This window comes from Myxococcus sp. MH1 (assembly GCF_059738865.1).
In genome coordinates, this window is record NZ_AP026947.1 from 10,143,182 (window position 1) to 10,198,231 (window position 55,050).

Genomic DNA, 55,050 nt, shown 5'->3' on the forward strand with positions numbered 1-55,050 from the left:
GTGCGAGGCGTTGCCGTCGGCGCCGGTGCTGCGGCGGCTCACGCGGCTGGACCTGTCGTTGGGCACGATGACGCGCGTGGGTGCGACGGCGCTCTTGGGGAACGCGGGCGCGTTCACGCATCTGGAGATGCTGGTCCTCACGGAGAACCTGTTGGACGAATCGAGCGTGGAGGCACTGGAGACGCTCGGCCCCGAGGTCTGGCTGCAGGACCAGCGTGACGCGGGTGGGTCCGCAGGCACCGTGGCCTATCGGGACTGAGGGCCTATGCGGCGCGAGTGACAAGCTGTCACGACAGGCTGTCATCGTGCGGGCGTGGAGGGCTGACAGGACAGGCCGGCGTGGAGGTGCGTCGTCACCTCTGCCGACGCGGCCCTCAGAGTGAAGACGAGCCCTGGCATCGTGATTGCTCTTGTCCTGCTCACTCCCCGCGATGGGGAAGGAGGCAGGACACGATGAGTTGCTCATTCCGGAAGCAGATGTGTCAGTGGGGCAGTGCCATCATCCTGGCGAGCGCGCCGTTCGTCTCGTTGGCGAGTCCGCCGGTGGATGTTCCCCAGGCGGCGCCGAACTTCGTCCAGGCGCTCTCTCACGGGCCCGAGGACCTCGAGGTGAAGGCGACGGGGGAGAACACGTACTCGGTGCGGCGCAACCCGAAGGCGGAGCACGAGAAGACGTGCACGCAGAGCGGGGACGCGCGGTTCGTGCCTTCGTTCAAGGACGGCAAGGCGGTGGGGTTCAAGCTCTTCGCCGTGCGGCCCGGTTCCATCTACGCGAAGCTCGGGTTCCAGGAGCGGGACGTGGTGCAGAGCATCAACGGCATCACCCTGGAGACGCCGGAGAAGGCGCTGGAGGCCTACGCCCAGCTCGACACGGCGAAGCGCGTGGTGGTGTCCATCGACCGCGGAGGCACGGTCATCCGCAAGACCTACGACGTGGCGCGGTGAAGTCGTCAGGAGGCAGGCGGCTCACCTTCTGACATCCAAGGAGTCGCCTGCCCGCTGTCCTCAAGCGCCGTGTCGACGCAGCCAGCGCCGTACAACACCTGCATCCCAGGGTGGCCACGAGCCACCTTCCTCGAGCAGGAAGGGTTCCAACAGTCGCGACAGCTCTCGGTACGAAGCCGGTACGGGCTGGGTCGCCGAGTCCATGGAGTCGGGACACTCGCCGAGCGAAAGCATCCATCGCTCCTCATCGAGTGGAGCGAGCGAGACGCCTGGAAGGTCAAGGCGCCGGGCCAGTTCGGGAGCGCCCCCGAGCTGGTCGAGCAACGTCGGCCCCAGGAAGGTGAGCCAATAGGCGCCTCGGGCTCGGACGCCGATGCGTCGGCTGGTGTCGGTGAGGTTCAGGAGGTCCAACCCAGGGTGGCGCTGAAGCAGCTCGAGGAGCTGCCGACGCACGGAGAACCACGCACCGGGACGAGCCACCAGCGCGGGGCTGGCATAGCCGAAGCTGAAAGGCAGCTCCCGGGCGATGTCGCGCGCGAGGTCACGCACGGCAGCCACGCCCCGAGACGTCAGATACTCGGAGGGGAGGCAGAAGCGGAGGCCGGTCGTGGCGTCGGCATCTCCCAAGAAGAGCGGGTCCTCGAGCCTCCGACCGTCGTACTCGAACTGGTAGCCACCGGGCCCGCTGGAGAACTCCGTCAGCTCCACCAGCCACTCGACGCCCCAGGCCCGCTCCACCATCTGATGGTGGATGTGGCGCCAGCCATCCACATCCAACGGCAGTGTGTCGCCGTCGTCCGAGCCATACCACCCCAGTGCATCACTCGGGATGGAGCGGCGATACAGCTCCAGGGCGCGCCACACCTTGTCGGCCACGACGGGATGGGAGTGGCGCATGAAGAAGCAAAGAGACAGCCCCTCCCGGACCACCGGCTCGCCGTTCTCGTCCGCCACACGGATGCTGGGAAGCACGGCTGTCATTGTGTCATCCCTCGTCGAGGGGAGCTGATGACAGCGCTCTCGCGTCGAGTCGTACGAACACACTCGAGGCAAGTGGAGCAAGGCCCGGAGACGGGGGCGCTCATCACGAGCGCCCGCTCGCGTCCCGGGCCGCGACGACGGCTCAGCCCAGGTTGTGGAACACGCGCTGGACGTCGTCGTCCTGCTCCAGGGCGTCGACGAGCTCCAGCACCTCGGTGGCCTTGTCCTCGGGCAGCTCGATGAGGTTCTCCGCGATGTACTCGGAGTCGGCGGAGATGGGCGCCAGCCCCTTCGCCTCGATGGCCGCCTGGAGCTTGCCGAAGTCCGCGAAGTCACACCGGATGATGAGCTGCTTCTCCCCCTTCTCGCCCGTGCCCTCGCCCATCTCCTGCAACCCGTGGTCGATGAGCTCCAGCTCCAGCTCCTCCTGGTTGAGGCCCTCCGGGTTCAACCGGAACACGCCCATGCGCTTGAACATGAACCCCACGCTGCCCGTGGTGCCCATGTTCCCGCCGTTCTGGTTGAAGTGCATCCGCACGTTCGCCACGGTGCGCACCACGTTGTCCGTGGCCGTCTCCACCAGCAGCGCGATGCCGTGCGGCCCGTAGCCCTCGTAGAGGACGATTTCGTACTGCGTCGCCGTCTGGCCGCTGGCGCGCTTGATGGCCGCCTCGACCTTGTCCTTCGGCATGTTCGCCGCGCGCGCGTTCTGCAACACCCGCCGCAGCGTGGAGTTCGAGTCCGGGTTGGGCCCGCCGGCCTTCACCGCGATCGCAATGTCCTTGCTGATGCGCGTGAAGACCTTCGCCATCTTGTTCCAGCGGGCCATCATCGTGGCCTTGCGTGTCTCGAAAATGCGTCCCATGGGTCGAGCGACTCGCGAAGAGAGGGGGCGCCAGGCGCGCCCCAGGTGAAGAAGAGTGGTTGCTGTAAAGGGCCCGGCCAATCTAGCGCAACTCGGCTGGAGCGCCCGCGCTTCGTGTGCGGGGCGGCGTCCTCCCGACGTTCGACCCGGGGACGACACGCACGGGCGCAGGCCCCCGAGGGCCCACGCACCCGCCGTCATCCACCCGGAAGACAGGGCCCGTCGACGACGGGCCCCAAGGACTTCAGCGGACCTGCTGCGCCGCCGCCTGGGGCGCCGGCCGGGACGCGGGGGCCATGCTGTTGGCGCCCGTGCCCTGCGCACCGTTGGCGAAGGCGCGCTCCATGTGCGCGTCGAGCTGCCCCACGGCCATCAGCCCCGCCATCCGGAAGTCCGAGATGAACGACCACAGCGGGTACTTGAAGCTCGCCGGCTTGTTCTTCTCGATGAAGAAGTGGCTGAACCACGCGAAGCCGTATGCCGAGACCAGCGCCGCCGGAATCAGCGCCGCGCGCCCCATGGCGATGGCCGCGATGCCCGTGGCCACGCCCAGGCTGGTGCCCACGAAGTGGAACCGGCGCGTCACCGGCAGCGAGTGCTCGCGCAGGTAGAACGGCCAGAACTCGGCATAGGTCTGGAGGGTGGGCTTGGACATGAAGTGAAGTTGTGTCCAGGCAGGGGCCCGGCGTCAACCCGCCGCGCGTCAGGAAGTGCCCTCCCGCGCCCGCTCCGGCCCCCGAGGGCAGGGCCGCCAGGCAGCCAGGCGGGCTCGGGGAGGCTGAACGGAATCGGACGTCTCGCGGCCGTCGACCCCGCAGTTTTCCGCCCGTCGCGCACCGAAACATGTCGAGGACAGCGGCCCCTCCACCTCATCCACGGGTCGTGGGAGACTCGGGAGCAATGACGGATTGGATTCCCAAGCCGAACCCGACGGTGGACCTGCGCACGCTGGTGCTCAGCCCGGAGGAGGGCTTCGTGCTCTCGCGGCTCGACGGCGCCACGGCGGCCAGGAACCTCCCCGCGCTCACCGGGCTGGCTCCCGAGCGACTCCAGGGCATCCTCACCCGGCTCGTCTCCCAGGGCGCCCTGCTGCCCGTCGCCCAGGCCCCTGGGATCAACCCTCCCGGCATGCCACGGGCACACGCCCCCTCCGTGAGCCCCGGCTACGAGCCACTCGCGCCCACCGCGCCCCACACGCCGCCGGACGAGGAGCTGCCCACGCTGGACCTGCTTCCCCAGGAGGCCGATGCGGGCGAATCCGACGTCCTCGAGACCTCCGAGTCCGACGTCGTCCCCGCCGAGCCCCCAGACTCCGAGGCCGACGCCGAGGACGTGCCCGAGGTCGCGCTGGGCAACTTCCGCCAGCTCTTCGAGACGCGGTTGCATCCGCAACCCGAAGACCAGCGCGTCGCGCTGGCGCACACCGCGCAGGACCCGGAGCTGTCCGCGCTGTGCTTCGACCCGCTGCCCTCCGTCATCAAGGCGGTGATGGAGAATCCCCGCGTCGGGCTCGCGCACGCGCGCCTCATCGCGCGCAACCACAGGAACCCCGTGGGCCTGGAGTCGCTCTGTGCCCGCGCGGCCTTCGCGGCGGACGTGGGCGTGCGGCGCTGGCTCGTGCGCAACCCGCAGCTGCCCGCCAGCCTGTTCCGCAGGCTCTGGAGCGCGCGCCGGTTGATGGAACTGTACAAGGTGACGGTGGACCGCGACGTGCCCGAGTCCACGCGGCGCTCGTCGCGCGAGGTGCTCCGTCAGCGCTTCACCACCGGCCCCTCGGAGGAGAAGGTGGAGCTCATCCTCAACACCGAGGGTCGCGCGCTCGCGTCGCTCATCGGCATGTCCGTGGACGGCAAGACGGCGTCGATGTTGTGCGGACGCACCTACCGCTCGCCCATGCTCATCCAGAACATCGCGCGCTGGAGCGCCGCGCCGCCGGCCCTCATCGCCCACCTGCTCAAGCAGGAAGCCGTGCGAAGGCAGCCGCAGCTGCGCATGCTGCTCACCCGCCACCCCAACGCCCCCGCCGAGGCTCGCCGCAGCGGCTGAAGCCTCACGGTCTGCGCGCGGTGAGGATGGGCTGATAGAAGCCCGTCTCCTCCGGCGAATACCACCGTGTGTCGACGAGCCCCGCCCGTGTCAGCGCGCGCTCCACCTCCACCCGCTGGAGCGCGCGATACACGCCGGTGTGCTCCGTGGCCTGCCAGCCCTTGCCCTCGGGGCGCAGGATGAACTGGTGGACCGTGTACGTCCTGCCATCGGCGGCCCAATCCCAGACCTGGAAGAGGATGCGCCGGCCCTCGGGCGCGTCGAGCACCCGCTCCGAGGTGAAGCGCGGCTGGTCGGCCATCAGCGCGTCGTAGTCGCGCACGCTCAGCGCCAGCAGGCCCCCGGGCGCGAGCTTGGAGGCCATCGCATGCGCGGCGGCGTCCAGGTCCTCATCCGTGAGCAGGTGCGGCACCGCGTTGTCGAACGCGAGCACCACCTGGAACATCCCCGACACCTGCGTGTCCAACGTCCGCATGTCCGCGACGCCGGTGGTGAGGGTGACGCCCAGGGTGCGCGCCTCGCGCTCGGCGCGGGCCACGGCGGCGGGGCTCAGGTCCGTCGCGTGCACCGCGTAGCCGCGTCCCGCGAGCCCCAGCGCCTGCGTGCCGATGCCACACGCGCAATCCAACACCCGACGCGGCGGCGGCGCGCCACACCGACGCAGCAGCGCGTCCAGCGCGGCGCCCTGGCGCTCCACCGTCTGGGCCCAGTTGGCGAAGAGCAGGTGATACTCCTCGGCGAGCCCCTGGTAGAACTCGAGCACGGACTCAGCCATGCGCGCGCTCCTCGACGACGTGCGTCCTGGTGACGGCCGGAGCGCTCATGGGCCGAACGTCCGCCCCTCCAGCGCCTCGATGGCGGCGCGCACGGGGGCGGGCAGCGGCACCGGCTCGTTCTTGACGTAGTCGAGGGTGACGATGACGGCGGTGCCCTTCGTGTAGAGGGTGCCGTCCTCCTCGCCGAACACCGCGTGCTCCAGCGTGACGGACGTGTTGCCGATGCGCGAGACGCGGGCGCTGGCGACCAGGCGCACGGGGAAGACGACGGGGCGCACGTACTCGGCCTGGGTGGCCTTGAGGATGGGGCCGACGCCGCCCTGGATGCGCGTCTCGCCGGCGCCCGAGGGGCCCGTCATGCCGATGCGGGCGAGGTAGGCGATGCGCGCGGTCTCGAACCACGTGAAGGTGCGAGCGTTGTTCGCGTGGCCGAACGCGTCCATTTCACTCCAGTGCAGGGTGAAGGGGACGACGACGGGGAAGTCCTTGGGGCTGAGGTCCGGCATGGAGGGGAGGGTGCCCCACTCGCGGCCATGAGGGAACGAAGAACACCGCCTGCCTGCCCTCCAGCCAGGGGCCGGTGTCGTGATAATCCAGCAACACGATGAGTCCACGACTCCTGATGTCCGCGCTGGCCCTCACGGGCCTCGGTATCAACCCGCCTGCCTGGGCGAGTGAGGCCGCCTCGGAGACCTCGGCCATGACGGGGGCTCGCATCAGCTCCGTGCCCGAGTGGACCGTCTCACCGAACATCACCGCGCGACGCTGGGTCGCGAGCCCGGAGTCCGTCGAGTCCGTCGCGGCCACCACGACGAGCGCCGTCGGCCGGGCCGCGTCCACACCGGGTGTCACCGCGCCCGCCTGGGCCGCCACGCCGAGCACCGCCGCGCCGAGCATCACCGCGCAGCGGTGGGCTGTCGGGGCTGCCACGCCGGACCTCGCCGCGCCCGACACCTCTGTCCCGACCTCGTCCACGCAGAACGTCACTCCGCCGCACTGGACCGCGGCGCCGAGGACCGCCGCACCGAGCATCAACGCGCAACGCTGGTCCACCGCGCCCGGCTCCGCTGCGCCGAGCACCACCGCGCCGGGCACTTCCACGCCGAGCACCATCGCGCCGGGCTTCTACGCGCCAAGCACTTCCACACCAGGCGCCACGCCGAACACCACCGCGCCCGGCTCTGCTGCACCGAGCACCACCGCGCCCGGCTCCGCTGCACCGAGCACCACCGCGCCCGGCTCCGCTGCACCGAGCACCAGCGCGCCCGGCTCCGCTGCACCGAGCACCACCGCGCCCGGCTCTGCCGCACCGAGCACCACCGCTCCCGGCTCCGCCGCACCGAGCACCACCGCGCCGGGCCCGCGCCCCGCGGACGCGAAGCCCACGGTGCGCCACCGCGTCACCGCCACCGAAGCCCCGCGCCACCTCATCGCGAACGGCAAGGGCCGCGCGACGCTCTTCCTCAACGAGTCCACGGGCGCCACCGCCGCGTCGCTGACACTGCTGGAGCTCCAGCCCGGCGGCGAGGTCCCCGAGCACACGCACGAGTCGAGCGCGGAGATTCTCTACATCGAGGACGGCGCCGCCGACATGACGGTGTCCGGACAGACGTTGCGCGTGAGCAAGGGTGACGCCGTCTACATCCCCGCGGGCGCGAAGCACTCCGCGCGCGTGGTGTCGCCCGGTGTGCCGTTCAAGGCCGTGCAGGTCTACGCGGGCCCGGGCCCCGAGCAGCGCTTCATGCAGGGCCCCCGGGAGAGCGCCCCTCATGGCCGCTGAGCGCGAGTCCTCGGCGGCGCGCCAGCGGAACGCACCCTCCGATGAACCCTCGGTCGAGCGCCCCCACCTCGTCCCCTCCCGCAACGAGACGGCGCTCATCTCCGACAGCGGCACGGCCACCCATCCCCAGCGCCACGCCCCCATGGTGCGCTGGCTGCACCCGTCGCAGCTGATTCGCACGGGCCTGGACGCCGTCGTCGCCGCCGTCTTCGGCGCCCGCGCGGACCATCGCCTCATCGAGGCCGTGGTGCGCCCACAGGTCCCCTACTTCGACTACTCCGAGGAGACGCGCCCCCAGGGAGACTTCTGGCTCGACTACGTCTCCGACACCGGCGACGGCTGGGACCCCACGTACACGGTGGCGCGGCTGCTCGCGCTGCCCGAGCTGAAGCTCCCCGTGCGAGGCCAGCCCCGCGTCGGCGAGTTCGAGACCGAGCGCGGCCGCGTCCTCATCTTCGGCGGCGACGGCGTGTACCCCGGCGCCAGCCGCGAGGCCTACGAGGAGCGCCTCATCCAGCCGTACGAGGCCGCCATGCGGCGCTCCGTCGCGCCCAACCCGGACCTGTTCGTCATCCCGGGCAACCACGACTGGTACGACGGCCTGTCCGCCTTCATGCGCCTGTTCTGCGCCAACCGCTGGATTGCGGGCCGACGCACGCGGCAGAGCCGCAGCTACTTCGCGCTCAAGCTGCCGCATCGCTGGTGGCTCATCGGCACGGACGTGCAGCTCAACAGCGACATCGACGTGCCCCAGGTGGAGTACTTCCGCCAGGTGGCCGACAGCATGGGCCCCGACGACCGCGTCATCCTGTGCAACGCGGAGCCCGCGTGGATTCTCGCCGCCACGCAGCGGCGCAAGGGCAGCTACCTGGAGAACAACCTGGAGTACCTCCAGGAGAAGGTGCTCGGCCGGCGCATCAGCATCTTCCTCGCGGGTGACCTGCACCACTACCGCCGCCACGAGGACCCCGCGGGCCGGCAGAAGATCACGGCCGGCGGCGGCGGCGCCTTCATGCACCCCACGCACGCGCCCAAGGCGCACGTGCTGCGCGACGGCTACCGGCTGGAGAAGAGCTTCCCCGACGAGCGCACCTCACGCGCGCTCGCCAGGAAGAACCTGTTCCTCATCCGCTACAGCCCGCTGTTCGGCCTGATGACGGGCGCGCTGTACCTGCTGCTCGCGCTGGCCGCGTACGCGGAGGTGGGCTCGCTGGGCTTCTCCCAGCTGGGCGACGTCATCATGGCCGTGGCCAACAGCATGGTGAGCCGCCCGTGGACCATGGTGCTGGGCCTGGGCACCATCGGCGGGCTCATCGGCCTGGCGGACTCCGCGTTCGGGAAGTTCCGGTGGCTCGCGGGCACGCTGCACGGCGTGGCCCACATCCTCGCGGCGTTCTTCGTCGCGTGGGGAGGCACCTACCTGGCGGTGAGCGGGATGGGCATCTGCCCGGACCTGACGCCGGACGGCCTCAACTGCACGGCGGGCTGGGCGCACCTGGCGGGCAAGTTCCTGGTGTCCTCGGCGCTCACCTTCCTGGGTGGCTTCCTGGTGGGCCCCTTCGTCATGGGGTTGTACCTGTGGCTGAGTGTCAACCTGTTCGGGGCCCACTCGAACGAGGCGTTCATCTCGTTGGCGCTGCCGGACTGGAAGAACTTCCTGCGGCTGCACATCGACGAGAAGGGACAGCTCACCGTCTACCCGGTGGGTATCGAGCGGGTGCCGCGCCGGTGGAAGCGCACGCATGCGGGGCCGCATGCACCGGCGTACGAGCCGGATGACGCCAAGGCCACGCCTCCGGCGCTCATCGAGCCGCCCATCCGCGTCTAGGGTCCGTCGGTGTCGGGAACGGTGTAGCCTCCGGGGCTCACCGCTCACGAAGGAGCCGTACGCCGATGGCCGCACAGACGATGGAGCAGCTGGTTTCCCTGTCCAAGCGCCGGGGCTTCATCTTCCCGGGCTCCGCCATCTACGGGGGCCTGCAGGGCACGTACGACTACGGTCCGCTCGGCGTCGAGCTGAAGAACAACCTGAAGCTGGCCTGGTGGCGCGCCAACGTCTGGGAGCGTGAGGACATGGAGGGCATCGACGCCTCCATCCTCATGAACAAGCTCACGTGGCGCTATTCGGGGCACGAAGAGACCTTCGTGGACCCGATGGTGGACTGCAAGGGCTGCAAGATGCGCTGGCGCGCGGACCAGATTGCCGGCAAGTGTCCCAGCTGCGGCAGTGCGGAGCTGACCGAGCCGCGCCCCTTCAACCTGATGTTCAAGACGCAGGTGGGGCCGGTGCCGGACCCGGAGTCCTTCTCCTATCTGCGCCCCGAGACGGCGCAGGGCATCTTCCTCAACTTCAAGCACGTGCTCGACTCGACGTCGCGCAAGCTGCCGTTCGGCATCGCGCAGATGGGCAAGTCCTTCCGCAACGAAATCACGCCGCGCAACTTCATCTTCCGCGTGCGTGAGTTCGAGCAGATGGAGATCGAGTTCTTCGTGAAGCCCGGCGAGGACGAGGCGTGGCACCAGAAGTGGGTGGAGGACCGCATCAACTGGTGGCTGTCGGTGGGGTTGTCCAAGGACAACCTGGTGCCGTACCACCAGAAGGCGAACGAGCTGGCGCACTACGCGAAGGCGACGGTGGACCTGCTCTACCGCTTCCCGCACGGGCTGGAGGAGCTGGAGGGCATCGCGAACCGGACGGACTACGACCTGGGTTCGCACAGCAAGGACCAGGGCTCGCTCGGGTTGAAGGCGCGGGTGGCGCCCAACAGCCACAGCACGGAGAAGCTCACGTACTTCGACGCGGAGACGAAGCAGCACGTGGTGCCGTTCGTCATCGAGCCGTCGGCGGGCGTGGACCGCGGGGTGCTCGCGGTGCTGAGCGAGGCGTACGCGGAGGAGCAGGTGAAGCCCGCGCCGGCGGACCGGCTCAAGCCGGTGGAGGAGGCGCTGGGCACGTTCCTCAAGTCCGTGAGCCGCAACGAGAAGCTCACCGCGGACGCGAAGAACGCGCTGCTCGCGGAGGGGGAGCGAATCGCGGGCGCGCTGGGCGAGCGGCTCGCGTCGATCACGGGGCTGTTGTCGATGCCGGGGGCGGAGGGCATCGAGGTGGCGAAGAAGCTGCGCGGCCAGGTGGACCCGGTGGTCGACGAGTTCTACCGGACGGTGCTGCACTTCAAGCCGCGCCTGGCGCCCATCAAGGTGGCGGTGTTGCCACTGAAGAAGAACCACCCGGGCATCGTGGACGTGGCGAAGGGCATCCGCCGCCGGCTCCAGTCCTCGGGCTCGATGCGCGTCGTGTACGACGACACGGGCGCCATCGGAAAGCTGTACCGGCGGCAGGATGAAATCGGGACGCCCTTCTGCGTCACGGTGGACTTCGACACGCTGGGGGACGGGAAGGACGCGTCCACCAAGGACACCGTCACCGTGCGCCACCGCGACTCCATGGCCCAGGAGCGCGTCGCCATCTCCGAGCTGGAGGGCTACCTGCGCGAGAAGATGGGGTAGTCCCGCCATCCAGGACCCAGGGCTGCCCTCCAGCAAGGAGCCGAGGGAGCCCAGGTCCCCAGGACGTGTCACCTCCGAACAGGGCTCGTCCCACAAGCGCACAACGGGTACACCCTGGGCACGGCGGGCCCGTCGTCACATCGCGCCCTTGAGGCGGATGGGGCGTTGGCACGCGATTGGCTCTGAGGTCGCTCATGCCTTCGTTCTTCCAGGACCTGCGCCACGGCTTCCGCTCCCTGCGCCGCAGCCCGGGCTTCACCCTGGCCACGGTGCTCGCGCTGGCCTTCGGCATCGGCGCGAACACGCTGCTCTTCAGCGTGGTGAGCGCGCTGCTCCTGCGCCCGCTCCCCCTCCCCCAGTCCGAGCAGCTCGTCTCCGTGTGGGGCTTCGACCCACGCGAGCCCGACGGCAACAACGCCCTGTCCCGCCTGGACTCCGAGGACCTCCGCCAGAAGGTGAAGGCCTTCGCCGCGTTCGCCGTCTACGACACCGGCGGCTTCACCCTCACCGGCCCCCACCAGGAACCCGAGCGGGTGGAGGGCGCGGCGGTGTCGGAGGGCTTCTTCCGCGTCGCCGGCGTGCGCCCCCTGCTCGGCCGGGCGCTCGAGGACCCCGAGTTCCAGCTCAACGGCCCGCGCGCCGTGGTGCTCTCGCACGGCCTCTGGACCCGACGCTTCGGCGCGGACCGGGGCGTGCTCGGCCGCACGATGGAGCTGGACGGCAACCCCTACGAGGTCGTTGGCGTGATGCCCGAGGGCTTCGACTTCCCTCGCGAGGACTCGCAGGAGCCCGTCGGCCTGTGGGCCCCGCTGTCCGCGCGCGACTTCGTCCGCTCCAACTGGGAGAGCCGCGGCACCCACCTGCTCTCCGGCGTGGCCCGGCTGGCCCCGGGCTTCAACGCCGAGCAGGCCCACCAGGAGGCCCAGGGCGTGATGCGGGCCCTGTCGCAGACGTACCCGGACACCAACACCCAGGCGAGCGTGAGCGTGCGCGGCCTCCAGGAGCGCCTGTCCCAGAAGACACGCCGCCCCGCGCTCCTGCTGCTCGGCGCCGTGGCGCTGCTGCTGCTCATCGCCTGCGTCAACGTGGCGCAGCTGCTCCTCGCCCGCGCGATGACCCGGCAGCAGGAGTTCGCCGTGCGCACCGCGCTGGGCGCGGGCAAGGGCGCGCTCGCCCGACAGTTGCTGGCGGAGGGCTCGCTGCTGGCCCTGGCCGGAGGCGCGCTGGGGTTGCTCCTGGGCCTGTGGGGCACGGACATGCTGAGCGCGATGCTGCCGGAGTCCGTGCGTCAGGTGCAGGCGGTGCGCGTGGATGGACGCGCGCTGGTGTACACGGCGGCGCTGGTGCTCGTGGTGTCGCTGATGTGCGGCCTCGCGCCGCTGGGCACCGCGCTCAAGGCCAACCTCGGCGGCCTGCTCCAGAGCACGCGCGGCACGAGCGCGAACAAGGCGGCGCTGCGCTGGCGCGCGATTCTCGTGTCCACGCAGGTGGCGCTCGCGCTGGTGTTGCTGGTGGGCGCGGGGCTGCTGGTGCGCAGCGCGCAGCGGCTGGCCGACGTGGACCCGGGCTACCGACCCGACGGCGTGTCGCTGATGGGCGTCAACCTCCCGGCCGCGCGCTACCCGCGGGACACGATTGCGACCTTCTACGAGCGACTGCTGGAGCAGGTTCGCGCGCAGCCGGGCGTGGAGGCCGCGTCGCTGGTGACGCCGGGCATCGTGACGGGCGGCGCCATCGGCCTGTCGATGGAGCTGCCGGGCAAGCCCTCGCCCTCGGGGGAGAAGCTCGTCACCGGCTACCGGGCGATGAGCGATGGCGTCTTCGCCACGCTGGGGATTCCGCTCAAGCAGGGGCGGGACTTCACGCGGCAGGACACCGCGGACGCGCCGCCGGTGGTCGTGGTGAACGAGTCCTTCGCGCGGCGCCACTTCCCCAACGAGGACGCCATCGGCAAGCGGGTCGTCATCGCCTTCGGCCGCCCGCTCAAGGAGCGTGAAATCGTGGGCGTGGTGGGGGATGTCCGCGCGCGCGCGCTGGACGAGCCCGCGGAGCCGGAGCTGTACGCACCGCTCGCCCAGACGCCCTGGGCCATGACGTCCGTGGTGGTGCGCAGCAAGCTCCCGCTGGAGCGCGTGACGGCGCTGGTGAAGGGCGAGATGCGCCAGCTCGACTCGCAGTTGACGCTGCCGAAGACGACGACGCTGGCGCAGGGCCTGGAGCGCTCGGTGGCGGACCGGAGCTTCCAGCGGGTGCTCCTGCTCGCCTTCGCGGTGTCGGCGGTGGCGCTGGCCTCGCTCGGCATCTACGGGTTGATGGCGTACAGCGTGGCGCAGCGTCGACGGGAGCTGGGCATCCGCCTGGCGCTGGGGGCGCTGCCCTCGGACGTGGTGCGGCTGGTGATGAAGCAGGCCCTGCGGATGTGCGCGCTGGGCCTGGGCGTCGGGCTCGCGCTGGCGCTCGGGCTGTCGCGGCTGCTGGAGGGCCTGCTGTACGACGTGAGCGCCACGGACCCGCTGACCTTCCTCGCCGTGCCGCTGCTGCTGCTCACCGTCGTCTCGCTGGCGAGCTGGCTGCCCGCCCGCCGCGCGTCGAAGGTGTCGCCCGGCGTGGCCATGTCCGCGGACTGAAGTCTCACCCCGCCGCGTCGAGCTCCGCGACGACGCGGCGGACCTGGCCTTCGCGCCCCTTCTGGGTCCTCGCCGTCAGCACCTTGAGGACCAGCCCGTACCGCCGCGTCCTGCCGAGCGCCTCGAACGCCCGCGCCGCCCGAGGGCTCGCCGCCAGCGCCGCCGTGAGCACCTCCGGCACCGTGGCGTTCTTCTGCGACTCGTAGGCCGCGTCCCAGCGCCCATCCGCCTTCGCGGCCTCGACCTCCGCGAGCCCCGAGGGCCGCATCCGACCCGCGCGCGTGAGTGCCTCCACCTTGCGCACGTTCACACAGGACCAGCGGCTGCGCGGCCGGCGCGGGACGTACTTCTGCAGGTAGAAGCGCGCGTCGAGCGACTTGCGCTGCCCCGAAATCCATCCGAAGCACAGCCCCACGTCGACCGCCTCGTCATCGGTGAGCGAGGCAATCTGCGTCCCCTTCTTCGCGAGCTTCAACCAGACCCCCGCGGACGCATCGACGTGCGTCTGGAGCCAGGCCTCGAACTCCGCCGCGCCCCGGAACGCAATCACCGGCGCCCCTCCTTCAGCGCTGGCCATGGGCGCCTCCCAGCACGTCCAGGTAGTGGCGGTTGAACATCAGGCCCAGCACGTTCCCGAACGGGTCGGTGACCGACGCCGTGACGAAGCCCGGCCCGCGCTCGGTGACGCCATCCAGGAGCTGCGCCCCCATCGCGAGCACCCGCGCGAGCGTCCCCGCGATGTCGTCGACGTGCCAGTAGACCACCGTCCCGCCCTGAGCCGTGGCGAGCCCCGGCGGCGCGAACCTCCGGTCGATGATGCCCAGCTCGTGCTGGTAGTCGCCGATGCGGAACTCCACATACCCGGGCCCGCGCCCCACGTCCTCGCTGCGGAAGTAGGGCTGCATGCCGAGCAGCTCCGCGTACCAGCGCGTCGCCGCCTGGAGGTCATCCGCCCAGAGGTTGAAGGTGCACATTCCGCGCAAGGTGTGGGTCATGGCGTTTGTCTCCGTGTGTCCTGGCCGCGCTCGTTCGCGACCCCATGAACATGGCCCCAGAACGTGACAGAATGAGTCACCTTTGAAGCGCGAGCCCGTCACCGACCGTCTGGACCGGGTCCTGGGCCTCCTTGCCTCCCGCCCGTCCTGGACGGCCCCGGAGCTGGCGGAGGAGCTGGGCGTCTGCGTGCGCACCGTCCGGCGGGACTTGTCCCGGCTCTCCGCGCGCGGCGTCCCCATCGAGTCGGACGCGGGCCGGGGCGGCGGCATCCGCGTCCCGCCGAGGACAGGGCTCGGGCGCGTGCAGCTCAACGCCCAGGAGCTGCTCGACCTGCTGCTCGCCCTGGCGCTCGCCGAGCGGCTCGAGTCCCCGCTCCTGCTCTCGACGCTCAAGAGCCTGCGCCAGAAGCTGGCCGCGTCGTTCCCACCCGAGGAGCGCGCCCGCGTCGGCAAGCTGCGCCAGCGCATCCTCGTGGGCCCCACCGCGCGCAGCATCAGCGCGACCTGGAAGCCCCCCCGGGCCGCGGTGCTGCGTCCCCTCCAGGAGGCCTTCTTCGAGCAGCGCGCGCTGGAGCTGACCTACCGCGCGAGCGACACGAGCACGGTGCGCGTCGTGGAGCCCCACTACCTCCTGCTCAGCTGGCCCGCGTGGTACCTGCTCGTCTGGGACCACCTGCGCGGAGCGGTGCGCATGCTCCGCGTCGACCGCATCGAGGCCGCGAGCGTCCAGGCCGCGACGTTCCAGGTGCGCGACTCGGAGTCGATGATCGCCACCCTCGGCGACATCTTCTCGTCGCTCTGAGCGCGGGCGGTATAGACAAGGGCCATGAGCACCCCTGTCACCTTCTTCCTGATTCCCGCCGAGGGCCTCGCCGGTGTGCTGACCCGCGCTCGGCTCGCGTCCCTGCGCGCCGCGGTGGTGAGCGAGGACCCCGAGGCGATGGAGGACGAGGAGGTGCTGCTCGCGCTCATCGACCACCTCTCCCAGCACGGCGGCGCCGCGCTGACGCGGCTGCCCGAGCCGCTCGGTGACGAGGTGCTGGAGCTGCTCGACGTGCTCGCCGAGGACCTGGTCCACACCGACAAGGAGCCCCGGAGCGAGCGCCTGGAGCAGGCCACCTCGCAGCGCCCCGACGCCGACGACCTCCAGGCCGCCGAGGCCGTCGTCCGCGCGGCCTGCCCCGACACGCTCCATCGCCTCTGGCGCCACACCGTCTGGGGCCGGGTCCCCGAGCAGGAGGGCGCCACCGACGACCTGCGGCGCATCAACCCGAACCTCGGCTACTGGACGAACGCCGAGGTGCGCCAACTGCGCGACGGCCTGCGCGAGCACCTCGACGGCGCGCCCACCTATCAGCCCGTCCGAGGCTGGGCCCGCTTCACCTCCCGCCTGCGCCGCGTCACCCGGCGCGGAGACCCCGCGCGAGCGCTCGACGCCGTGACGCAGGCGCTGGACAAGGCCTCACGCCAGGGCGCGGGCCTGCTCTTCGCACGCTGACCTCACATCAGGGTACGCACCAGCCGGCCCACCGTGGCCATCGCGCCCTCGATGCGCGGCGTCCACGGCTGTCCACACGACATGCGGATGAAGTTCCGGTACGAGTCCGGCCGGGGCGAGAAGATGGGCCCCGGCGCGATGCTCACGCCCGCATCCAGCGCGCGCCCGTGCAGCACCAGCGAGTCCACCGTGGACGGCAGCTCCACCCACAACAGCGAGCCCCCCGCCGGCCGCGCCACGCGCGTGCCCTCCGGGAAGTGCTCGGCCACGCCCTCCGCCATGCGCGCCACCTGCTCCGACAGCCGGCGCCGCAGCGCGCGCAGGTGCCGGTCATACCCGCCCTCCTCCAGGAAGCGCGCAATCGCCAGCGGCAGCAGCGTGGGCGAGGCCACCGTGTGCGAGAACTTCAGGAGCTCCACCCGCTCCCGGAGCCGACCCGGCGCCACGTACCCCACGCGGAAGCCCGGCGCGAGCGTCTTCGAGAACGAGCCACACAGCATCACGTTGCCCGTCGTGTCGAACGACTTGCACGTGCGCGGCCTGCGCTCGTCGAAGTGCAGGTCACCGTACAGGTCATCCTCGATGAGCGGCACCCCGCGCTCCTCGAGCATGGCCACCAGTCGCTGGCGGTTCGCCGTCGGCATGCAGCTGCCCACCGGGTTGCTGTAGCTGGGCACCACCAGCACCGCCGCCACGCGCCGCCGCTCCAGCGCCGCCTGGAGCGCATCCAGCTCCATGCCGTGGCGCGGTGAGCACGGAATCTCCAGCGCGCGCAGCCCGAGCGACTCGATGGCCTGGAGCGTGCCGTAGTACGCCGGTGACTCAATCGCGATGGTGTCCCCCTGCCGGGCCACGGCGAGCAGGCACAGGTGGATGGCCTCCGCGGCGCCGACGGTGATGATGAAGTCCTCGGGCAACAGCGCCGCGCCCCAGTCCAGCGAGCGCCGCGCGAGCTGCCGCCGCAGCTCCGGACACCCCGGGGGTACGTCGTACAGCATCCCCGCGTCGCCCATCTCGCGGGTGAGCGCGTTGAGCTCCCGGTACAGCCGGCGCGTGGGCAGCAGCTCCGTGGACGGCCACGCGCCGCCCATCTGCACGAGGTTCGGGTCGCGCATCGACTGGTACACGCGCGACACCAGCGCGCTCACCGTGACGGGCGTGGCGCTGGTCGCGGGGCGGGACACCTGCGGCTCCGCGAGGCGGGGACGCTCACGCCTGCGCACATAGTGGCCCGACTGCGGCCGCGTCTCGATGAGCCCCACCGACTCCAGGTGCAGATACGCCTGGAGCACCGTGGAGATGCTCACCTGCTCACGCAGGCTGAGCTGACGCACGGAGGGCAGCCTGTCTCCCGCGCGTAGCGTGCCCGCGTTGATGGCGTCCTCCAGCCGCTCCGCCACCTGCTCGTACAACTTCGGTTTGTGTGCCAGCGCGCCCATGCCGTCCCCGATGCGAAGTCCGTCTCCCGCCAATCCGTATCGGTAACGGGCCCGGCCTCCGCTGCCCAGACACACCTGCCCACTGGACGGGCCAGTACAGTTCCTTGGACTTCAACTGTACTGGTCACAATGGTGGATTGCTGCCTCTGTTCTGTTTCGTCGGCGGGGCGCATGGTGGGCGATGAGGAGGTCGTGGTGCCATGGAGTCCAAGCTCATGTCGGCGCGGCGAGGTTTCTGGAGCTCGCTGTGGAATCACCTGAAGCCCCAGGCTCGCCCCGGAGTGGAGACGGGCGGACAGGGGCTGCACGAGGGGTCGCTCTGGAGTCGGCGCATCCAGGGGGACGAGGGCCTGCTGCTCACGTGTACCGAGGGCCGGCTCTGGCTCACCTTCGAGTCGGACCCTCGGGACTACGTGCTGGAGCACGGGAGCAGCGTGCCCCTGAACCACGAAGGCCAGGTGGTGGTGCAAGCGCTGAGGTCGGCGCGCTTCTGCTTGGGGACGTCACTCTCGCCCTGCGGCGGGTGAGTGCGCTCACTCCGAGGGAGGCGTCGTGAGCGAGCCCCGGGCGGCGCGGCGCAGGTAGAGCGCGAACGGCACGTGGGTGATGGCGTCTTCGGTGAGGGGGACCTCCAGCGTGCCGTCGTAGCGGGCCGGGCGGCGGCCGCGCACAGCGACCTCGGACTGGATGGTGATGCACATGCCCACCTTGAGGAACGGTGAGCGGGCGCTCGCCTCGGGGCCCTTCAGCCCGAAGTAGACGTCCAGCTCGTAGCGCTGAGCGACTGTGTTCGTCCGGAACGCGGCGCGCTCCACGAGGAGCTTCTCGTCCAGCTTCTTGAAGATGCCTGGGATGAAGTCGACCTGGAAGGAGTCCTCCAACACCTGGAGGACGTCCTGGACGCTCTTGAGACGGTCGGCGTCGACGGCGATATCGAGGGACATGGTGTACCTCTCGGGACCTCGGGCCTGGAGCGCGTGGATAGCGCCGGGCGCGCGCGAAGCGCCGAGAGGTTTCGAGGGGACGTCCGGCCGGTGACGGCCACCGTGGAGGACTGTCGCCCGTCACACGGTGGCTTCGCCCCACGGTCTACCGTGGGGCGCTCGGGACTTCAGGCCACGGTGAGGATGTCGGGGCCCTGCTCGGTGACGAGCAGCGTGTGCTCGAACTGGGCGCTGCGGCTGCCGTCGGCGGTGACGGCGGTCCACCCGTCGTCCCAGGTGCGGTGGCCCCAGCCGCCGAGGTTGATCATCGGCTCGACGGTGAAGATCATCCCCGGCTGCATGATGGTGTCGGCCTCGGGCTCGTAGTAGTGCGGAATCTGGAGGGACGTGTGGAACGTCTCGCCGATGCCGTGGCCGCAGTAGGCGCGCACCACGCTCATGCCGTTCTTGGTGGCGTGGTCTTCAATCGCGCGGCCGATGTCGCTGATGGGCCGGCCAGGCTTCACCGCGGCGATGCCCAGCTCCATGCACTCGCGGGTGACGCGCACCAGCCGCTCGCTCTCCGGGTCCACCTTGCCCACGAAGTGGGTGGCCGAGCAGTCGCCGTGGACGCCATCCAGGTAGATGGTGATGTCCAGGTTGACGATGTCGCCGTCCTCGAGCGCGCGGTTGTCGGGGATGCCGTGGCAGATGACCTCGTTGACCGAGGTGCACAGGGACTTGGGGAAGCCGTGGTAGTTGAGCGTGCTCGGGTAGCCGCCCCGGCGGATGTAGGCCTCGTGGGTGATGGCGTCCAGCTCGTCGGTGGTGATGCCGGGGCGCACGTGGGAGGCGACTTCCTGGAGCACCTCGGCGGCGGCCTTGCAGGCCCTGCGCATGCGCGCGATGACGTCCGGCGAGCGGATTTCAGAGTCGCTCGGGCGGCGCTGGGGGCGGCCGGACACGGCGTAGTCGGGGCGGGGGATGTGCAGGGGCACGTCGCGGCGGGGGCTGATGAGGCCCGGGCGGATGCCCTTGCGCGCGACGTCGGGGCCCTTCTTGCGCGCCTCGACGGCGTCGGCGCCGCGGTGGCACTTCTTGTACTTGGTGCCGCTGCCGCACCAGCAGGTGTCATTGGGGCCGGGCAGGACGGCGGGAGGGGTACGGGGAATGGCGGTGGTCATCTCTCAACTCCGATGGAAGCCGTGTCGGACCTGCGGGCGCGGAGCCAGCGCAGCACCTGGGGACGCAGCCACAAGCGTGGGCGTCCGGTGCCCAGGTCCAGGATGGGGCGGGGCATGTCCGGGTAGCGGCGCAGATAGGTGCTGACGCTGTTGGTGTGGCGCAGCTGCAGCAGGCCGGCCACGCCCTGGGCGTCGATGAGGTCTTCCGTCTTCACCATGGGACACATGAGGGGGTTGTCTATACCCGTAGACACGCCCGGGCGCACGGGTTCTTTCCGCCCTCCTGGCGGGTGGCCTGCCGGGCGACCTGTGGTGGACAGGAGTGCGGGGTGCCACCAGGGGGACCGTCGCTCGCCTGGGACACGGCCGCGTCACCGGATGAGGACTCCGTGCGCGACGGGGTCGAAACCCGAGGGCCACTTCGCCGTGGCATCGGACACGGAGCCGTCCAGCTTCGCGAGGTCGAGGCGATGAGTCCGCAGGTCCGCACCCCGGAGGTCCGCGCCGGACAGGTTGGCGCCGCCGAGGTCCGCTTCACTCAGGTCCGCGTCCCGCAGGTCCGCACCTTGAAGGTCCGCGCCGTTGAGCCAGGCCCTGTGCAGGCGACTTCGCATCAACGTCGCGCGACGAAGCCCCGCGGCCATGAGCCGAGCACCTTCGAGGTTGGCCTCGGACAGGTCCGCTTCGTCCAGGGAAGCGGAGCGCAGGTCGACCTCTCGGAGGTTCGCGCGTGAGAGGTTCAGCTTGCCGAGCAGCGCCCGGTGGAGCGACAGCCCGCGCAGGTCCGCCCCGACCAGGTGCTCGAGATCCAACTCGAGCACCGCCCCAGTCTCGAACTCGATCCGAATCAATGAGTCCTCGCAGTCGACATTCTTCGCTGTCTCCCATCCATGGCCCGTTCGTCAAAGCTCGGGTATCCACGGAGTCGATGTAGGCTTGCCTCCAGGGCACGGAGTTCGCTGCCACTGAGAACAGCGGCTTGCCGAACGTGGCGTCAACTCGGGCTGCGTTCGCCAAGATTGGCATGACCTTTCCGCAGTGAGGTGCAGGATGGAATCGAAACAGGTCACGGTGCGACGCTGGTCCGAACTCTCCAACCAACCCCTCTCGGAAGAGAGTGTGCGTGCGCTGCACTTGCCCGCGAAGAAGTATCGGGTGAGCGTTGATCGGTATTCATCGGTAGAGGATTTTGGTGGCTCGATGCGGGCCGGTACGGTTTACGTGCTGGCTGGGCACTGCCAGATGGAATTCGGCACGCAGGCTGTCCAGTTCGCCGCAGGGGATGTCGCGGAGTTTCCTGAAGGCAGCTATCGCGTGGTCGTGAATCACGAAGCCGGGTGTGTCGTTGTTTTTGCCTGGGAGCTTCCAGCGGAGTTTGCTCGATAGGCGGAGTCGACCGACGCATGGAGCACAGAGCCGACAAGCCGCTCACCGTGGCGTGGCAGGGAATGGGCGTTGCCCTCTACCGCCACCAGCAGATGGACACGGGCGAGCATCAACACCGGTCGCTGCAACTGCTCATGCCCCTCGGCCGTCCTGCTGTCCGTGGGCGCTGGCGCTCCGTCGACCGCGCGGTGGACATGCGACTCGTCCGCGAGGAGGTGGGCGTCGTCGGCTCCGACCTGCCGCATGCCTTCGCCTGGGACGCGGGCGCGCGGGTGGTGTCCTTCTTCCTTCCTCCTGAGCGGATTTCTTCGCTCGCCGGAGCACATGGCCTGGAGCAGGCCCTGTGCTCCGTGGGCCCGTCACGAGTGACGGACCCGGTGCTCCGTGAGCTGCTGCGCGCCAGCGGCGAGGCACTGCACGAGGGACGTCCACCCTCGCGACTCGAAGTGGACGCGCTCGCCACCGTGCTGGGCCTGCGACTGCTACGTCTCGACGGCCAGCGCCCGAGGTCCGGAGCGAAGCCCGTAGGACTCGCGCCCTGGCAGCTCCGGCGCGTGACAGACTTCGTCGAGGCGAACCTGGACACGGCCCTCGGCCTGGAGTCCCTCGCCGCCGTGGTGGACCTGAGCCCGGCCCACTTCTCGCGAGGCTTCAAACGAACCACCGGCAACACGCCACACCAGTTCGTCCTGACTCGACGACTGGAACGCGCACGCGAGCTGCTCGCCACCACCGCGCTCCCGTTGAGCGACATCGCGCAGGCCACGGGCTTCTCCAGCCAGAGCCACCTCACCTCCCTGTTCCGCGCGCGCCACGCGCTCACGCCCGCCCGCTTCCGTCGCGAGGTGCCGGACTCGGAAAATGGCGCGAACCCGATAGACGAAGCAGGAACCTGATAGACGCCCCGACGCGACGTGGACGAGGGTGGTCCCATGTCACTCTCCTCCTCTCGCCCCACCGTGGACGCCGCGCTGGTCCGCCGCGTGGAGCTGGCCCAGGCCGCGCAGAACCGCGCCGCCACACCGACACACGGCATCCTCGAGCTCGCAGGCGGCCTCGCCCTCTTCAATGGCGCCAACTCGCCCCTCACCCAGGCGCTCGCGCTCGGACTCGAAGGTCCCGTCAGCGCCGAGTCCCTCGACCGTGTGGAGGCCCACCTGGGACAACAGGGCGGTCTCCTCCAACTCGACCTGCTCCCCTTCGCCGACCCGTCGCTCGCGCAGGAGCTGGCCCGTCGTGGCTACCGCGTCGGTGAGTTCCAGCAGGTGTTCGTGCGCGCCCTGCCCGCGAGTCCGCCTCCTCCCACCGCACCCGGCATCGAGCTTCGTCCGCTCCGCCCCGGTGAGGCCCAGGTCTTCTCGCGCACCGTGGCCCAGGGCTTCATGGGACGTGACGAGGTCTCCGACGAGGAGGCCTCGCTCATGCTGGGCACTTCGACCATGCCCGGCACCACGTGCTTCCTCGCGCTCGTGGACGGTGAGCCCGCGGGAGGCGGCACCGTGGCCATACACGACGGCGTGGCCACCCTGTCCGGCACCGGCGTGCGCGAGCGCTTCCGCGGCCGAGGACTCCAGCAGGCCCTCATCTCCACCCGCCTCGACTGGGCCACCCGTCAGGGCTGCACCCTGGCGTCGAGCAGCACGCTGCCCGCCAGTCCCTCACAGCGGAACATGGAGCGCCTGGGGTTCTTCGTCGCCTACCCCAAGGTCGTGATGATGCGCGACCTCACCTCGAGCCCCCGCTGACACACGTCTCCCAGGAGCGCCCCGCGCCCTGACGTCAGGGTAACTCGTGGGATGGCCATGGCAGCGGGCCACCCCAGAGGTATTCAACCTGCTAGATTCGTCAGAGTCCAGGAGACCTCTGACGTCCATGAGTCCGCATCCATCGTCGATGCCCCCGGAAGCCCTGCCCCCGGGATTCGTCCTGACGGGAGGCTGGCGCATCCTCGAGAGACTGGGCGTGGGCGGCTACGGCGTCGTCTATCGCGTGGAGCCGGTGGACTCGCCGGGGCGCTACTTCGCGCTCAAGCTCACTCGCCACACCGCCGAGGGCCGCGCCCTGCGCGAGCTCACGCTCCTGTTGGACCGGGCCGTCCATCCCAACGTGGTCGCGGTCCACGCCTGCGGCCGCTGGCCGGACATCGTCACGGGCCATTTCTACTTCGTCATGGACTGGGTGCCCGGACCGCCGCTCCACGTCTGGGCGGAGCGACACAACCCCTCCTTCCGACAGCTGGCGGAGACCTTCCGCCGAGTCGCCCTGGCGCTGGACACCCTGCACGCCGGGGACGTGCTGCACCGGGACCTCAAGCCGGAGCACATCCTCCTGCGAGACACCGAAGGAGACCCTGTCCTCATCGACCTGGGCGCGAGCGCGTACACCGGCGCGCCCACGCTGACCACCGGCCCCCTGCCTCCCGGCACCCGCCACCTGCGCAGCCCCGAGGCCATCCGCTTCCATCAGCGCCACTGGCGCCACCCGGACGCCCGCTACCAGTCCGTCGCCACCGATGACCTCTACGCCCTGGGCGTGTGCCTCTACCGCGCGGCCACGGGCCACTACCCCTTCCCTCCGGACTGGCCCGCGGACGTGCTGTGCGCCGCCATCACCTCGCAGCCACCCGCCGTCCCGTCGGAGCTGAACCCGCGCATCCCTCCCGAGCTCGACGCCATCATCCTGCGGCTCCTCGAGAAGCTCCCGGAGCAACGCTTCCAGAGCGGCGCACAGCTCGCCACCGCCCTGGCGCCGAGCCGCTTCACCGCCGAGGCTTGGGACACGCCGCTCTTCGGCACGGACACACCCGCGCCCCCGCGCAAGCCCCCCTCCCCGGCGCGCGCACGTGTCCAGCGCCTGCGAACCCGTCTCCTACACCCCCGGGTTCTCGCCCTGCCCGCGGTGCTCCTGCTCCTGGCGGTGGGGTGGTTCCTCCACGGCTGGAGACAGACAACTCCAGGAGTCACCCAACAAATCGACTCCCTGGGAGGTCAGAAAATAGCCAGACATGCGGAATCGCATCACAGTGAGTCAGTCACCGATTCGCCCCGGGCGAATCCCATCCCCGTGACCGTCGCCCCCGTGGCGCCGCCACTCCAGGACCCCACTCCCGTGATGAAGCCTCCCGCTCCCCCCGCGAAGCCTCGCGCGTTGTCACTCGCCCGCCTGTCCAAGGTGGCCCTGGCCTGCACCGGGCTCGCCTGCTCCAGCAGCACGCCCTACGTGCAGCATCGGCCCATCCCTCCCGTGGCCGAGTGCCCCGCGGGCGCGGATGAGACCATCGAGCGCTTCGGACTCGACCAGGGGGACCAGTTCGAGGGCTCCATCGGAGAGAACTTCGGCACGCCCTTCCGGAACATCACGGTGAAGGAGGGGTACCTGATGACGAACGTGCACCGCAAATTCAAGAAGCTCCCCGCGGGCGCACAACTCGTCACCGAAATCATCTTCACCAACGAGCGCGTCTATGGCCGCATCCGGGAGATGCGTGTCGGCGACGATGTGTATCCGGTCTGCATGGTGTTCTACGAGTTCAGCGACGTGGGGCGGCAGAGGCTTCCGGGGGGAGACGAGGAACACGCGGTCATCTTCAACCTCCTGCACGTCCGCGTCGTGGAGCGCTTCCGGGAGATTCGTGGGAAGGATTGGTGATGAAGCCAGGCGCTTGCGCCTCGTGACCTGGCTCGTCCTGCTCCACGCCTCCAACACGGGAGGCTCCCCTCTTCAGGAGCGCGCCATCGAGCCTGACGTCTCCGCTCCGCAGGCCCCGAGCGTTCAAGCCCCTTCCACGCGATCCTCCGACACACCCTCGCGAGGGCCATTCAGCGTGATGTACATCGCCGGAGCACTCGATGTTCGGGGCCTCGCCACACGTCCGCTCGGCCCCATCGTCGCACCCACCACGCCCATCCTGTCGACCTCGACGTCCGCATACGCACACCGGACGAGATCACGGGTCGCAGTGGTGCTGCTGCTCGCCTCCGTTGGAGGGCATTCGCCGTGGACTCCGCGAGAAGCGGCGCTCATCACCGCGACGGGACGTCACGTCCGGAAGCTCCTCGTCTGGCAGTCACGTCCGCTCGGAGACCAGGACACCGATGTGCTGCTCGTCCTGGAGACCGAGGCCAAATCCATCGAGCTCCGCGGCCGCTACCTCCTCGAGCTGCGCGAGGACACCACTTCGCCCCCGTTGCACCTGGGCCCGGTGAGCTTCCCCGAACTTTGACGGGGCGGACTCACCGGCCCAGGGCCGAGCACGTCATGCAGAAGCGGGCCTCGGGGATGGCGCGCAGGCGGTGGCGTCCCATGGCGCCTCCGCACCGCTCGCAGCGGCCGAACTGTCCCACCGCGATGCGGGTGAGCGCCGCCTCGATGTCGAGCAGCTCCTGGCGCTCCGCCTCGGACAGGAGCTCGTCCGCTCCCCGGACGGCCACGAGACGCGTCCGTGACCGGAGCCGTTCGCCGCGCTGCACCAGGGCGTCACGCGCCTCACGAGCCAGACTGTCCATCTTCGCCTCCCGCGACCCTCGCCGGGCACCGCCGCCGCGCTCATCGCGACGCACTTCCCAGAAGAAGGCGTGTGGGGAGCAAGCAGTACAGGAACCATGCCACGTGGGGCCCTCATGCCTCCCCCCAGCCCCTCCGCAAGCCTTGCGCGCGCCCCGACGAGGCTCCGCAGCCCTTGCGGCCCGCCCTCACCGCGGCGTCGCGCGCTCGAACGGATGGACGACCTTCCAGTCACGCCGCATGTCCACGACGAGCCAACCCCGTCCAGGCGCCTCGTCCAACCCCCGGGCGAGCTTCCCCACGCGGGCCTCCCGGTCATAGGCCCACTCGCGCTCGGCATCGGTGTGGTGGACGAGCAGCCCCAGGCGCGGCCCCGGACCCGAGGTGGTCCACTCGAGCATCTCGAAGTCCCCATCCGAGTTCCCGAAGGCCGCCAGGGGCCTGCGTCCCACCCCCTGCTCGATGCCCACGGGCTTGCCTGCTCCGTCATCGAGCAGGTCCAGCTCCGCGAGTCGAAGGACCGAGGGCGCGCCCCCCGAGTCCTGGTAGCGCAGCTTCACCCGGCTGCCCACCACCTGCTCGCGCGGCACGCCGTACACCCGCTCCATCCAGGGGCGCATGAAGCCCACGTCCCCACCGGAGACGACGAAGGTCTTGAAGCCCCGCGCCCGCAGGAGGGCCAACAGCTCCAGCATCGGCTGGTAGACGAGGTCCGTGTACGGGCGATGCAGCGTGGGGTGGCGCGCGGTGACGAGCCAGTCCGAGACCGTCCGCTCGAACTGCTCCGTCGTCATGCCCGCATGCGTGGCCGCGAACAGCTCCATCAGCCCGCGCTTGCCGCTCGCCTTCACCGACTCCACATCACCCTCGAGCACGCCCTGGAAGGGCTGGCGCGTGCGCCACTCGGGGTGCTGGGGCGCGAGCGCCTTCACCCGGTCGATGACGAAGGCCAGCTCGGCCACGAGGGGCTGCTCGGACCACAGCGTGCCGTCGTTGTCGAACACGGCGATGCGCTCGGAGGCGGGCACGAAGTCCGGTCCGCCCTCGCGAGTCACCCGCTCCACGAAGTCCAGGAGCGCCGCCTTCGTGGGGCCCTCCGTCCAGGAGGGGAGCGGGTCCTTCGAGGACGCCGCGACGTCCGCGTGCCCCCGCGCCGCGCTGTCCGTGGCGGCGCGATGCGAGGACGCACACCCGCTCGCGAGGACGAGCGAACACCCCATCAACATCCAGGCGACCCCGCGCATCCGTCCCCTCCCCATGGCCACACGCCAACCTGCCCATCACCCCATGGAGTTCCATCACCCGCGCGCGCGAGGGGAACGTTCACCCGGGCGCGTCGTAGGCCCTGCCCCCGAAGGACGGCCGCGCCATGATGTCCCGGGCCAGCCTGTCACTGTACGCGGGGCCCTCACGGCCGAAGGCCCGTGCCTCCTCGGCCGTCAGGCGCACGCGCACCGCCGTCATCGCGACGCCGCCCACGACGACCTCGATGACCAGGCCCCCGCGCTCCTCGCGCAGCACGCGGTAGAGCAAGGGGCTCTGGTGGATGACGTGCTCGGCGCTCACGGCACCTCGGTCACCACGGCCTGGGACACCGGCGCGTTGATGACCATGACCTCCGGCAACCCGCCCGACGTGTAGCCGCCGAACTTGAAGCAGTCCGTGTCCTGCTCCGACTGGCACTTCCACGCGCCCGGGTCGCTGTCCACCGGCAGCCGCACGCACGGCGCCGACGCGCGCAAGTCCAACGTCATCATGCGCAGCGGCCCCTCGAAGTTCTTCGCCGGCAGCCCCAGCGCCTGCCCCAGCACCGCCGGGTCATGCGTCCCGCCCGACGACGCCTTCCTCACCGCGTCCCGGATGACCGACGACGGCGCCGCGAACAGGTAGCAGCCGCTGTCGTCACAGCGCCCGAAGTTCGTCGCCCCCGTCTGCACCACGTACTGCTGATACTGCGCATCCTTCATCAGCCACGACACCGAGCCCTCCGGGAAGTTCTTCGCCAGGTGCTGCTCGATGCCATACGGCGACGCCCGCTGGTCCGCCTCCCGGGAGAGCTCCGACTGCCGCTCGTCACAGCTCAGCGCCACCGGCGTCGACGGCTCCGGCGTGACGGCGGGCGCCGAGTGCCTGCACCCCACCACGAACAGCGCGCTCACCAACAGACCGCGAATCATCCAGGCCATGCACGGACCTCGCTTCAGGGGTTGAGAGGTCGACCAAACTAGTCAAGGAAGTCACGCTCTCTCCCTGGCCCCCGGGGGCGAGTGCCGTGCATCCGACACGCCTGGGAATGGGGCCATCGCCACCCGGTGGTGCGAGGCAGCGGACGGGCCCGCACAGAGGCATCGACTTTTGCCTCCAGACGGGGCAATCCAAGCCTCCTATGCGCTCGCAACCTGCTGGTCCCCCGCCCGAGCGGGGCCTGTTCTGCAACCGCACCCTCAACCTGCGCGCCATCAAGGCCGTGGGCTACGACATGGACTACACGCTCATCCACTACCGGGTGGAGGCGTGGGAGCGCCGCGCGTACGAGCACATCCGGGACAGGCTCGTCGCGCAGGGCTGGCCCGTGGGTGACCTCCAGTTCGACCCGGCGCTCGCCATCCGCGGCCTCATCATCGACACCGAGAAGGGCAACCTGCTCAAGGCCAACCGCTTCGGGTTCGTGAAGAAGGCGCTGCACGGCACGCGCACCCTGGACTTCATCACCCAGCGCGACGAGTACTCGCACGTCGTCATCGACCTGCACGAGCGGCGGTGGGTGTTCCTCAACACGCTCTTCTCCCTGTCGGAGGCGTGCCTCTACGCGCAGCTGGTGGACCGGCTGGACGCGGGGCAGCTGCCCGGGCCCATGGGCTACGCGGACCTCTACGAGCACGTGCGCAAGAACCTGGACGCCACGCACATGCAGGGCCGGCTCAAGGCCGAAATCATCGCGGACCCGGAGCGCTACGTCATCGACGACCCGGAGACGCCGCTGGCGCTTTTGGACCAGCGCAACGCGGGCAAGAAGCTGCTGCTCATCACCAACAGCGAGTGGGCCTACACCGAGCCCATGATGCACTTCGCCTTCGACAAGCACCTGCCCGCCGGCATGACGTGGCGGCAGCTGTTCGACGTGGTCATCGTCTCCGCGCGCAAGCCGGAGTTCTTCACCACGCGCTCGGCGCTGTTCGAGGTGGTGGAGACCAACGGCGAGGCGCTCCTGCGTCCGCACTCGGGGCCGTTCAAGGAGGGCAAGCCGTACTTCGGCGGCAGCGCCGTGGAGCTCGAGCGCCACCTGGGCATCAGCGGCGACGAGGTCCTCTACGTGGGCGACCACATGTTCGGCGACGTACACGTGTCCAAGAGCGCGCTGCGCTGGCGCACGGCGCTCATCCTCCGCGAGCTGGAGGACGAGGTGCGCGCCATTGCGTCGTTCCGCCCCACCGAGGCCCGGCTCGCCGAGCGCATGGTCCTCAAGGAGCGGCTGGAGTGGGACAGCTGCCAGCTGCGGCTGGAGCTGCAGCGCCGCCGCGGCGACTACGGCCCGCGCACGGACTCGCCCACCGAGCAGGAGCTGGTGGCGAAGCTGGGCACGCTGCGCGAGGAGCTGGAGGCGCTGGACGCGGAGCTGGGCCCCATGGCCCGCGCCGCCACCGAGCTATCCAACCCCATCTGGGGCCTGCTCACCCGCGCCGGCAACGACAAGAGCCACCTGGCCCGCCAGGTGGAGCGCTACGCGGACATCTACACGTCGCGCGTCTCCAACTTCCTGTTCGCCACGCCCTTCGTGTACCTGCGCAGCCCCCGAGGCAGCCTGCCGCACGACCCGAGCCTCCCCGGCGGCACCCCCGTCTTCCCCGCCACCGACAGCGGCGGGGGCATGGCCGACGCCGAGTAGCCCCTCGGCCCACCAGGCCTCCCCAAGCTCGCCTGGCTGCTCTCGGGGAGGCCCAAGTGCGCGGACTCACTGGATTTTCGTTCAGTAGGGTTTGCGTGAGGGCAGGCAGGCATCTCCCCTCTGAAAGGGCGTGTCAGACCCCTCCGCTATGAGTTGTCGGGTGAGCCGATCAACCCAGGACAGCTCTTCGTCGTCGCGTGTGCTCGAGCAGCGCAACCTGCTCGGGGGGATGGACCTCATGCCCGTGCTCGGCCGGGGTGGGCGCAAGCGCGCCCGTCGTTTCCACGTCGCCTCCGAGAAGCGGTTGGGCTTCGCCGCGGCGCTGGCGCTGGTGGTGGAGCATGGCCGCCAGAAGGCCAAGGAGATTGGCGTCACGTCGCTGAGCCGCTGCCCGCGCTGCGACCACGTGGGCCCCACGGAGCAGGACTTCGGCTTCCGCGTGATGCGCGGCGAGCGCCGGCCCCAGTCCTGGTGCCGCGGCTGCCGGGGCCAGCACCTGGAGCCCAGCGAGTCGACCCAGACGAACACCGCCTCGCACAGCGAGGAGGGCTGGCTGTTCCCGCCCGAGACGACCACGAGCACGCGGCCTCCCCGGCGCGGCAAGCGCTCGTCGACGTAAAGCGCGGCATCCTCTTTCCGCCGAGGGCAGCGGGCCCCACGGCTCCGGGTCGACCCCGTGGCCGGGCCCTCTCCCTCGGGGGAGCCCTCGCGGGCGGCCAGGCGGGCGTCACGGGTGGGGCCCTCGAGCCCCTGGCCTCCGGGTTGGACAAGCCGTGGAGCCGTCCTTACCTCTCCAGGGAAGGAGGGCGACATGGCGGTCCGGACCAAGATGGCGGGAGTGAAGAACAAGCGGCGGGTGGCCTCGGCCGGCGAGGCGCAGGCCAGCGTGCAGGCGTCCAAGGGCCGCAAGACGTTGCCCCGGGACGAGGCGGCGGCGCTCAGGCGAACCCGGAACCTGGCGCGCGTGACCTTGGGCCCGGCGGCCGAGGACCACGCGCCCAAGAGCAACCGGCGACGCACCTCGCTCAACGGGCGAAAGAAGGCCCCCAGCGAGATGAACGTGAAGCACCGGGGAGGTCCGCGTAAACGCTCGCGCATCCACGGCGGCTGAGGCGCCGCTTCCGAAGGCCCTCTCATCGACACGCCGTCCGCGCTCCCTGGCCGGAGCGTGGGCGGTGTTCGTGTTTCAGGGGGTGGCGCGCTGACGGCGCAGCCGGAGGACGAGCGCCTCGAAGGCGACGTAGGACACGGGCAGCACCAGCGCGAAGAAGACGGTGAGGTGGGGCAGGTACGGGAAGGCCCAGGGGTCCTTCAGGTGGGCGGCGATTGAGGCGAACAGGCGCCACGGGTCCGCGAGCACGTCCCAGCTGTTCCACCGCTCCACGCGGCCCAGGTAGATGCCATAGCCGCACAGGAGCGAGGTGACGCCGACGAAGGCCCACGCCGTGCGGCGGCCGTGGCGCTCCTCCAGCCACTGCTTCCAGACCTCCAGGGACAGCAGGCCGAGCATCCACCCGGTGGCGGCGAACAGGGCCAGCAGGGCCGCGTCGAACCAGAGCGGGACGACGGGCCGCTGGTGCAGGTGGATGAAGTCGGTGAGGAGGTAGGGCGCGTTGGGGAACAGCGCGAGCCACCCCAGGGCGAGCGGCGCCAGCACCCAGCCCTTGCCGTGACCCCGCACCATGAGCACCCGCGCGAGCAGGGCCAGGACATAGGGGACCCAGGCGAGGAACAGGTTCCAGGTGAGGAAGGCGAAGCTGGCGCGCTCGCTCCAGTCGAGGCGGAAGGCCAGCAGGCCCACCGCCAGGACGCTGCACAGCGTGGCGGGGACGAGGCCGTGGTGACGCGACACGGTGAACAGGGTCATGGCCGAGGACATGGGTGTGTGGCCCGTGGACCACGCCACGGTGGGGTCTGCGTTGGAGCCCCGAGTGTAGAGCAAGGGGTGGGCCAGCTCCGTGTGTGGTCCTGGGTCCACACGGGTGGGGTTCGCAAGTCGGGTGGCCACGGGGTTGCACTGATGGAGCGTGGGGATGGCCCGTGCTCCGGCGCGCGAGGGAGGCGGGTGATGGGTCTCTGCTGGAATCGCAGTCCTCGTGCGGAAGTCGCAGTGTCCCCGTGGGTCCCCGAGGTCCTTACGATGAAGCGCCTCCTCCTGTTGCCCCTGTTGATGCTGTGCGCCTGCGGTGCCGTGCGGATGTCCAACGCGGCGCTCTCGTCGTCCACGGAGAGCTCGCACGAGTCCACCCTGCCCACCTGCACGGGCGAGCCGGACTCGTCGCTGTGCATGCAGAGCTTCGGCTCCTGCGGGCATGTGACGGCCGTCGATTCATGCGGCCAACACCGCTCGGTGTACTGCGGCACGTGCCCCTCGCCCAACATCTGCGCCGCCATCTGCATCCCACCGGAGACGTGTGGCCCCTCGGGCACCTGTGGGTGAGGGGTGGGCCGTCAGGGACGGTGACGCGTCACCGTCCCTCTGCTTCGAGCGCGCCCGTTCGAGAAGGTCCTACACGCTCCTCAAGACGGTTCAACTCCGTCCACCTCCACTTCCATGGGGGTGACGCCGCGGGTGCGGCACCTGATTCGTAATCAGAGATTCCGGCTTCCTCACTCGGGCGCGCTCATTCTTCTTCCTCGTGATGGTGGCCCCCTGGTTCTGCTCGGACCGGGTGTGGGCTCACTCGGGGTCGACTGGCTTCATCGGAAGACACAGCTCTCCATCGCTCTTCAGGGTTCGTTCTCTCCAGCGCGTTCGCATCCCGCGAACCTGAACAACGTGGCCTCCAGCTTCGGGTCCTCGGCGAGCACGCGCGTCACCCAGTCCTCGACGAGCCGCGCGACGGGAGCCTCGACCTCGGGCGGGGCGAACACATGCTTGCTGGGGTTGCCCAGGATGTCCGGCGCGATGCGCAGGTCGAGCACCCCCGTGAGGTGTTCGAGCAATGCCCCGTCCGAGAAGGTCTGTGCATCGCGCTCACGGCCGAGGCGCCGCAGGCGTGCGACGAACGCCCTGCGCATCCCCACGAGGAATCCCCGGTGGTGCGGTCCGCCCACCAGACAGCGCTGGAGGTTCACCCAGGACGACAGACCTCGGCTCAGACGATGTCTCCAGCCGAGCGCGACCCGGAGCCGCACATCCTCCACCTGTCCCTCGAAGGTCCAGGGCTCCTGGATGAACGAAGTGTCCGCCAGTTCGGCGCACAGGTCAGCGAGTCCGCGCTCACGGAAGAAGCGCGCCTCGGTGCCCGTGGCCTCGTCCCGCAGGGTCCAGGACACGCCGGCATGGAAGGCCGACAGCACATGGACGCGTTCCTGGAGCCCACTCCAGGAGAAGCGAACGGTGGAGGTGAAGAGCGATTCATCCGGGGTGCAGGTGACGTGCACTCCGGAGTCCGTGCCGGAGGCCTCGCTCGGCACGAACGGGAGGATGCCCTCCTCGGCGACACCTGCCCGATAGCGGCGCCGCCACGTCTGGCCCTTCGACCACGCGACGACGTCGAGCCGCGAGCAGAGGACGTTGATGGCACCGAGATACACCTCCGAGTCCCGGCAGTGGATGCCCGAGGGGGTGCCGAGCACGACGGGGACCGCCCTCGATTCGGACGCGAACGCGTCGATCGTGAACCAGGGCTCGAGGCTCTCGAGGGGCGCGGTCCAGGGGAGCAGCGGCCACGGCGAACCGTCGAAGGAGACCCGACAGGCACCGTCCGCGAGCAGGTCCACGCAGATGGCTCGCACGCGCCCCGCCCTGCCCGCGTTGAACCCGAGCACCAGGAGGTGCTCCAGGAACATGCTCAGCCCGAACTCGTCCCGGCTTCCGACATACATCCCGGGACGCCGACGAATCATTCGGCGCAGGTCATCCGGTGTGAACTCGTGGTCCATGAAGGAGTCCTCGATAGGCTCCGCGCACCCAGCCGTGGCCAGGGGAGACGGCAAGCCGGGGTCGCGCGTGGCTGGATGGGTTTCAGCGGGGCAGAAGCCCCGCGAGCTTCAAGACGAACGCTTCCAGCTTCGGGTCCTCGGTGAGCGCCTGCTCCACCCACTGAGCGACGAGCCGGGTGACCGTGGCCTGGACCTCCGCGCTGGCGCGTCGCTCTCGGGTCATCAGGTACCAGTCCGTCTTCTCCACCTGGATGTGGAGCACGGCGGTGAGGTGTTCGAACAAGGCCGTGGCGTCGAAGCACCGGGCGCGCGCCGCGACACCTCGCCGCGCCAGACGCGCGGAGATGGCCTCACGCATCCCCTGACGGAATCCGACGCGATGAGGCCCGGCATCGTTGCGTGCGAAGAGGTTCGCCCACGCCACCACTCCCCGACCCGGGCCCTCCGTCCAGACGAGCGCGAGCTGGAGGGAGGTCTTCCCCACCTTCGCCTGGAAGCACAGAGGGTTCTGGGAGCCAAGCGGAGACGGAGCGAGGTCCCGACACAAATCCGCGAGCCCCTCCTCCCGGAGGAACCGGGACTCGGTGCCAGTGGCCTCGTCCCGCAGCGTCCAGGTGACGCCGGAATGAAACGCGGACAGCGCCTCGATGCGCTCACGCAGGCGAGGCACGTCGAAGCAAGGAGGCGGCTCGAACAAGGAGGCATCCGGCGTGAAGGTGATGCACAGCCCGGACTTCGAGGTTCGTGGAGCGGTGTCATCCTCGGTCCAGACGATGACATCCAGCGGGGAAGAGAGCGCACAGAGCACCCCCAGGTCCGCGAAAGGGGACTGCCAGAGCCCCTCGGAGAGAGGGCCCCCCTGCGGGGTGAGCCACGGCTCGAGCTGGGCAGCAGAGGTGCCACAGGAGAGCTTCCACGGCCAGAGGCCGACGCAGAAGCAGCAGGAACCAGCCGCGCGCAGCGAGATGGAGATCTCCCGCGCACCGCCATCCCTGGCCGCGACAAACCCCAGCGTCAGGAGCAAATCCACGAGCGAGGTCCGGCCAGACATCCCGGTGTCGCCGACGTACAATCCAGGCCGTCGGCGGATGGCTCGCCGCAATTCCTCTCCGCTGTCTTGCACCTCCAGACAATACCAGACACGCGACTCGGGACCGAGCTTCTTCGCTCGAAAAATGGGCCTTCCGCCGAGTGACCTTGGAGAGAAAACCAGCGCCGCCGCTTGACTCCCGCGAGCAACAGACTCACGACAAAGGCGTCGTCCCTTCGTTCAGGATCTCCAGATAGCCGCGGTACGCGAAGACGCGACCTCGCTTGCGTCCGGTGACCTCCTTCACGATGTCCAGGCGCTCCAAATCCACCAAGGCCGCGTTCACCGTGGGGGAGGTCAGTCCCGTCCGCTCGACGAGCTGATTCGACGTGAGGTAGGGATGTTCCTGCAACAGGTCATGCACCCGGAGCGCGGAGCCCACCCGCTCGCCATGGGTCGTGATGCGCTCACGGTCGCGCTTGAACAGCTCGACGATTCGGGTGGCGGCTTCGAACGCCTGGTTCGCGGTCTTCTCGATGCCGTCGAGAAAGAACTCGAGCCAGGCTTCCCAAGCACCTCTCTCGCGAACCTCCTGGAGCAATCGGTAGTAGTCCGCTCGATGCGTCTTCAAATAGAGGCTCAGGTAGAGCAGCGGTTTGCGGAGCACTCCTCTCGCGCACAGGTAGAGCGTCACGAGGAGCCGTCCTATCCGGCCGTTTCCATCGAGGAACGGATGGATGCTCTCGAACTGCACATGCAGCAGCCCGGCCTTGATGAGTGCCGGCAACCTGGACTGCTCTTCGTGCATGAAGAGCTCGAGCGAAGCCAGGCAGCCATCGAGCTCCGTGACAGGAGGCGGAACGTACAAGGCGTTTCCAGGTCGAGTCCCGCCAATCCAGTTCTGCGAACGACGGAACTCCCCCGGGTCCTTCGTTCCTCCGCTTCCGCTCCGTAGCAGCCTCTCGTGCAGCTCGCGGACAAGCCGGAGGGAGAGGGGCAATTTCTCGAGCCGCTCGAGCCCGTACATCATCGCGTCGACGTAGTTGGAGACCTCACGAACATCGTCGAAGGGCGCCCCCTCCTGTGCCTCCAGTTCGAACTGGAGCAGGTCGGAGAGCGTCGACTGGGTTCCCTCGATCTGCGAGGAGAGCACTGCCTCCTTGCGGACGTACATGTAGAGGAACAACTCCTGACGGGGCAGGAGCACGGTGATGCCATCGAGGCGCCCCAACGCACGCTCGGCCAGGCTGAGTCGCTCCAGCAATCCCAAGACGTCGATCGCCGGGCTTGGCGGCAAGGGCGGTGGAACGAACGCGCGCACGTGTTCCCCCGCGACCGTCGTCTCCACGAACCGACCCACGCGGGAAGCTCCAGCAGAGGTGTCGAACATGCGTTCAGTATCCAGGGCGCGTTATTTAAGTAAAGAGCCTCCCGCTTAAATAACGAACGCCTGAACGAAAGCCCTCTAAAACAAGAAAACTTGTCGTGATTTCAGGCACTTAAAACGGAAATTCGGACCGCCGAGGACGCCGGCCGATCTCCGCGAGCAGCAGGACGCCGAGGAGTGCGAGCCCTGGCGAGGAGGAACAACCGCCTGCGGAAGCGGCTCCAGGTGGCTCAGGGTCCGGAGGTGGCGGAGCGCAGGGCGTGAAGCAGCGGCAAGCGTCAGTTCCTTCCGGCTCCAGCCGCGCACAGAGACCACCCACTCCACAGGCCGCGTCCTCGGTGCAGGAGGCCCCGAAGTCGCCCTCGCGAAGCGCGGGCAGCAGGCACCGCCCCCCTGTCCCCTCCGTGACGACACACGTGAGCCCGGAAGGGCACTGGGCGTCGTTCTCACACGCCTCCAGGCACAGGGCCTCCGGAGAGAGCGTCGTGCTTTGCGCAGGCGCTGGCAGCGCGAGGAAGGGCTCGATGAAGTCGACCATCAACGCGTCCACTCGCACGTTGACCGCCTCCTCCCGACAGGCGACGTCACCGCTCACCGTGATGCCCACGAGCACGTCCCGCCCCGTGTCGTCACGGGCGAACACCGGCCCGCCACTGTCTCCCACGCAGCTCATGCCTGGTGCCGGTCCCGCCCGGAAGGACGCGGGCTCGACGTCCGTCACCCGCAGGGTCCCCTGGCGTCGTTGACCCGCGGGCTCGTCCACATCCTTCGTGTCGCCATAGCCCACCGCGCGCACCAGCTCGCCGGTCACCGGGACGACGTCACTCGACGGCAACTGCGCGGCAGTCACATGCACCGGGCTCGCGAACCGCAGCAGCGCCACGTCGTACGCATGGGTCTTCGACTCATACCGCGGATGGACGACCGCGCGAGCCACCCGCACGAAGCGCCCCTCCTCACTCGGCCTCGGCAGCAACTCCCGGCCGAGGAAGACCTCGTGCGACCCCTCGGGCCCGAACAGGTCCAGACAGTGCGCCGCCGTGAGCACGACGTCCGGCGCGATGAGGACACCCGAGCACAGCAACAACGGCGACGGCTCACTGCACCGCGTACGACGCGCGAGCAGCGCCACCGTGGCCACATCCTCGGGAGCATCCGTGCCCCCCACAATCGGCCACGCCGCCTGGGACGAGGAAGCCGGCTCTCGTGCTGCCTCCTCCCCGACAGGGGAACACCCTGTGAACAGCGCGCAAAGCGTGAGCACGAGGAGCCACACACCCCGAGCCCACTCGCTCCAAGAGCCACTGCGACTCCGCCCACTCGAGTAGAATGGGTTCATGCCGCCGGCTCGCGCTCGAACCACGGCCACGGTCTGTCCGGACACCCCACGATGAGCCCTCACAGGAAGGTCGTCTTCTACTGCACGGACTCCGATGGGAACCCGGACGTCGAGTCGATGTGGACCATCCCGCGGGCTGATGGCTACGAGTTGGACAACATCCCGTTCATCACGCGGGGCTACGCCTGCGGCGACGTCGTCTCCGCCGAGCCCGAGGCCGATGGCATGCTTCGGTGCACCGGGCTCGTTCGAGCCAGCGGACACAGCACCGTCCAGCTTCTGGTTACACATCCCAGCGACATCCCCAGAATCCGCGAGGAGCTGAAGCGACGCGGGTGCGACACGGAGTTCGGACATGGCCTGCTCGCCATCGACATCCCACCCGAGGTCCCCTACGCCTCGTTGAAGGACTACTTCGAGGAGGGCCATCGCACGGGTGTCTTCGACTACCAGGAAGCCTGCCTCGGTTTCCGGTAGCCACATCACCTCACTGCCGCAAGGCCTCCGCCGCGGCCTCCTTGCTCAGCGCCTGGATCTCCTCCCCCAGGCTCACCAGCCGACCTCGGTGACGCTGGATGAGCATCTCCGTCTGCCGCACCCGCTCCAGGTCCCCACGCGACTCCGCCAGCTCCCGCTCGCGCTCCAGCCGCTCCACATCACGCCCCAACACCGACGCGATGTGCTTCGTCTTCTCCAACTTCCACTGCGCCGTCTGCGGCTGCTCCGGAACAATCGCGTCGTTCTGCTGCGGCGGCGGGTTCGCCACCTCCGGCTCCGGCGCCACGTCCCCCGGCCCCAGCGCCACCACCGTCGCCGGAGGCGTCGCCTCCCCGGCCGCCACCACGGGCTCGGGACGAGGACTCTCCACCGCGCGCGCCTCGGGCGATGACGGGATGGGCACCGGCACCAGCTCCGCCTGCTCGACACCCCGCGATACCGGGGCCGTCCCCTGCCCCATCAACCCCACCCCCATGGCCACGACGAGCACCACCGCCGCCGCCAGCATCAGTCGGTATCGAGTCTTCATCGCCCGCCTTCTTCAGAATCGCACGCGCCAGCCGCCGCCCTGCCGCTCCACGCGGAGCAGCCACGGCTCCTTGCCCACATTCCCATCCCTCGCCACCCGTGCCCGCACCAGCACCACGTCCGCATCCCGGCCGTCCAGCTTCGACTCCACAATACCCACCAGCATCAACCCGTGCGCATGCATCTCCGACACCGCCTCCTCGCACGGCCGCATGCCCCCTCCCGTGGCCAGCATCGGCCCCAGCACCGCGCAGTCCCCCGAGGGCAACGCCTCGAAGAAGCGCGTCACCGTCGCCTCCGCCGCCTCCGTCTTCGAGGCGGCTGACGTACACGCGAGCAGGGCCAGCGCGGCCCCGCCCACCCACACACCCACGTCACGACCCGCACGCATGGCTCAGTAGCAGTTCGAGGCGAACAGCTCGTCGTCCGCCGCGGACACGAACTGGTCGTCACACCACGCACTCGCCAGCATGTGGCCGTTGCGCACGCAGCCGTCGTGGTTCGTCGCATCCAGCGTGTACTGCGTGTCACCCCCACAGCCACCACCACACCGGCCGAAGCAGTTGCCCATCACCTTCGGGCGCGACCAGTGGTCCGGCTCGCCGCACAGCCACGTGCTCCCGCTCAGGTAGAACTCATCCCCGCTGCACGACGTGTGGTCGCCCAGCTGCGCGATCTGCTGGTTGCCCGCGAAGCTGAAGCCACCCTTGTTGCAGTCGTGCTTCGCGTACGAATACCAGTTGTACACACCCCCGCAGCTCCCCGTGAACTTGCCGTTGCAGCGCGCATAGCTGCACAACATCGTGTAGCCGCGCCCCTGCTCGCCCATCACCGTGCGCTGGAGCTCCACCGTGGAGGGATGCTGCGCCCACAGGCCCACCGCGCGCCGCAGGTACATCGCCTCGGGCGCCGCCGCGTCACCCGCGGGCAGCTCGGCGCTCAGCGCGTCGTAGAGCGACTTGAGCAGCTCCCGGTCCGCGTCCGTCAGCTGCGTGTCCGCCGCGCCCTCGTCCGCGAAGCCATCCATCGTCGACACGCCGCTGGCCGGGTCCAACAACCCCGCGAGCGTCATCCCGCGCAGCCGCACCTCCAACCGGTAGACCCCCGGCTCCACCTCGAGCGCCTGGAACGACACCGCGCCGCCGTCCTTCACGAAGGTGCCTCGCGTGTCTCCCGTCTCGGCGGCCAGCGACAGGCCCTCCTGCTTCACCTGCGAGCTCCCGCTCGCGCCACCACAGGCCCACAACATCAACGTCGCGACCGCACAGAGCACCTTGCGCATACCGTTGCATCCCTCCGGCCAGGGGACTGACTCGACCCCGAAAGTCTCGCGGTGGTACCGGGCGCTCACGACTCACTCAAGGCCGGGTGCGTCACATCTCACGCGTGAAACATCTCGCATGTCTCACGGGTGTGCACCGACCCGGCTTCACTGTTCAACACGACGGAAGATGGGCAGTGAGCCCGCAACGCGCTCCAGCGCCACACCGTCCTCGGGAACCGACTCCTCCACGCCCGTGACGAGCAGCCCTCCGGGCACGAGCCGCGCCACGAGCCCCGCGAGCACCTCTCGCTGAAGCGCCGGCGCGAAGTAGGTGAAGGCCACGTTGCGACACAGGACGAGGTGAAAGGGACCCTCCGGCATGCGGGCTCGCAAGTCCTGCTGGACGAAGGTGAGCCCCTCGCGGAACTCGGGTGCGAGACAAGCCTCCGCGTCGGTACCGGGGAACGCCTCCGCGGCCCACGCGCGCGGCAATTCCCGGAGCGAGCCGCGCGGATAACAGCCCCGGCTCGCACGCGCGAGCAGCACCGTGTCGGCCTCCGTGGCGAGCAACTCCAATCGTGCCTCCGGGAAGCGTGGCGACAGCCCGAGCCGGAAGAGCACGCTCATCGTGTAGGGCTCCTCCCCCGAAGCGCAGCCCGCGCTCCACACGCGCAGCACGGAGGTGGACCCGAGCAGCGCGGGGAGCAGCGTGTCCCGCAGCACATCGAAGACCTCGGCGTCGCGGTAGAAACGCGAGACGGTGATGCGGCAGAGCGCGTCCAGCACGGCCCACTCGTCCGCGTCGGACTCCAGCCGGGCGCGGTACTCGGCCACGCTCGTGAGCCCCAACGCCGCGAGCCTGCGGCCGATGCGCTTGCACACCTGCCCTCGCACCCGGCGGAAACCCTCGAGCCGCAGGCGAAGACGCGGGCCCGCCCAGCGCATCAGCTCGATGCAGTCCTCATCCCTCACCGCGGCCTCCTTGTGTTGGAAGGTCGTCCGAGAATGTCAGCAGGCCCGGGCGACGGGCGAGCACGGCAGGCCGGGATGTGGCATGACGCTCGGGCGTTTGTGTTGGAATCCCGGAGGAATCTGCCCTTGAAGAGACTGACTGCGCTCACCCTGTCGGCGGCCCTGGCGGCGGCCGGCTGCACGCATGGCACCGCGGCCACCGAGCCGACCACCCCGCCCGAGCAGGCCACCGCGCCCGCCACGCCGGCTCCGGAGAAGACCCCGGCGCCGCTGCCCGCGCCCCGGACGTCGGACGTGCTCGCCGGCACCGCCGAGGCCTTCACCGCCGCCTGCACCGCCGACCTCGAGCGCGCCCAGGCCCAAATCACCGCGCTCAAGAACCTGGACGCGCGCAAGGACGCCCAGGCCGTGCTCGCCGCGTATGACGAGGCCACCGGGTCGCTCATCGCCGCCGCGAACCGCTCCAGCCTCGCGCGCGAGGTCCACCCGCTGCCCGCCTTCCGCGACGCCGCCCGCGAGTGCGAGCAGCGCGTGGACGCCCTCAACGTGGAGATCTCCCAGGACCGCGGCGTCTATGACGCGCTGTCCGCGGTGGACCTGTCCCAGGCGGACGGGCCGACGAAGTACTGGATGGAGCGCACGCTGCTCGACTTCCGCCGCGCCGGCGTGGACCGCGATGACGCCACGCGCGCGAAGGTGAAGTCGCTCAACGAGGAGCTGCTCAAGCTGGGCCAGCAGTTCGGCAAGAACATCGCCGAGGGCGTGCGCCAGGTGTCCCTCACGCCCAAGGAGCTCGCCGGGCTGCCCGAGGACTACGTGAAGTCCCACCCGGCCGGGAAGGACGGCAAGGTGGTCATCACCACCAACTACCCCGACTACTTCCCGTTCATGACGTACGCGAAGGACGGCAAGGCGCGCGAGAAGCTCTGGCGCACCTACCGCCAGCGCGCCTTCCCGGCGAACCAGGAGGTGCTCCAGCAGCTCATCGCCAAGCGCCACGAGCTGGCCACGCTCCTGGGCTACGAGTCCTGGGCCGCGTACACCACCGAGACCAAGATGACCCGCACGCAGAAGGCCGCGTCGGAGTTCATCGACCGGCTGGCGGACGCCACCCAGGCGAGAGCGAAGCAGGAGTTCGCGGACCTGCTGGCGCGCAAGAAGAAGGACGTCCCGAGCGCCAAGACGCTCGAGCCCTGGGACCAGGACTACTACGAGGACCGGCTGCGCGCGGAGCGCTTCGGGTTCGACTCGCAGCAGGTGCGCCCGTATCTGGAGTACAGCCGGGTGAAGGCGGGCGTGATGGACATCACCTCGCGCATCTGGGGCATCACCTACCAGCGCGCGGCGGACGCCAAGGTGTGGCACCCGGAGGTGGAGGCCTACGACGTGCTCGACAACGGCACGCTGCTGGGCCGCATCTACCTGGACATGCACCCGCGTGACGACAAGTACAAGCACGCGGCCCAGTTCGACCTGGCGCAGGGCCAGGCCGGCAAGCGGCTCCCCGAGGGCACCCTGGTGTGCAACTTCGCGCGCCCCGGCGAGCTGATGACGCACGACGAGGTGGAGACGTTCTTCCACGAGTTCGGCCACCTGCTGCACGCGGTGTTCTCCGGCAAGCAGCAGTGGAGCGGCATCTCCGGCATCCGCACCGAGTGGGACTTCGTCGAGACGCCGTCGATGCTCCTCCAGCAGTGGGCGGGCAACCCCGAGGTGCTCAAGGAGTTCGCCAAGCACCACGAGACGGAGGCCGCGATTCCCGCGGAGATGGTCGAGAAGCTGCGCGCGTCGAAGGAGTTCGGCAAGGGCCTGTGGGCGCGGCGGCAGCTGTTCCTGTCCGCGGTGAGCCTGGACTACTACTCGCGCAAGCCGGGCTTCGACACCACCGCGGCGCTGGTGGAGCAGCAGACGAAGCTCAGCCCGTTCAAGCACGAGCACCGCCCGGGCACGCACTTCGAGCTCGCGTTCGGCCACCTGGATGGGTACTCGGCCGCGTACTACACGTACCTGTGGTCCTCCGTCATCGCGAAGGACCTGGAGACGGAGTTCCAGAAGAAGGGCTACCTGGACCGCGAGACGGCGATGAAGTACCGCCGCACCGTGCTGGAGCCGGGCGGCGCCAAGCCCGCCGCCGAGCTGGTGAAGGACTTCCTCGGCCGTGACTACGGCTTCGAGGCGTACCGCGCCTACGTCGACGCCGGGAAGTAACACGCATCCCCCGGGGAGCCCGTGTCACCATGGGCTCCCCATCCAATGGGTTGACACCTTCCCCACCCTGAAGCCTCACAACAAATCCATTGCAGACATCATCAACGCAGATGTACCCTTCGCCTGCCCATCCTGGGGCAATGAAGAGGGGGACATATGCGTCAAATCAAGTCGCACGTCGCGGCGTCGCTCATGGCGGCTGCGTTGGGGCTGCTTCCCATCGCAGTCTCGCTGACGAGCGCACCTGCGGATGCAATGCATTGTGAGTTCCTTGAGCAAGGGTGCGCCAACAACGGCAACCCTGGCGGGGGTGGCTCCGGCGGAGGGAGCGGGGGCGGCGGGACAGGCACGGGAGGGGGCGGCGGCAGTGACCCCACCTATCACTTCACGTGCCCGGCTGGTTACCAAGTCTACTGCGTGGATTACCAGAACGGCACGGGCCTGCACTGCACCTGCCGCAAGATCGTCACTCCTGATGGCGGCACGCCGTAAGCAAGGAATCCACTGAATCATGAAGGCAACGATGGTACGCCTGACATTGTGCGTGGTTGGCATCACCATCGTTGCCGGCTTTGCCACGAACTGGCGATTCGGTGTTCCCCACATCGAGAACCCTGCCACAGCTGCATCTTCAACCTCAGAGCCAACACCGTCTGTGCCGTTCGGCCCGAAGCCACCTCTCCATGCCGAGAAAGGGGCGGTGCGAGACGCGCGGCGACAAGCATCCTCGGCGACCGTCAGCGCGATTCCAGCGACCCAGCAGGTGTCAGCCCCTCGTCCGTCCGAGCCCTCCTCCACGCCAGGCGCGGACAGCCTTCTCGGCCCCGACCAGCAAGCGGAAGACGCCGCGCCGGCCACCGAATCCCGGCGCTGCGCCAACAGCTCTGACTGCCCCACGGGGCAAGGCTGCGTGTTCGAACCTCGCGACAGCATCATGAGCTGTCAGTCCTCCAACTGCGCGCGCGATGAGGATTGTGCCCAGGAAGAGGTCTGCCGGCTTGCCAGCAACGTCTCTTCTGGAGCGCCCATCCATCGCTGCATGTCCTCCGGCACGCGCAAGGAAGGCGAGGCGTGTCACCACCTGTCGAGTGACCTCTCCCAGATGTGCGACAGGGGGCTGCGCTGTGTCCAGGGCAAGTGCGGACGCCCTTGTGAATTGAACACCTTGGGGAGCTGCCCCTCGGGGCAGCGCTGCGTCGCAACACCGGGTGGCCCTGGCTGCATGCCGTCATGTCGTGAAGGGCAATGCCCGCAGGGCCAGGAGTGCCTCGAACTCGACGCCGCGCCGGCATGCTTCACCCGCATCGGAAGAAACTGCCTGGATACGGGGTGCGCGGAGGGTGATGTCTGTGAGGTCGACGCGCGTCTCGAGGTCGCCATCTTCGAGTGTCGCAAGAGCTGCAGTCCCTTCAAGGCCCACAGCTGTCCCCCTGGGTCCGTCTGTGGTGCCGGCAGCCAAGGCCGTAGTGTCTGCTACCAAGCCTGCGACTTCGGCGAGCAACTCTGCCCACAGGGACAAGAGTGCTACACGGTGACGGAAGACCTCAAGACCTTTGGATGCCGACAGGTGACAGCCCCTCGGGGATGAACCGCATGTCTTGGTAATCGGGTTACCGAAGTCTCCTCGGAACAATTGAAGGAGCCCGGTGGCGCCGGTAGATTGAGCCTCGACTTCGAGGGCGGAGACGCCTCGGTCCGGAGCTCATCTCGATGAAACTGCTGCATGCGTGTGTCCTGGGTCTGTTCGTCACCAGCGGCTGTGCCACGACGTCCGCTTCACGTCAGGCGCCTCCTTCCCTTCCTGACACGGCCGCGCTGGATGCCGAGGTCGCTCGCGCCATGGCGGCGACGGGCGCCAAGGGGCTGGCCATCGCGGTGATTGACGACGGGCGCGTGGTGGTGACGCGGGCCTACGGCGCTCGCAACGCCCAGGGCGAGCCGCTCCAGACGGACACCGTGATGTATGGCGCATCCATCACCAAGACGGTCTTCGCCTATACGGTGTTGCAGCTGGTGGACGAGAAGAAGCTCCAGCTCGACACGCCCATCTCGCGCTACCTCGACAAGCCGCTCCCGGAGTACCCGGACGAGCAGCGCTACTCGACGTGGTCGCACCTGGCCGATGACGAGCGCTGGAAGCGAATCACGCCGCGCCACCCGCTCACCCACAGCGTGGGCTTCGCCAACTTCGGCTTCCTCGAGCCCGACCAGCGGCTGCGCTTCCACTTCGACCCGGGCAGCCGGTATGCGTACTCGGGGGATGGGCTCATCCTGTTGCAGTTCGTGCTGGAGCGGGGACTCGGACTGGACCTGGGCGCGGAGATGCAGAAGCGCGTGTTCGACCGCTTCGGCATGGTCAACACCAGCATGGTGTGGAGACCGGACTTCGCGAAGAACCTCGCGGACGGGTGGACGATGGAGGGCGCGGTGGAGCCGCACGACGAGCGCAGCACCGTGCGCGCCGCGGGCTCCATGGACACGACCATCGATGACCTGGCGCGCTTCGCCGCGGCGCTGGTGCGCGGTGAGGGCTTGTCGTCACAGTCCTTCGCCGAGCTGACCTCGCCGCAGCTCGCCATCACCACCAAGAGCCAGTTCCCCTCGCTCCAGGCCGAGCTGCCCGTGGAGCAGCGCCGCAAGGACCTGGCCGCGGGGCTCGGCGTGGTGCTGTTCGAGGGGCCGCAGGGGCGCGGCTTCTACAAGGGCGGGCACAATGACAGCACCGGCAACACGCTCGTGTGTCTGCCCGGCGCGCGCCGCTGTGTGCTGATTCTCGCCAACGACGTGCGCGCCGAGAACGCCTTCCCCCAGCTGGTGCGCTTCGTGCTGGGTGAGACGGGCGTGCCGTTCGATTGGGAGTACGGCGACCGGGTCTTCTGGGACGGACGCTGAGCGCTCACGCGCCGCCTTCCGTCTCCTCCGCGAGCGCGGCGTCGAGCTCCGCGCCCAGCGGGTAGATGACCAGATGCCTGGAGGGCTCGCTGCCGTGGCTCACCGCCTCCAGGCGGTAGCGGCTCACCAGACGATGCTGGAGCTTGCGCACGCGGGGCTGGCGCGGTGCGAGCTCCACCAGGACGCCCTCGCGCAGGGCGCGCTGGACGGCGGCCTCGGCCTCGGCCACCGCCTCGCGGACCTCCTCCGCGTCCACGCCCTCCAGCACGTTGAAGAAGCCCTTCAACATCCGGCGCAGCTCCGCGGAGCTGCTGCGCTTCACGGACTCCACCCGCGCGCCGGTCTTCGCCACCACCCGACGCATCCTCGGGTCGTTCGCGTTCGAGCGCAGCGTGACGACGAGGTCCGCCGACTCCAGCCGGCTGACCAGTCGCACCTCCACCGGAATCTCGCGCAGCACCCGCTGCAACAGCTCGCGGCCCACGCCGTGCGGATAGATGCGCGTGGGGCGGGCCGCCGGCGCGGCCCCTTCCTCTTGGGGCTCGTCGACGAACCGCGAGGAGAACCGCGTCTGCCTGGGGCTCGCGGGCTCCGGCGCACGCGGCTCCGGACTCGGTGCCGGCAGTTCGTCAGGTGGCGGAGTGAAGGGCCCCCCGTGCTCGGGCGTCTCACCTGACACAGAGACGCCCTCGGATGCCGGTCCCTCGGGTTCCTCTTCCGTGCTCGACGCGGCTCTTCCTTCCGGAGCCACCGTGACCTGCCTCGCGGGCTCCACCTCCACGCGCCCCGACTGCGCGTCCTGCCTTCGTCGCTCGCCGCCGACGTCCTTGCCGGCCAGCAGCCGGTCCACCGCCTCCGCCGTGTCGCCGTGCACACGCACCTCGTCACGGCCCACCATCTCCACCACGATGTCGAACGTGGGCGGCGACTTGCGCTCGCTCACCGTCTTCTGCGTGCGCCTGCGCCGGGCCTCGTCGTCGCTCAGCGTCACCGTCTGCACCCCGCCCACCAGGTCCGACAGCGTCGGGTTCAACACCAGGTTCTCCAGCGTGTTGCCGTGCGCCGTCGCCACCAACTGCACGCCCCGCTCGGCAATCGTCCGCGCCGCCGACGCCTCCGCCGAGGTCCCGATTTCATCCACGATGATGACCTCGGGCATGTGGTTCTCCACCGCTTCGATCATCACGTCGTGCTGCCGGTCCGGCCGCGACACCTGCATCCGCCGCGCCCCACCAATCCCCGGATGCGGCACGTCCCCGTCCCCACCAATCTCGTTGGACGTGTCCACCACCATCACCCGCTTGCCCAGGTCATCCGCGAGCACGCGCGCCACCTCGCGCAGCTTCGTCGTCTTCCCCACCCCGGGCCGCCCCAACAACAGCAGGTTGCGCCCCGAGCCGATGAGGTCCTTCAACATGTCGATGGTCCCGAACACCGCCCGCCCCACCCGCAGCGTCAGCCCCACCACCTGCCCCCGCCGGTTCCGGATGGCCGACACCCGATGCAACGTCCGCTCGATGCCCGCGCGGTTGTCCTCCCCCGGCGCCCCCACCCGCTCCATCACCTGACGCAGGTCCTCCACCCCCACCGGCGTCTCGCGCAGCCGCACCACCCGGTCCACCAGCCGCGCCTCCGGCACCCGCCCCAGGTCCAACACCACCTCCAACACCTCCGAGGGAGCAAGCGCCCCCACCGCCGTCCGCAGCCCCTCCGGCAACACCTCCACCAGCAACAGGAAGTCATCGGCGACGGCATCGACATGCGGTGAAGTCATGGCGCCTCTCCTCTACCGGAACGCCCGGGGCGGCATCCATGCCCCTCCACCGCAACCTGCTCCCTCCACCACCCTCCCGCACGCCCACCAACGGCACCCCGCTTCCCCTCGACCGCCCTCCTCAGACCCATGGCAGGGCACTGCCCACCCCCTCACCCTCCCCTCGGGACGGCCCCCGCGTTCACCGCCCACCGCCTCGCGCTGGAGAGGGATTTGCTTCGGCCCTCACCGAACTCCGCCTCGGGCGGCTCGGTGAAAGGGGGAAGGTGCAGTGACTTCCAGGTTTCACGAACGGAGGCGACGCCCCTGGCGCGCCCGCGCGAGCACGGGCCTCCTCCTGCTGCTCGCCGCCTGCAAGGGAGACTCGCTGCCCAAGGCCCGCGTCCTCCCCGAGCCGCCGCCCACCCACGCCGAGGGCTGCGAGAACACCTCCGCGGACCCGGGCCGCGTCACCCTGCACCGCCTCAACCGCGCCGAGTACGACGCCACCGTGAGGGATTTGCTCGGCGACACCACCCGCCCCGCGCGCGACTTCCCCGCCGATGACCACGGCTACGGCTTCGACAACAACGCCGACGTCCTCAGCCTCTCGCCCCTGCTGCTGGAGAAGTACGCCACCGCGGCGGAGAAGCTCGTGGAGAACGCCTGGGCCCAGGGCACCGTGCGCACCTGCACCCTGGACGCCACGAACCCAGAGCCCTGCGCACGCGACATCCTCTCGCGCTTCGCCCGCCGCGCCTGGCGCCGCCCCGTGACACCCGAGGAGGTGGACCGGCTGCTCGGCGCGCTCACGCTCGCGAAGCAACACGGAGACCCGCCCGAGGCCGGCGTGAAGCTCGCCCTGCGCACGGTGCTCGTCTCGCCCCACTTCCTCTTCCGCGTGGAGAAGGACCCGCAGGCCACGTCCCTCTCGCCCCATCGGCTGGACGCCTTCGAGCTGGCGAGCCGCCTGTCCTACTTCCTCTGGAGCAGCATGCCCGACGAGGCGCTCCTCCAGGCCGCGGAGCAGGACCAGCTCGCCACGCCCGCGCAGCTGGAGGCCCAGGTGCGCCGCATGCTCGCAGACCCCAAGGCCCAGGCCCTGGTGAGCAACTTCGCCGGACAGTGGCTCTTCACCCGCGCGCTCGCCTCCGCCGAGCCGGACCCGATGCTCTACGGCACCTTCAACGAGGACCTGCGCCAGGCCATGCGCCAGGAGACGGAGCTCGTCTTCCAGGAGTTCCTCACCGGTGACCACAAGCTGCGCGACCTGCTCGACGCGCCGTTCACCTACGTCAACGACGCGCTCGCCGCGCACTACGGACTGCCGCTGCCCGGCAGCGCCACGCCGAAGCGCGTGGACCTGTCCGCGCACCCCGAGCGCCAGGGCATCTTCGGCCACGGCTCGCTGCTCACCGTCACCTCCAATCCGGACCGCACCTCGCCCGTGCAGCGCGGGGTGTGGGTGCTCGAGCAGCTGCTGTGCTCCGCGCCGCCGCCGCCGCCGCCGAACGTCGAGGGACTGCCGCCTCCGGTCAATCCGCTCATGACGATGAAGGAGCGCATGGCGCTGCACCGCAGCCTGCCGCAGTGCCAGGGCTGTCACCGGATGATGGACCCGCTGGGGCTCGCGCTGGAGAACTACGACCCCATCGGCCGCTGGCGGCTCAACGAGGTCAGCGGCGCGCCGGTGGACGCCACGGGGGACCTGCCCGACGGCGCCGTGCTCAACGGTGGCGCGGACATGCGGCGCTTCGTCAAGGAGGACCCGAAGCTGCCCGCGTGCATCACCGAGCACCTGCTCACGTACGCGCTCGGCCGGGGCATGTCCGAGGCCGACGCGTGCGTGGTGCGCGAAATCTCCGCCTCCGCGGAGGCCAGCGGCGGGCGGCTCGTCGACTACATCCTCGCCATCGTCCTCAGTGACTCGTTCACCTCCCGGCGCGGCGACACGGAGGCCCAGACGCCATGAGCCACAAGCGGCCACTCTCCCGTCGAACCTTCCTGCGCGGCACGGGCGCGCTGATGGCGCTCCCGTTGCTCGAGCGCATGGTCTCCACCGCCCACGCCGCCGAGGCGCCCCTGGCCCCTCGCCGCCTGGCCGTCTTCTACGTGCCCAATGGCATCCACATGCAGAAGTGGCTGCCCGCCGGCACGGGCGCCGCCTGGGAGCTGACGCCCACGCTCCAACCCCTGGCGACGGTGAAGAGCGACGTGCTCGTCATCAGCGGGCTCACCAACGACGCGGGCAGGCCCGACGGCGACGGCCACCACGCCGCGGGCACCGCCGCGCTCTTGTCCTGCATGAAGGCCGTCAAGACGGAGGGCACCGACTTCCGCGCGGGCATCTCCATGGACCAGGTCATCGCCCGACACCTGGCCCAGCAGAAGGCCACGCGCTTCGCCTCGCTGGAGCTGGGCAACGACGCGGGGCGCGGCATCGGCAACTGTGACTCCGGCTACGCGTGCCCCTACGCCAACAACATCTCCTGGGCCGGGCCTCGCACGCCCATGGCCAAGGAGGTGCGCCCCAAGGCCGTCTTCGACCGGCTCTTCGGCGGCATGGACCCCGGCTCCACCCAGGCCCAGGTGGAGAAGCGCCGCGCCTATGGCCTGAGCATCATCGACTTCGTGCGCGAGGACGCCACGTCGCTCCAGAAGCAGCTCGGCGTGACGGACCAGCGCAAGCTGGAGGAGTACTTCACCAGCGTGCGAGATTTGGAGAAGCAGCTGGAGGTCCTGGGGCAACAGGTGCCCGTGTGCGGCGCCCAGGTGTCGCCCGTCGACAACGAGGACCCTCGCGCCAAGACGAAGGCGATGATGGACCTCATCGTCCTCGCCTTCCAATGCGACCTCACCCGCGTGGCGACCTTCATGCTCGCCAACGCGCGCAGCAACAAGGTGTACGGCTTCCTCGGGCTCAGCGGCGGACACCATGCGTACTCGCACCACCAGTTCGTCCCGGCCAACTTCGACGCGCTCTCACGCATCGACCGGTGGGAGGTGGAGCAGTACGCCTACCTCGTGCGGCGGTTGAAGGAGAGCCGGGATGCCAGCGGCGCGTCGCTGCTCGACAGCTCGATGGTCTACTTCACGAGCGAGCTGGAGGACGGCAACGGGCACATCCATCGCAACCTGCCCGTGCTCATCGCCGGCCGGTGTGGCGGCGCGGTGGGCACCAACCGACACCTGCGCGCGACGGGCCTGCCCATCGCCAACCTCTACATCTCCATGATGCGGGCCATGGGCGTCCCCGGAATCACGACTTTTGGCTCGGACGGTACGGGGGAATTGCCGGGATTCGGGGGGTAGCGCCCGACCTCGCGGCATGGACGCAAAACGTCACCATGCATGGACGGACGTCCTGACGCATCATCCTCGGCATGCGTCCGTCTTCCGTGCTCCGCGCAGTCGTCCTGCTCCTGCTCGTGTTTCCTCCCGGCTGCGCGTCGGCCTCGAAGTCCAGCGCGCGCAAGGCCGCGCCGCCCCAGCGGGCCTCCGCCAGCGCGCCCCGGGGACAGCAGGCCCGGAGCGCTCCGCAGACCCGGCCCGCGCAGCCCACGGCGAAGGACTTCGCGCGCGACATGGTGGAGGCCCACAACCAGGCGCGCGCCCAGGCGCGGCCCACGCCGAAGCCCGCGCTGCCGCCGCTCGTCTGGTCCGACGAGGCCGCTCGCCAGGCCGCCTCCTGGGCCAGGGCCTGCAAGTTCGAGCACAACCCGGAGCGGGGTGAGTACGGCGAGAACCTGGCCGCCGCCACGCCGGATGCGTGGACCACGCCGCAGGTGGTGAAGAGCTGGGCGGACGAGGTCTCCGATTACGACCACGCTCGCAACACGTGCAAGAAGGGCAAGGTGTGCGGGCACTACACGCAGGTGGTGTGGCGCAAGACGACGGCCGTGGGCTGCGCCACCGTGACGTGCAAGAAGAACTCGCCCTTCGGGGCCGACTTCCCCACGTGGCAGCTGTGGGTCTGCAACTACGCGCCGCCCGGAAATTTCGTGGGACAGCGGCCCTACTGAGACGCGGTGTCGCCGTGGGAGGGTGCGTGGGTGCGTACACCTTCCGGAGGCCCGTGGCGCCGTCGATAATCGCGGGATGAACCGCTCCTCCGTCCGACGTCTGCTGGCCCTCGGTCTGCTCGTGCCCTGCCTCGCCACCGGCTGCGGCTCCGATGATGACAACGATGACGACACGCCTTCGGGGGATGCGGGGACCCCGGATGGAGGGGGCTCGGGCAGCCCGGACTCCGGTACGCCCGACTCGGGCTCCGGGTCGCTGTCGCAGTTCGCGCAGGACATGCTGACGGGGCACAACGCCACGCGGGCCTCCGCCAGGCCCACGCCGAGCCCCGCGCTGGAGCCGCTCGGCTGGGACACGGGCGCGGAGGACGTGGCGAAGGCGTGGGCGGCGAAGTGCCAGTGGGGGCACAACCCCAACCGCGGCCCCTACGGTGAGAACATCACCGCGGCCACGCCCAACTCCATGTCCACGCTGGAGGTGGTGAAGGGCTGGAGCGATGAGGCCGTCGACTACAACTACGCCAACAACTCGTGCGCGTCGGGCAAGCAGTGCGGCCACTACACGCAGGTGGTGTGGCGCGACACGAAGCGCGTGGGCTGCGCCACCGTGACTTGCACGGAGAACTCGCCGTTCGGCAGCAGGTTCCCCACGTGGCAGTACTGGGTCTGCAACTACGCGCCGCCGGGGAACTACACGGGACAGAAGCCCTACTGAGATGCCAGGGCGCGCAGCCATGCGGAGAGGGTGTCCAGCGCCTGCCGGGACAGCGTCTCCACGGCGGGCGACTCACGCGTGACCACGGCGAGAGCGTGGTCCGCGCCTTCGATGACCTTTACTTGTGCGCGGTCGTTCGCACCGGCGCGCTTCGACAGCCCCTGGTTGAGCGCTCGCGCCGTGAGCGCGGCGGGGGTCGTCTCGTCGCGCTCGCCCAGCAGCGCGAGCACGGGGCCTCGCACGCGTGGCAGGTCCTCGGCCGCGTCGTAGGACAGAACTTCGCGCCACAGCGGACGCTGGCGCTCCAGGAAGCGCTCCACCGTCACGTCTCCGAGTGACGACAGCGGCGTCACCGCGAGCCAGCGCTTGCGCTTCGCGCGCTGGAAGTGGAAGTCGAGCGTCTTGCGTGCACGGGCCTCGCCGCCGTCCTCGTACAGGCGCGCGTCGTGGAGCACCTCGAGGAACTCGTTCAGGTCCACCAGCTCCGGCCCGGTGAGGCCGCGCTTGCGGCCCTCGTTGCGCATGCGGTGCTGCTCCTGCTTCCACACCGCGCCGGCTCCGCCCGAGATGAGGATGAGGAAGCCCACCTCCTGCGGCGCGCGCGCCGACGCGTTCACCGCGGTCCACGCGCCTTGCCCGAAGCCCATCAGCCCTACCCGAACCGAGGGGCCCAGCCGCTGCCGCAGCAGCCGCACCGCCGCGAGGCCGTCATCCCCCTGCGCCTTCAGCCCTTGCTGGAGAGCGTCTTCGGTCGTGCGGCCGTCATCGCCCGGCCTCTTCAGTCCCGGCTGGAGAGCGTCATCGGTGGTGCGCTTGTCATCGCCCTGCGTCTTCAGCCCCGGCGCGCGTGTGGCATCGGTGGCTCGGCCATCACGACCCTGCGCGCTCAGCCCCGTCCCACGTGCGTCGTAGGTGAGCACCGTGAATCCATGCTCCACCAGCAGCGCCGGATAGGGCTCCAGCGCCGCGCGAGAGCCCCGCCCCACGTCGTGCAGCAGCACCACCGCGTTCCTGGGCACTCCCGTCCCCGGCAGCCACAGGGTCGCCGGCAGCTCCGCGCCCTCCACGGACACCGTCACCGCCTCGGTGCGCACCGGCGCCGGCGCGAGCACCATCGGCTCCGCGCTCACCCCCGTGAGCACCAGCTCCGGCGATCGCCACGTGACGCGCGCCTCCGGACGGCTTCCCGCGAGCGCCCACACCCCGGGCTCCCTCGGCTCCAACCGCCAGCGCCGCCGCGAGGCGAAGTCCATCAGGAACGGGGCCGTGCCCTCCCCCGCCACCCGCACCAGCCCTCCGTCCGGCCGACGCCAGACCCCCTCGACGGGGACCGTCGCCCGGGACGCCCAGGCCCCGCTCCCGACGAGCACCAGCCCCAGGACCACCACCACGCTCACACCCAGCCTCGGCACGCCACGCCTCCGATGATTTGACGCGCGCGCGTTCAAGCCGACCCGGGGCCCCGGACGCAACACCGTGTCGCGTCCGGGCTCGCTCGTGTGGACCGCTGGACACTCCCACTCAGCGCTTCAGGTGGTGCTCCAGGAACATCGACGTCTCCGCCCACGCCCTGGCGGCCGACTGCTCGTCGTAGCGCGCCCCCGAGGGGTTCGCGAACGCATGCTCCCCATCCAGCTCGACGATGCGGTGGGCAATCCCCAGCTGGTCCAGCGCCGCGCGGAACTCCGCCACCTTCTCCAGCGGAATGGACGCGTCCCGCGTCCCGAAGATGCCCAGCACCGCCGCGCGGATGGTCGACAGCTCGTTCACGTCCGTCACCGGGCTACCGTAATAAATCACCGCCGCGTCCAGCTCCGGCACCAGCATCGCCGTGCGCAGGGACATGCTCCCGCCGAAGCACCACCCCAGGCTGCCCGTACGCGTGGCCTTCACGCGCGCGTCCTCCTGGAGGAACTTGTGCGCCGCCACCAGCGTCTGCCCCGCGCGCGCGTGGTCCACCGCCTTCACCAGCGCCAGCGCCTCCTCGGACGTGGTGGCCACCTTGCCGCCATACAGGTCCACCGCCAGCGCCGCGTAGCCGTTGGCCGCCAGCCGGTCCGCCCAGTGCTTGATGTGCGAGTTGAGCCCCCACCACTCATGGAGGACCAGCACCGCCGGCAGGGGCCCCTTCGCGCCCTCGGGCAGGCTCAGGTACATCTTCGTCCCGGCCACCTCCACCTCCTGCCCCTTCAGCTCGGGCGGCGCGTCGTCGCGCAGGGTGTGCATGGCCTTGAACTCCGCCTCGGAGACCGCGCCCGTGGGAGAGGGCTCGCGCCGCACCTCCACCGGCTTGCCCCGCGTGCAGCCTGAGACCAGCAACAACACACCCAACCACAGCAGGTGACGGTGCATGAACGCTCCTTCGCGCCCTGAGGCGCTCGCATGACTGCAAACGAAGAGGGCCGGCAGGGAGCATCCCCGCCAGCCCTCCATGTGCCCACGCTCCAATGACTGGAGCGGGCCGGACTACTTCTTCTGCTCGGCGGACGGAGGCGTCGCGGGAGCGGCCGGCGCGCCAGCGGGGGGGGCCTCGGGCGGCTTGACGATCTCCAGCAGCTCCACCTCGAACACCAGCGCCGAGCCGCCCGGGATGTTCGGGGGCGCGCCGCGGTCGCCGTAGGCGATGTCGGACGGGCACACCAGCTTGGCCTTGCCGCCGACCTTCATCTTCTGCACGCCCTCCGTCCAGCACTTGATGACGCCCTGGAGCGGGAACTGCGTGGGCTCGCCACGCTTGTAGGAGCTGTCGAACTCGGTGCCGTTGGGCAGCGTGCCCTTGTAGTGCACCTTCACGATGTCCGTGGCCTTCGGGGACTCACCGGTGCCGGGGGTGATGTCCTTGAACACCAGGCCGGACTCCGTCTTGGTGGCGCCGGACTCCTTGGCGGCCTCGTCCAGGAACTGCTTGGACTTCTCCTTCTCCTTCTCCGCCTTGGCGGTGGTGCGCGCGCGCGCCAGCTCCTGGAGCTTCGGCCCGTACGTCTCCAGCTCCACCGCGGGCTTGTCGCCCTTCACCTGGGCGTTGAGGCCCGCCTTGACGTACTCCAGCTCCTCCGGAGTCATGTCGAACACGCTGATGCTCTTGCCGATGGACAGACCGAGCGCGTACAGCGTCTTCTGGTCCTCGGTCTGCGGGTTGGCCGCCGCGCCCGCCGTCGCCGTGGCGGTGGCGCCCCCGTCCTTCGCACCCTGCGGCTGGCACGCCGTCAGGCT

Annotated in this window: 55 protein-coding genes (2 of these 55 only partly in view); 26 read left to right on the forward strand and 29 right to left on the reverse strand. The window is 69.8% G+C overall.

Annotated elements, in window-relative coordinates; all coding sequences use genetic code 11:
* Positions 1-259, forward strand: partial view of a TIGR02996 domain-containing protein gene (locus AC6JA9_RS40150; RefSeq protein WP_497958720.1) — the final stretch only. The gene continues 989 nt to the left of window position 1, outside the view; 259 of the gene's 1,248 nt are visible here — the last part of the coding sequence; its start codon lies beyond the left edge, outside the window; the stop codon is at positions 257-259.
* 194 nt (positions 260-453) lie between these two features.
* Complete coding sequence (locus AC6JA9_RS40155) at positions 454-945, forward strand: hypothetical protein (RefSeq protein ID WP_223751195.1); 492 nt, start codon at positions 454-456, stop codon at positions 943-945.
* Between the two features lie 60 nt (positions 946-1,005).
* Here the strand turns inward: AC6JA9_RS40155 and AC6JA9_RS40160 are convergent, their stop codons facing one another.
* The 3 genes from AC6JA9_RS40160 to AC6JA9_RS40170 form a co-directional block, all read right to left on the reverse strand.
* Positions 1,006-1,926, reverse strand: a complete 921-nt coding sequence (locus AC6JA9_RS40160; RefSeq protein WP_223751196.1) for a type VI immunity family protein — start codon at positions 1,924-1,926, stop codon at positions 1,006-1,008.
* Positions 1,927-2,068: 142 nt separating this feature from the next.
* Complete coding sequence (locus AC6JA9_RS40165; RefSeq protein WP_141324285.1) at positions 2,069-2,791, reverse strand: YebC/PmpR family DNA-binding transcriptional regulator; 723 nt, start codon at positions 2,789-2,791, stop codon at positions 2,069-2,071.
* A gap of 244 nt (positions 2,792-3,035) precedes the next feature.
* Positions 3,036-3,446: an Mpo1-like protein gene (locus tag AC6JA9_RS40170; RefSeq protein ID WP_223751197.1), complete on the reverse strand. Its 411-nt coding sequence runs from the start codon at positions 3,444-3,446 to the stop codon at positions 3,036-3,038.
* A gap of 245 nt (positions 3,447-3,691) precedes the next feature.
* On the opposite strand from AC6JA9_RS40170, the gene AC6JA9_RS40175 reads away from it, so the two are divergent.
* Positions 3,692-4,837 (forward strand): hypothetical protein, encoded by a 1,146-nt coding sequence (locus AC6JA9_RS40175; RefSeq protein WP_497958721.1) that lies wholly within the window; start codon positions 3,692-3,694, stop codon positions 4,835-4,837.
* A 4-nt stretch (positions 4,838-4,841) separates the two neighbouring features.
* Here the strand turns inward: AC6JA9_RS40175 and AC6JA9_RS40180 are convergent, their stop codons facing one another.
* Positions 4,842-5,612 carry a class I SAM-dependent methyltransferase gene (locus AC6JA9_RS40180; RefSeq protein WP_223751199.1) on the reverse strand — a complete coding sequence of 257 codons (771 nt, stop codon included), beginning with the start codon at positions 5,610-5,612 and terminating at the stop codon, positions 4,842-4,844.
* A 45-nt stretch (positions 5,613-5,657) separates the two neighbouring features.
* Positions 5,658-6,119 (reverse strand): acyl-CoA thioesterase, encoded by a 462-nt coding sequence (locus AC6JA9_RS40185; protein ID WP_223751200.1) that lies wholly within the window; start codon positions 6,117-6,119, stop codon positions 5,658-5,660.
* A 98-nt stretch (positions 6,120-6,217) separates the two neighbouring features.
* On the opposite strand from AC6JA9_RS40185, the gene AC6JA9_RS40190 reads away from it, so the two are divergent.
* The 4 genes from AC6JA9_RS40190 (at position 6,218) to AC6JA9_RS40205 (ending at position 13,527) form a co-directional block, all read left to right on the forward strand.
* Positions 6,218-7,393, forward strand: a complete 1,176-nt coding sequence (locus AC6JA9_RS40190) for a cupin domain-containing protein (protein WP_497958722.1) — start codon at positions 6,218-6,220, stop codon at positions 7,391-7,393.
* Positions 7,394-7,535: 142 nt separating this feature from the next.
* Positions 7,536-9,221 carry a metallophosphoesterase gene (locus AC6JA9_RS40195; protein ID WP_497960828.1) on the forward strand — a complete coding sequence of 562 codons (1,686 nt, stop codon included), beginning with the start codon at positions 7,536-7,538 and terminating at the stop codon, positions 9,219-9,221.
* Positions 9,222-9,286: 65 nt separating this feature from the next.
* On the forward strand, positions 9,287-10,900 hold the full coding sequence (locus tag AC6JA9_RS40200) for a glycine--tRNA ligase (protein WP_497958723.1): 1,614 nt from the start codon (positions 9,287-9,289) through the stop codon (positions 10,898-10,900).
* Positions 10,901-11,094: 194 nt separating this feature from the next.
* Positions 11,095-13,527: an ABC transporter permease gene (locus AC6JA9_RS40205; protein WP_497958724.1), complete on the forward strand. Its 2,433-nt coding sequence runs from the start codon at positions 11,095-11,097 to the stop codon at positions 13,525-13,527.
* Between the two features lie 4 nt (positions 13,528-13,531).
* Here the strand turns inward: AC6JA9_RS40205 and AC6JA9_RS40210 are convergent, their stop codons facing one another.
* Positions 13,532-14,104, reverse strand: a complete 573-nt coding sequence (locus AC6JA9_RS40210) for a YdeI/OmpD-associated family protein (RefSeq protein ID WP_223783870.1) — start codon at positions 14,102-14,104, stop codon at positions 13,532-13,534.
* Positions 14,091-14,522 (reverse strand): VOC family protein, encoded by a 432-nt coding sequence (locus AC6JA9_RS40215; protein ID WP_223751206.1) that lies wholly within the window; start codon positions 14,520-14,522, stop codon positions 14,091-14,093. Before AC6JA9_RS40215 ends, AC6JA9_RS40210 begins: the two co-directional genes overlap by 14 nt.
* Positions 14,523-14,604: 82 nt before the next feature.
* On the opposite strand from AC6JA9_RS40215, the gene AC6JA9_RS40220 reads away from it, so the two are divergent.
* Both AC6JA9_RS40220 and AC6JA9_RS40225 read left to right on the forward strand, forming a co-directional pair.
* Positions 14,605-15,324 (forward strand): helix-turn-helix transcriptional regulator, encoded by a 720-nt coding sequence (locus AC6JA9_RS40220; RefSeq protein ID WP_223783868.1) that lies wholly within the window; start codon positions 14,605-14,607, stop codon positions 15,322-15,324.
* A gap of 24 nt (positions 15,325-15,348) precedes the next feature.
* On the forward strand, positions 15,349-16,020 hold the full coding sequence (locus tag AC6JA9_RS40225; RefSeq protein ID WP_408888784.1) for a hypothetical protein: 672 nt from the start codon (positions 15,349-15,351) through the stop codon (positions 16,018-16,020).
* A 2-nt stretch (positions 16,021-16,022) separates the two neighbouring features.
* Here the strand turns inward: AC6JA9_RS40225 and AC6JA9_RS40230 are convergent, their stop codons facing one another.
* On the reverse strand, positions 16,023-17,459 hold the full coding sequence (locus AC6JA9_RS40230; RefSeq protein WP_497958725.1) for an aminotransferase-like domain-containing protein: 1,437 nt from the start codon (positions 17,457-17,459) through the stop codon (positions 16,023-16,025).
* A 200-nt stretch (positions 17,460-17,659) separates the two neighbouring features.
* Between AC6JA9_RS40230 and AC6JA9_RS40235 the strand changes: the two genes are divergently transcribed.
* Positions 17,660-17,986 carry a DUF2917 domain-containing protein gene (locus AC6JA9_RS40235; RefSeq protein ID WP_223751210.1) on the forward strand — a complete coding sequence of 109 codons (327 nt, stop codon included), beginning with the start codon at positions 17,660-17,662 and terminating at the stop codon, positions 17,984-17,986.
* A gap of 6 nt (positions 17,987-17,992) precedes the next feature.
* Here the strand turns inward: AC6JA9_RS40235 and AC6JA9_RS40240 are convergent, their stop codons facing one another.
* From AC6JA9_RS40240 to AC6JA9_RS40255, 4 genes are all read right to left on the reverse strand, one after another.
* Positions 17,993-18,403 (reverse strand): hypothetical protein, encoded by a 411-nt coding sequence (locus AC6JA9_RS40240; protein WP_223751211.1) that lies wholly within the window; start codon positions 18,401-18,403, stop codon positions 17,993-17,995.
* 167 nt (positions 18,404-18,570) lie between these two features.
* Complete coding sequence (gene map / locus AC6JA9_RS40245; RefSeq protein ID WP_223751212.1) at positions 18,571-19,566, reverse strand: type I methionyl aminopeptidase; 996 nt, start codon at positions 19,564-19,566, stop codon at positions 18,571-18,573.
* Positions 19,563-19,784 (reverse strand): hypothetical protein, encoded by a 222-nt coding sequence (locus AC6JA9_RS40250; protein ID WP_497958726.1) that lies wholly within the window; start codon positions 19,782-19,784, stop codon positions 19,563-19,565. Before AC6JA9_RS40250 ends, map begins: the two co-directional genes overlap by 4 nt.
* A gap of 153 nt (positions 19,785-19,937) precedes the next feature.
* A complete protein-coding gene (locus tag AC6JA9_RS40255) occupies positions 19,938-20,387 on the reverse strand; it encodes a pentapeptide repeat-containing protein (protein ID WP_497958727.1) in 450 nt (149 codons plus the stop codon).
* A 229-nt stretch (positions 20,388-20,616) separates the two neighbouring features.
* Here AC6JA9_RS40255 and AC6JA9_RS40260 point away from each other — a divergent pair, with 229 nt between their 5' ends.
* The 5 genes from AC6JA9_RS40260 (at position 20,617) to AC6JA9_RS40280 (ending at position 25,174) form a co-directional block, all read left to right on the forward strand.
* The gene (locus AC6JA9_RS40260; RefSeq protein ID WP_223783865.1) at positions 20,617-20,952 is read left to right on the forward strand and encodes a hypothetical protein; all 336 of its coding nucleotides are present in this window, start codon (positions 20,617-20,619) and stop codon (positions 20,950-20,952) included.
* A 17-nt stretch (positions 20,953-20,969) separates the two neighbouring features.
* Positions 20,970-21,848 (forward strand): helix-turn-helix domain-containing protein, encoded by an 879-nt coding sequence (locus tag AC6JA9_RS40265; protein ID WP_497958728.1) that lies wholly within the window; start codon positions 20,970-20,972, stop codon positions 21,846-21,848.
* Between the two features lie 36 nt (positions 21,849-21,884).
* The gene (locus AC6JA9_RS40270) at positions 21,885-22,697 is read left to right on the forward strand and encodes a GNAT family N-acetyltransferase (protein ID WP_497958729.1); all 813 of its coding nucleotides are present in this window, start codon (positions 21,885-21,887) and stop codon (positions 22,695-22,697) included.
* Positions 22,698-22,824: 127 nt separating this feature from the next.
* Positions 22,825-24,600, forward strand: a complete 1,776-nt coding sequence (locus AC6JA9_RS40275; protein ID WP_497958730.1) for a serine/threonine protein kinase — start codon at positions 22,825-22,827, stop codon at positions 24,598-24,600.
* Positions 24,601-24,775: 175 nt separating this feature from the next.
* Entirely contained in the window at positions 24,776-25,174 is a 399-nt protein-coding gene (locus tag AC6JA9_RS40280) for a hypothetical protein (protein ID WP_497958731.1), read from the forward strand.
* 10 nt (positions 25,175-25,184) lie between these two features.
* Here AC6JA9_RS40280 and AC6JA9_RS40285 read toward each other — a convergent pair whose 3' ends face one another.
* The 4 genes from AC6JA9_RS40285 to AC6JA9_RS40300 all read right to left on the reverse strand — a co-directional run bounded on the left by AC6JA9_RS40285 (position 25,185) and on the right by AC6JA9_RS40300 (position 27,641).
* Positions 25,185-25,382 (reverse strand): TraR/DksA family transcriptional regulator, encoded by a 198-nt coding sequence (locus tag AC6JA9_RS40285; protein WP_223751218.1) that lies wholly within the window; start codon positions 25,380-25,382, stop codon positions 25,185-25,187.
* 261 nt (positions 25,383-25,643) lie between these two features.
* Positions 25,644-26,699 carry an HAD family hydrolase gene (locus AC6JA9_RS40290; protein ID WP_497958732.1) on the reverse strand — a complete coding sequence of 352 codons (1,056 nt, stop codon included), beginning with the start codon at positions 26,697-26,699 and terminating at the stop codon, positions 25,644-25,646.
* A 79-nt stretch (positions 26,700-26,778) separates the two neighbouring features.
* Positions 26,779-27,021 carry a hypothetical protein gene (locus AC6JA9_RS40295; RefSeq protein ID WP_408888778.1) on the reverse strand — a complete coding sequence of 81 codons (243 nt, stop codon included), beginning with the start codon at positions 27,019-27,021 and terminating at the stop codon, positions 26,779-26,781.
* Positions 27,018-27,641, reverse strand: a complete 624-nt coding sequence (locus AC6JA9_RS40300; RefSeq protein ID WP_408888777.1) for a hypothetical protein — start codon at positions 27,639-27,641, stop codon at positions 27,018-27,020. Before AC6JA9_RS40300 ends, AC6JA9_RS40295 begins: the two co-directional genes overlap by 4 nt.
* Positions 27,642-27,841: 200 nt before the next feature.
* Between AC6JA9_RS40300 and AC6JA9_RS40305 the strand changes: the two genes are divergently transcribed.
* The 3 genes from AC6JA9_RS40305 to AC6JA9_RS40315 all read left to right on the forward strand — a co-directional run bounded on the left by AC6JA9_RS40305 (position 27,842) and on the right by AC6JA9_RS40315 (position 30,452).
* A complete protein-coding gene (locus tag AC6JA9_RS40305) occupies positions 27,842-29,341 on the forward strand; it encodes an HAD-IG family 5'-nucleotidase (RefSeq protein WP_074958174.1) in 1,500 nt (499 codons plus the stop codon).
* Positions 29,342-29,501: 160 nt separating this feature from the next.
* The gene (locus AC6JA9_RS40310; protein ID WP_223751222.1) at positions 29,502-29,960 is read left to right on the forward strand and encodes a hypothetical protein; all 459 of its coding nucleotides are present in this window, start codon (positions 29,502-29,504) and stop codon (positions 29,958-29,960) included.
* 192 nt (positions 29,961-30,152) lie between these two features.
* A complete protein-coding gene (locus tag AC6JA9_RS40315) occupies positions 30,153-30,452 on the forward strand; it encodes a hypothetical protein (protein ID WP_223783858.1) in 300 nt (99 codons plus the stop codon).
* A 75-nt stretch (positions 30,453-30,527) separates the two neighbouring features.
* Here the strand turns inward: AC6JA9_RS40315 and AC6JA9_RS40320 are convergent, their stop codons facing one another.
* Positions 30,528-31,220, reverse strand: coding sequence for a DUF1361 domain-containing protein (locus tag AC6JA9_RS40320; RefSeq protein ID WP_426744323.1), 693 nt, complete (start codon positions 31,218-31,220; stop codon positions 30,528-30,530).
* A gap of 261 nt (positions 31,221-31,481) precedes the next feature.
* Here AC6JA9_RS40320 and AC6JA9_RS40325 point away from each other — a divergent pair, with 261 nt between their 5' ends.
* A complete protein-coding gene (locus AC6JA9_RS40325) occupies positions 31,482-31,781 on the forward strand; it encodes a hypothetical protein (RefSeq protein ID WP_223751224.1) in 300 nt (99 codons plus the stop codon).
* Positions 31,782-32,071: 290 nt separating this feature from the next.
* Here AC6JA9_RS40325 and AC6JA9_RS40330 read toward each other — a convergent pair whose 3' ends face one another.
* The 4 genes from AC6JA9_RS40330 to AC6JA9_RS40345 all read right to left on the reverse strand — a co-directional run bounded on the left by AC6JA9_RS40330 (position 32,072) and on the right by AC6JA9_RS40345 (position 36,814).
* Positions 32,072-33,229 carry a hypothetical protein gene (locus AC6JA9_RS40330; RefSeq protein ID WP_497958733.1) on the reverse strand — a complete coding sequence of 386 codons (1,158 nt, stop codon included), beginning with the start codon at positions 33,227-33,229 and terminating at the stop codon, positions 32,072-32,074.
* An 82-nt stretch (positions 33,230-33,311) separates the two neighbouring features.
* Positions 33,312-34,280, reverse strand: coding sequence for a DNA topoisomerase subunit B (locus AC6JA9_RS40335; protein ID WP_497958734.1), 969 nt, complete (start codon positions 34,278-34,280; stop codon positions 33,312-33,314).
* A 193-nt stretch (positions 34,281-34,473) separates the two neighbouring features.
* On the reverse strand, positions 34,474-35,649 hold the full coding sequence (locus AC6JA9_RS40340) for a Fic family protein (protein WP_497958735.1): 1,176 nt from the start codon (positions 35,647-35,649) through the stop codon (positions 34,474-34,476).
* Positions 35,650-35,758: 109 nt separating this feature from the next.
* Positions 35,759-36,814 carry a S1 family peptidase gene (locus tag AC6JA9_RS40345; protein ID WP_497958736.1) on the reverse strand — a complete coding sequence of 352 codons (1,056 nt, stop codon included), beginning with the start codon at positions 36,812-36,814 and terminating at the stop codon, positions 35,759-35,761.
* A 222-nt stretch (positions 36,815-37,036) separates the two neighbouring features.
* On the opposite strand from AC6JA9_RS40345, the gene AC6JA9_RS40350 reads away from it, so the two are divergent.
* On the forward strand, positions 37,037-37,462 hold the full coding sequence (locus AC6JA9_RS40350) for a DUF4265 domain-containing protein (RefSeq protein ID WP_141331634.1): 426 nt from the start codon (positions 37,037-37,039) through the stop codon (positions 37,460-37,462).
* 10 nt (positions 37,463-37,472) lie between these two features.
* Here AC6JA9_RS40350 and AC6JA9_RS40355 read toward each other — a convergent pair whose 3' ends face one another.
* The 4 genes from AC6JA9_RS40355 to AC6JA9_RS40370 form a co-directional block, all read right to left on the reverse strand.
* Positions 37,473-38,012 carry a hypothetical protein gene (locus AC6JA9_RS40355; RefSeq protein WP_497958737.1) on the reverse strand — a complete coding sequence of 180 codons (540 nt, stop codon included), beginning with the start codon at positions 38,010-38,012 and terminating at the stop codon, positions 37,473-37,475.
* Positions 38,013-38,024: 12 nt separating this feature from the next.
* Entirely contained in the window at positions 38,025-38,402 is a 378-nt protein-coding gene (locus tag AC6JA9_RS40360) for a hypothetical protein (RefSeq protein ID WP_497958738.1), read from the reverse strand.
* 3 nt (positions 38,403-38,405) lie between these two features.
* Complete coding sequence (locus tag AC6JA9_RS40365; protein ID WP_223783852.1) at positions 38,406-39,293, reverse strand: hypothetical protein; 888 nt, start codon at positions 39,291-39,293, stop codon at positions 38,406-38,408.
* A gap of 147 nt (positions 39,294-39,440) precedes the next feature.
* Positions 39,441-40,247 carry a CheR family methyltransferase gene (locus tag AC6JA9_RS40370; protein ID WP_497958739.1) on the reverse strand — a complete coding sequence of 269 codons (807 nt, stop codon included), beginning with the start codon at positions 40,245-40,247 and terminating at the stop codon, positions 39,441-39,443.
* Positions 40,248-40,322: 75 nt separating this feature from the next.
* Between AC6JA9_RS40370 and AC6JA9_RS40375 the strand changes: the two genes are divergently transcribed.
* Together AC6JA9_RS40375 and AC6JA9_RS40380 are read left to right on the forward strand one after the other, a co-directional pair.
* On the forward strand, positions 40,323-42,455 hold the full coding sequence (locus tag AC6JA9_RS40375; RefSeq protein ID WP_497960830.1) for a M3 family metallopeptidase: 2,133 nt from the start codon (positions 40,323-40,325) through the stop codon (positions 42,453-42,455).
* 1,710 nt (positions 42,456-44,165) lie between these two features.
* A complete protein-coding gene (locus tag AC6JA9_RS40380) occupies positions 44,166-45,347 on the forward strand; it encodes a serine hydrolase domain-containing protein (RefSeq protein WP_223783849.1) in 1,182 nt (393 codons plus the stop codon).
* A 4-nt stretch (positions 45,348-45,351) separates the two neighbouring features.
* Here AC6JA9_RS40380 and AC6JA9_RS40385 read toward each other — a convergent pair whose 3' ends face one another.
* Positions 45,352-47,121: a R3H domain-containing nucleic acid-binding protein gene (locus AC6JA9_RS40385; RefSeq protein ID WP_497958740.1), complete on the reverse strand. Its 1,770-nt coding sequence runs from the start codon at positions 47,119-47,121 to the stop codon at positions 45,352-45,354.
* Positions 47,122-47,392: 271 nt separating this feature from the next.
* On the opposite strand from AC6JA9_RS40385, the gene AC6JA9_RS40390 reads away from it, so the two are divergent.
* The 4 genes from AC6JA9_RS40390 to AC6JA9_RS40405 all read left to right on the forward strand — a co-directional run bounded on the left by AC6JA9_RS40390 (position 47,393) and on the right by AC6JA9_RS40405 (position 51,837).
* On the forward strand, positions 47,393-49,072 hold the full coding sequence (locus AC6JA9_RS40390) for a DUF1592 domain-containing protein (protein WP_497958741.1): 1,680 nt from the start codon (positions 47,393-47,395) through the stop codon (positions 49,070-49,072).
* Positions 49,069-50,412, forward strand: coding sequence for a DUF1552 domain-containing protein (locus AC6JA9_RS40395; protein ID WP_408888765.1), 1,344 nt, complete (start codon positions 49,069-49,071; stop codon positions 50,410-50,412). The genes AC6JA9_RS40390 and AC6JA9_RS40395 overlap by 4 nt, the downstream gene beginning before the upstream one ends.
* Positions 50,413-50,483: 71 nt before the next feature.
* Positions 50,484-51,122, forward strand: coding sequence for a CAP domain-containing protein (locus tag AC6JA9_RS40400; RefSeq protein WP_223750370.1), 639 nt, complete (start codon positions 50,484-50,486; stop codon positions 51,120-51,122).
* Positions 51,123-51,198: 76 nt separating this feature from the next.
* Positions 51,199-51,837: a CAP domain-containing protein gene (locus AC6JA9_RS40405; RefSeq protein WP_223750371.1), complete on the forward strand. Its 639-nt coding sequence runs from the start codon at positions 51,199-51,201 to the stop codon at positions 51,835-51,837.
* Here the strand turns inward: AC6JA9_RS40405 and AC6JA9_RS40410 are convergent.
* From AC6JA9_RS40410 to AC6JA9_RS40420, 3 genes are all read right to left on the reverse strand, one after another.
* Positions 51,831-53,234 (reverse strand): alpha/beta hydrolase, encoded by a 1,404-nt coding sequence (locus AC6JA9_RS40410; protein WP_497958742.1) that lies wholly within the window; start codon positions 53,232-53,234, stop codon positions 51,831-51,833. The genes AC6JA9_RS40405 and AC6JA9_RS40410 overlap by 7 nt on opposite strands.
* A gap of 124 nt (positions 53,235-53,358) precedes the next feature.
* Positions 53,359-54,189, reverse strand: a complete 831-nt coding sequence (locus AC6JA9_RS40415; protein WP_223783843.1) for a dienelactone hydrolase family protein — start codon at positions 54,187-54,189, stop codon at positions 53,359-53,361.
* A 114-nt stretch (positions 54,190-54,303) separates the two neighbouring features.
* A protein-coding gene (locus AC6JA9_RS40420; protein WP_223750374.1) for an FKBP-type peptidyl-prolyl cis-trans isomerase crosses the window boundary here: on the reverse strand, positions 54,304-55,050 show its 3' portion. It continues 33 nt past the right edge of the window; the window shows 747 of its 780 coding nt (coding positions 34-780); its start codon lies beyond the right edge, outside the window — the gene reads right to left on this strand; its stop codon occupies positions 54,304-54,306.

Coding starts and splice junctions, on each gene's coding strand:
- AC6JA9_RS40155 (WP_223751195.1), top strand. CDS start 454: ATGAGTTGCTCATTCCGGAAGCAGATGTGTCAGTGGGGCAGTGCCATC.
- AC6JA9_RS40160 (WP_223751196.1), bottom strand. CDS start 1,926: ATGACAGCCGTGCTTCCCAGCATCCGTGTGGCGGACGAGAACGGCGAG.
- AC6JA9_RS40165 (WP_141324285.1), bottom strand. CDS start 2,791: ATGGGACGCATTTTCGAGACACGCAAGGCCACGATGATGGCCCGCTGG.
- AC6JA9_RS40170 (WP_223751197.1), bottom strand. CDS start 3,446: ATGTCCAAGCCCACCCTCCAGACCTATGCCGAGTTCTGGCCGTTCTAC.
- AC6JA9_RS40175 (WP_497958721.1), top strand. CDS start 3,692: ATGACGGATTGGATTCCCAAGCCGAACCCGACGGTGGACCTGCGCACG.
- AC6JA9_RS40180 (WP_223751199.1), bottom strand. CDS start 5,612: ATGGCTGAGTCCGTGCTCGAGTTCTACCAGGGGCTCGCCGAGGAGTAT.
- AC6JA9_RS40185 (WP_223751200.1), bottom strand. CDS start 6,119: ATGCCGGACCTCAGCCCCAAGGACTTCCCCGTCGTCGTCCCCTTCACC.
- AC6JA9_RS40190 (WP_497958722.1), top strand. CDS start 6,218: ATGAGTCCACGACTCCTGATGTCCGCGCTGGCCCTCACGGGCCTCGGT.
- AC6JA9_RS40195 (WP_497960828.1), top strand. CDS start 7,536: ATGGTGCGCTGGCTGCACCCGTCGCAGCTGATTCGCACGGGCCTGGAC.
- AC6JA9_RS40200 (WP_497958723.1), top strand. CDS start 9,287: ATGGCCGCACAGACGATGGAGCAGCTGGTTTCCCTGTCCAAGCGCCGG.
- AC6JA9_RS40205 (WP_497958724.1), top strand. CDS start 11,095: ATGCCTTCGTTCTTCCAGGACCTGCGCCACGGCTTCCGCTCCCTGCGC.
- AC6JA9_RS40210 (WP_223783870.1), bottom strand. CDS start 14,104: ATGGCCAGCGCTGAAGGAGGGGCGCCGGTGATTGCGTTCCGGGGCGCG.
- AC6JA9_RS40215 (WP_223751206.1), bottom strand. CDS start 14,522: ATGACCCACACCTTGCGCGGAATGTGCACCTTCAACCTCTGGGCGGAT.
- AC6JA9_RS40225 (WP_408888784.1), top strand. CDS start 15,349: ATGAGCACCCCTGTCACCTTCTTCCTGATTCCCGCCGAGGGCCTCGCC.
- AC6JA9_RS40230 (WP_497958725.1), bottom strand. CDS start 17,459: ATGGGCGCGCTGGCACACAAACCGAAGTTGTACGAGCAGGTGGCGGAG.
- AC6JA9_RS40235 (WP_223751210.1), top strand. CDS start 17,660: ATGGAGTCCAAGCTCATGTCGGCGCGGCGAGGTTTCTGGAGCTCGCTG.
- AC6JA9_RS40240 (WP_223751211.1), bottom strand. CDS start 18,403: ATGTCCCTCGATATCGCCGTCGACGCCGACCGTCTCAAGAGCGTCCAG.
- map (WP_223751212.1), bottom strand. CDS start 19,566: ATGACCACCGCCATTCCCCGTACCCCTCCCGCCGTCCTGCCCGGCCCC.
- AC6JA9_RS40250 (WP_497958726.1), bottom strand. CDS start 19,784: ATGGTGAAGACGGAAGACCTCATCGACGCCCAGGGCGTGGCCGGCCTG.
- AC6JA9_RS40260 (WP_223783865.1), top strand. CDS start 20,617: ATGGAATCGAAACAGGTCACGGTGCGACGCTGGTCCGAACTCTCCAAC.
- AC6JA9_RS40265 (WP_497958728.1), top strand. CDS start 20,970: ATGGAGCACAGAGCCGACAAGCCGCTCACCGTGGCGTGGCAGGGAATG.
- AC6JA9_RS40270 (WP_497958729.1), top strand. CDS start 21,885: ATGTCACTCTCCTCCTCTCGCCCCACCGTGGACGCCGCGCTGGTCCGC.
- AC6JA9_RS40275 (WP_497958730.1), top strand. CDS start 22,825: ATGAGTCCGCATCCATCGTCGATGCCCCCGGAAGCCCTGCCCCCGGGA.
- AC6JA9_RS40290 (WP_497958732.1), bottom strand. CDS start 26,699: ATGCGCGGGGTCGCCTGGATGTTGATGGGGTGTTCGCTCGTCCTCGCG.
- AC6JA9_RS40300 (WP_408888777.1), bottom strand. CDS start 27,641: ATGGCCTGGATGATTCGCGGTCTGTTGGTGAGCGCGCTGTTCGTGGTG.
- AC6JA9_RS40305 (WP_074958174.1), top strand. CDS start 27,842: ATGCGCTCGCAACCTGCTGGTCCCCCGCCCGAGCGGGGCCTGTTCTGC.
- AC6JA9_RS40315 (WP_223783858.1), top strand. CDS start 30,153: ATGGCGGTCCGGACCAAGATGGCGGGAGTGAAGAACAAGCGGCGGGTG.
- AC6JA9_RS40320 (WP_426744323.1), bottom strand. CDS start 31,220: ATGTCCTCGGCCATGACCCTGTTCACCGTGTCGCGTCACCACGGCCTC.
- AC6JA9_RS40325 (WP_223751224.1), top strand. CDS start 31,482: ATGAAGCGCCTCCTCCTGTTGCCCCTGTTGATGCTGTGCGCCTGCGGT.
- AC6JA9_RS40330 (WP_497958733.1), bottom strand. CDS start 33,229: ATGGACCACGAGTTCACACCGGATGACCTGCGCCGAATGATTCGTCGG.
- AC6JA9_RS40335 (WP_497958734.1), bottom strand. CDS start 34,280: ATGTCTGGCCGGACCTCGCTCGTGGATTTGCTCCTGACGCTGGGGTTT.
- AC6JA9_RS40340 (WP_497958735.1), bottom strand. CDS start 35,649: ATGTTCGACACCTCTGCTGGAGCTTCCCGCGTGGGTCGGTTCGTGGAG.
- AC6JA9_RS40350 (WP_141331634.1), top strand. CDS start 37,037: ATGAGCCCTCACAGGAAGGTCGTCTTCTACTGCACGGACTCCGATGGG.
- AC6JA9_RS40355 (WP_497958737.1), bottom strand. CDS start 38,012: ATGAAGACTCGATACCGACTGATGCTGGCGGCGGCGGTGGTGCTCGTC.
- AC6JA9_RS40360 (WP_497958738.1), bottom strand. CDS start 38,402: ATGCGTGCGGGTCGTGACGTGGGTGTGTGGGTGGGCGGGGCCGCGCTG.
- AC6JA9_RS40365 (WP_223783852.1), bottom strand. CDS start 39,293: ATGCGCAAGGTGCTCTGTGCGGTCGCGACGTTGATGTTGTGGGCCTGT.
- AC6JA9_RS40375 (WP_497960830.1), top strand. CDS start 40,323: ATGTGGCATGACGCTCGGGCGTTTGTGTTGGAATCCCGGAGGAATCTG.
- AC6JA9_RS40380 (WP_223783849.1), top strand. CDS start 44,166: ATGAAACTGCTGCATGCGTGTGTCCTGGGTCTGTTCGTCACCAGCGGC.
- AC6JA9_RS40385 (WP_497958740.1), bottom strand. CDS start 47,121: ATGACTTCACCGCATGTCGATGCCGTCGCCGATGACTTCCTGTTGCTG.
- AC6JA9_RS40395 (WP_408888765.1), top strand. CDS start 49,069: ATGAGCCACAAGCGGCCACTCTCCCGTCGAACCTTCCTGCGCGGCACG.
- AC6JA9_RS40400 (WP_223750370.1), top strand. CDS start 50,484: ATGCGTCCGTCTTCCGTGCTCCGCGCAGTCGTCCTGCTCCTGCTCGTG.
- AC6JA9_RS40405 (WP_223750371.1), top strand. CDS start 51,199: ATGAACCGCTCCTCCGTCCGACGTCTGCTGGCCCTCGGTCTGCTCGTG.
- AC6JA9_RS40415 (WP_223783843.1), bottom strand. CDS start 54,189: ATGCACCGTCACCTGCTGTGGTTGGGTGTGTTGTTGCTGGTCTCAGGC.